This is a genomic window from Streptomyces sp. NRRL S-340 (assembly GCF_000720185.1).
In the GTDB taxonomy this organism is placed as follows: Bacteria; Actinomycetota; Actinomycetes; order Streptomycetales; family Streptomycetaceae; genus Streptomyces.
The window spans coordinates 57,672-113,440 of record NZ_JOIY01000007.1; the positions used below are offsets into that span (position 1 = coordinate 57,672).

A 55,769-nucleotide genomic window follows, 5' to 3' on the forward strand; every position below is an offset into this window, starting at 1 on the left:
TGCCTGCGCGGCGAGCCGGACCTTGTAGGTGTCCCAGTCGTGCGTGGCCGCGGGCGACCAGCCGAGTTCGGCGGCACCCGGCAGCCGCGGGAAGGCCATCGTGTCGAGCTGGGCCGAGGTGGACAGCGTCTCCGACCACAGCGGCGCCTCGACGCCCCGCACCGCGGACGCGGGCGCCCCCGGCAGATAGGCGGCGGGGTCCCAGTCGTAGGAGCGCCGCACCTCCACGTACCCGGCCCAGGACAGGCCGAGCGGGGTGTCCTTGGTGTACTTCATGTCGAGGTAGACCCGGTCGGCCGGGGACAGGATCAGCCCGGTGCCGTGCTGCGCGGCCTGGGCGACCTGGGCCTTCTCGGCGGCGCTGGTGGAGTCCATGCCCCAGTACTGGGCAAGGGCGCCCTCGGCGGGGGTGGCGCCGGTCAGCTGGTGCCAGCCGATGACCGTCTTGCCGTACTTGGCGACGATCGGCTGCACCCGGTTCATGAAGGTGACGTAGTCCTCGTGGCTGGTGGAGTGCGCCTCGTCGCCGCCGATGTGCAGATAGCGGCCGGGGGTGAGGGCGGCCAGCTCGCGGATCACGTCGTCCGCGAAGTCGTACGTCCTCTCCTTGGGCGCGCACAGCGAGCTGAAGCCGACCTTGGTGCCGGTGTAGAGCGGGGGCGCCACGCCGTCGCAGTTCAGCTCGGCGTAGGAGGCGAGGGCCGCGTTGGTGTGGCCCGGCATGTCGATCTCGGGCACGACCTCCAGGTAGCGGGAGGCGGCGTAGCGGACGATCTCGCGGTAGTCGGCCTTGGTGTAGAACCCGCCCGGCCCGCCGCCGACCTGCGTGGAACCGCCGTAGGCGGCCAGGCGCGGCCAGGAGTCCACGGCGATGCGCCAGCCCTGGTCGTCGCTGAGGTGCAGGTGCAGCTCGTTGATCTTGTAGAGGGCGAGCTCGTCGATGTAACGCTTGACCTGGCCGACGGTGAAGAAGTGCCGGGAGACGTCGAGCATGGCGCCCCGGTAGGCGTAGCGCGGGCTGTCCTGGACGGTGCCGCCCGCGACCAGCCAGGGGCCGCGCTGCACGGACTTCTTCTCGACGGCCGCGGGCAGCAGCTGACGCAGCGTCTGCACGCCGTGGAAGAGACCGGCCGGCTTCCCGGCGGTGATGGTCACGCCCCGGGGGCCGCTGTCGATGCGGTAGCCCTCGGCGCCGAACGGGCCCTTGTCCAGGCGGAGCCGGATGCCCGCCGGGCCGTGCGTGGTCAGCGGCAGGCGGTAGCCGGTGGCGGGGCGCAGGAGGTCCGCCAGGTAGGCGCCGACCCGGCGGGCCTCGCGGGAGCCGCCGACGCCGATGCGGGTGCCGGGCGTGATCCGGTACGGGGATCCGCCCGCCGTGACGGAGGCCGGGGCGGGGATCACCTGGTTCAGCGGGGTCGCCGCGCCTGTCCGGCCGGTGGCGGACTGCCCGGCGGTGGCCTGCCCGGCGGGTGCGGCGCCGACCGCGCAGGCCCCGGCCGCCGCAACCAGCAGCAGGGCGCCCAGGACCCGCGGGGCGCGGGCGGGGCGGGGGGCGGGGTGGCCGGACGGGGCGGGCCGGTCCGGCCGGCCGGTCCGGAAAGCGGTGCGGGCGGTGAGGGACTTGCGGGGAGTCGTGCTGCGGTGCCGTCTCACATGCGCTCCCTTCACACTGGGGCGGGGGCCCGGGAGGCCCGGGGGTACCCCGAGGGTATAGACCACTCTCCCGCAGAACCGGTGAAACAATCACCCCATGGCGGAAATCCTCCAGAAGGACGGCACCTGGGCCTTCGACGGCGACGCCCTCCGGCTGACCCCGGGGCGGGACCGGAACATCAGTGTGCTGCGGCGGGAGCTGGGTGAACTCCGGGTGCCGCTGCGCGCGTTGGCGGGCATCTCGTTCGAACAGGGCAAGCGGGCGGGGCGGCTCAGGCTGCGGCTGCGCGAGGGCGCCGACCCCCTGCTGCACGCCACCGGCGGCCGGCTGACCGAACCGCACGACCCCTACCAGCTCCTCGTGGAGCCGGACCGCTACGGCGTCGCCGAGTACGTCGTCGACGAGGTGCGCGGCGCCCTGCTGCTCGAAGAGGTCCCGCCCGGACCGGTGAAGGAGTATCTGCTGCCCGGGCCGTCCGTGCCGCTGTCGGTGTCCGCCGGGGACGGCACGGCGAGCTTCGACGGCGAACGGGTCCGCCTGGAGTGGAACTGGAAGACGGAGGACGCCAAGGCCGCCACCGGCGTGCGCACCCTGGAGCTGGCGGACATCACCGGCGTGGAGTGGGTGCCCGCCGCCGGCCTGGAGAACGGTCACCTGCGGCTGACCGTTCGGGGCGCGCCGGCCTCGGCGCCGCCGAAGTACGACCCGAACGCCGTCGAGCTGTGGGGCTTCAAGAAGGACCCGCTGATGGCGCTGGTCGCGGCGGCGGTGCAGGCACGGCTGCCGCACCCGTCCGCCCCGGTGCCGGACGACGGACCGGCAGAACCCGCGGTCCCGCCCGCGCGGCCCGCGCCGTCCGCCGCCGAGGACGAGCACGACGCGCTGCTGCGGCGGCTGCGGGAGCTGGGTGAGCTGCACCGCTCGGGCGTGCTCACCGACGAGGAGTTCACGCAGGCCAAGCGGGCGGTCCTCAGCCGCATGTGAGAACCGCCCGCGGGGCCCCTGCCGGGCCGGGTGCCGCCGGGTGCGCGCCGGCCCGGCGCTACTTGGCGCGGCGGGCCACCGTGAAGTGGTCGACCTGCGCGCCGGTCTCGGCGATGCCGCGCACCGTCAGCGTGGCCTGGCGGCCCCGGGCGGCCGGGGTGACGTCCACGCGCAGGAAGGAGTAGTCGAGGTAGCGCACGCGCGACCAGTCGGCGGTCTCCTTCTGCCGGGCGCCGTCCTTGAGGCAGACAAACGACGAGACGGCGTCCACCTGCTTCTCGTGGCCCTCGTAGGTCTGGTCGGCGCTGAAGGCGTACAGGCTCTTGCCGGCCGCGCCCGCCGTGACGTAGACGACGCCGTCGGTCTCGGGGTAGGCGGTGCCGCCGATCGGGAGCTTCTTGGCGACCTGGCCGCCCTTGATCACGTCGGTGCGCTCGTAGACGTGGTTGTGACCGTTGATGACCAGGTCCACGGTGTACTTCTCGAACAGCGGCACCCACTCCTGGCGCACGCCCCCCTCCGAGGCGTGCGCGGTGGAGGTGCAGTAGGCGCAGTGGTGGAAGAAGACGACGACGAAGTCGACGTCGCGGTGGGCCCGGTACTTCTTGAGCTGGGCCTCCAGCCACCTGGTCTGGGTGCCGCCGGAGATGCCGAGGTTGGCCGGGATCTCGAAGGAGATGTCATTGGCGTCCAGCGAGATGACGGCGGTGTTGCCGTAGACGAAGGAGTAGACGCCCGGCAGGTTCTCGGCGTCGGGTCCGTTGTCCGGGAGCGTCCAGCGGGCCTCCTCGCCGCCGTAGCCGTTGGGCGAGTACCAGGCCTCCATGTCGTGGTTGCCGTACGAGACCATCCACGGGACCTGCTTGGCGACGGACTCGGTCTGGTACAGGAACTGGTCCCAGACGCGGGAGTCGAAGCCGCTGTCGCTCGTCCTGCCCTGTCCGGCCGGGTCGCCGTAGGCGATGTCGCCGGCGTGCAGGTGGAAGGCGGGGTCCTGGCCGAGGATCAGGGCGTCGTTGGCCAGGCCGTGGTAGCTGACGCCCTGGTCGCCGAAGGCGGTGAAGGTGAACGGCGCCTTGTCCGCGGGGGCGGTGGTGAAGGTGCCGAGCGTGCCGGTCAGGTGGCGCTCGGCCGGGTCGAAGCCCTGGTGGCCGACGCCGTAGTAGTAGGTGCGGCCGGGGCGCAGGTGGGTGAGCTTGGCGTGCAGGTAGTACTGGGTGCGGTCGCCGCTCGCGCCGACACCGGCCGGGGTGTAAAGGGTGCGGACCTCGGCGGGTATCTTCCGCGACAGGTCCCAGGGGTGCGCGCCGACCCGGATGAACGGCTTCCTGACGGCGACCGGGACCTGCCAGGAGACGGTGATCTCGGTGCGCGGGTCGTTGCCGAAGGCGAGGTGGCGGCCGAAGGGGGCGACCAGGGCGCCGTCGACGGAGTCGGCCGAGGAGGCGGGGGCCGTGGTGGCGGTGCGCTGCGCGGGCACGGCGGCCTGCGCGGCGGTGCCCGTCACGAACGCGCCACCCGCGACGGCGCCGAGGGTGACCGCGCCGCCCCGGATCATCGTGCGCCGCGAGAACTTGGAACGCAGGTACTCGTGCTGCTCGGCCATGCTCATGCGCTCGGCCAGCTTCTCGGGTACGCCCATGCGAGGAATGTCCATGGCGTCTGAAAATGGCCGACCGGGGCGGCGGCGGACGGGACGGCGGGTGGACGGCTCACGAACAGCACCTCACCGGCGCATGAACAGGCCCTTGCCCGAAATCGGGCAGGATTCTTGCGAAAGTGATCGCGGTACCCCAGGATCTACCGGGTGCACGACGAACTGGTTGATCATCTGACGCGGTCCACGCCCCTGAACCGGGGCGAGGCGCTGCGTGTGGTCCAGGACGTGCTCGCCTACTTCGACGAGACGACCGAGGAGTTCGTCCGTCGCCGCCACCGCGAGCTGCAGGCCCAGGGCCTGGTGAACGCGGAGATCTTCGAACGGATCGCGGCGGACCTGAAGTACCGCGCGGTGGCGCCGCCGGAGCTGTCCCTGCGGCAGCTGCGGCGCATCGTCTACGGCTGACCGCGCACCGGTGGCGCCGCCGGCACGGCGGCACCACCGGGCGGCAGCGACAGCACCAGCACCAGCACCAGCACCCACAGCAGCATCGACTCGGGGAAAAGGGACGGGACTTGTATGTGCGGAATCGTCGGATACATCGGGAAGCGTGACGTCGCCCCGCTGCTCCTGGAAGGCCTGCAGCGCCTGGAGTACCGCGGCTACGACTCCGCGGGCATCGTCGTCACCTCGCCGAAGACGCCCGGCCTGCGGATGGTCAAGGCCAAGGGCCGGGTCCGCGACCTGGAGGCGAAGGTCCCGGCGCGCTTCAAGGGCACCACCGGCATCGCCCACACCCGCTGGGCCACCCACGGCGCCCCGTCCGACGTGAACGCCCACCCGCACATGTCCGGCGACAACAAGGTCGCCGTCGTGCACAACGGCATCATCGACAACGCCGCCGACCTGCGCCGCAAGCTGGAGGCGGACGGCGTGGAGTTCCTCTCCGAGACCGACACCGAGGTGCTCGTCCACCTCATCGCGCGTTCGGAGGCCGACAAGCTGGAGGACCGGGTCCGCGAGACCCTGCGCCTGATCGAGGGCACCTACGGCATCGCCGTCATGCACGCCGACTTCCCCGACCGCATCGTGGTGGCCCGCAACGGCTCCCCGGTCGTCCTCGGCATCGGCGAGAAGGAGATGTTCGTCGCCTCCGACGTCGCCGCGCTGGTCGCCCACACCCGGCAGATAGTCACCCTCGACGACGGCGAGATGGCCACCCTCAAGGCCGACGACTTCCGCACGTACACCACCGAGGGCACCCGGACGACCGCCGAGCCGACCACCGTGGAGTGGGAGGCCGAGTCGTACGACATGGGCGGCCACGACACGTACATGCACAAGGAGATCCACGAGCAGGCCGAGGCCGTGGACCGGGTGCTGCGCGGCCGGATCGACGACCGGTTCGCCACCGTGCACCTGGGCGGCATCAACCTGGACGCCCGCGAGGCGCGCGCGGTGCGCCGGGTGAAGATCCTGGGCTGCGGCACCTCGTACCACGCGGGCATGATCGGGGCCCAGATGATCGAGGAGCTGGCCCGCATCCCCGCCGACGCGGAGCCCGCCTCCGAGTTCCGCTACCGCAACGCGGTCGTGGACCCCGACACCCTGTACATCGCCGTCTCGCAGTCCGGTGAGACCTACGACGTGCTGGCGGCCGTGCAGGAGCTGAAGCGCAAGGGCGCGCGGGTCCTCGGTGTGGTCAACGTGGTCGGTTCGGCGATCGCCCGCGAGGCCGACGGCGGCATCTACGTGCACGCCGGCCCCGAGGTCTGCGTGGTCTCCACCAAGTGCTTCACCAACACCTGCGTCGCCTTCGCGCTGCTCGCCCTGCACCTGGGCCGCATCCGCGACCTGTCGGTGCGCGACGGCAAGCGGATCATCGAGGGCCTGCGCAAGCTGCCGGAGCAGATCTCCCAGATCATGAAGCAGGAGGCGGAGATCGAGGAGCTGGCCAAGAGCTACGCCGACGCCCGCTCGATGCTCTTCATCGGCCGCGTCCGGGGCTACCCGGTGGCCCGCGAGGCCTCCCTGAAGCTCAAGGAGGTCTCCTACATCCACGCCGAGGCCTACCCGGCCTCCGAGCTGAAGCACGGCCCGCTGGCCCTGATCGAGCCCGCGCTGCCCACGGTGGCGATCGTGCCCGACGACGACCTGCTGGAGAAGAACCGGGCGGCCATGGAGGAGATCAAGGCCCGCAGCGGCAAGATCCTCGCCGTGGCCCACCAGGAGCAGGAGAAGGCCGACCAGACGATCGTCGTGCCGAAGAACGAGGACGAGCTGGACCCGATCCTCATGGGCATCCCGCTCCAGCTCCTCTCCTACCACACGGCCCTGGCCCTGGGCCGGGACATCGACAAGCCCAGGAACCTCGCCAAGTCGGTGACGGTGGAGTAGAACCCTCGGGGGCGCCCCCCGGGGGGGCGCCCCCCCCGGGGGGCGCCCCCGAGGGACACGGCGGCGGGGCCGGTGTGCGGCTCCGCCGCCCGGGCGCGACCGGCCCCGCCCGTGGAGGCCGGACAGAGTCCTCCCGGCAGGCACGAACGCTGTCGCGCCCGAGTGATGTGGACGCCGGGCAGCGGGAGTTGAGGGGCGGAGGACGAGGGGGCAGAGGACGCCGCCCGCAGGCCGTCAGGGGGTGACCCCGACCAGCGGCCGTGACGTCAGGAGATGACCACGGCCGGACGCCGTGACGTCAGGGGATGACCACGACCGGCGGCCGTGTCGTCAGGGGATGACCACGACCGGACGCTGCGCCCGCTTGGCGAGCCGGCCCGCGACCGATCCGAAGACGCGGCCCACGATGCCGTGCGTGGAGCCGACCACGATGGCGTCCGCCGCGTACTCCTTGCCGACCTCTTCCAGTTCGTGGCAGATGTCGCCGCCGCGCTCGACCAGGATCCAGGGCACCTCGGCGAGGTACTCCGCGCACGCCAGCTCCAGGCCGAGGACCTCGGTGCGGTGGTCGGGCACGTCCACGAAGACCGGCGGTTCGCAGCCCGCCCAGACCGTGGTGGGCAGCCGGTTGGCCACATGCACGATGATCAGACCGGACCGGGTGCGGTGCGCCATCCCGATCGCGTAGGCGAGGGCTCGCTCGCTGGAGTCCGATCCGTCGAAGCCGACGACGACGCCGTGCTTGAACGCCGGATCGCAGGGATGGCGTAGCTCTTGTGCCGCCAGGGGTTCGGCCGCCGTGGGGTCGGCGACCGGCCGCTTGCGGTCCGCGTGTTCGAAGAATTCGTGACCGGCCATGGCTGTCTCGGCGATGTGATCCTTTGTCGGGGACGGCAATCTGCGGCGGAGCTGTGTCCGGGAATCGTCTTCCCGTCCCCATACCCGCAAGGGTACGGCCGCACTCCTCCTTGGCCCAGATCCCGCACACGCTCCGTGGCGGTTCACCGGAGCATGCACGACAGCCGCCCGTAACGCAATGGTTGCTGCCCCGTACAGGCGGTTCGCACGGGATTCACGTGCCCCGGCACGGCCGGCGGCCCGGTACGGCGGCGCCCGCCGCCGGGCCGGGCGCCGCCGTACCGGTGTCCTTCGGCTCCGTACAGTGACCGGCGGATCGAACACGCGTTGAACCCGGTGAGCCGTCGCCCAGGGAGCACCGAGAGGGAGCACGCCGTGTCCGGACCCCGTACCGCCCCCGGAAGGCACTCCTCGCCGCCCGCACCCGGGCCGGTGCCCGACGCGTCCGGCGAGCGGCCGGCGGAGCGGGCGCAGGCCGCCGGCGACAGCGCGGGCGACGTGGTCCGCTGGGCCCTGTTCAGCTGCGTCCTGGTCCCGGTGGTCCTGCTCTGGCACGGCACCTCGCCGGCCGGTGCCCTCGGGGCCGCGCTGGGCCTGGCGGCCGTCACCGGGGCCTGCCGCGTCCTGCTGCGGCAGTCGGAGCGGGGGGCGGCCCGGCTGCGCGCCGAGGAGCGCGCCCCGCACCGCGGCCGGCACCAGCGGACGGGCACGGGCGCGCACCGGGGCGGTCGGCACTCGGGGGGAACGACACCGGTCAACTGACCGGTTTCCGCGCACGCGACCGCATCTTTTCAGCCAACTTCTTGAACTCGCGCATCCCCCCGTCCCGCACCCCCTCAACCCGCGTTTGACCTGCACGGAAAGGGTCCCGGGAGCACCGCGCACCCTACGTGGATTGGCCACCGCCACGAGGCGCACTTCCCTGCACGCCGTGGGAGTGCAACGCTTCGTGATCGAATGCTTCACGCCAAGTTGCCATGTCGACAATGTGCCGGGTGTCGAACTGGTCACCGCGGCACGGCGGGACGCAGTAGATTCGATCTTGACTGTCTTACGGCGGGGGACTCGTGCAGGACCGAGGGGAAACGTGCAGGAGCGACACAACCGAGGAGCCGCGACCACCGAGGGGGGCTTAGCAGTATGAGCCACGACTCCACTGCCGCGCCGGAAAACGCGGCCCGGAAACTGTCCGGGCGCCGCCGCAAGGAGATCGTCGCGGTGCTGCTGTTCAGCGGCGGCCCCATCTTCGAGAGTTCCATACCGCTGTCGGTGTTCGGGATCGACCGCCAGGACGCCGGAGTACCGCGCTACCGCCTGCTGGTGGCGGCCGGTGAGGAAGGCCCGCTGCGGACCACAGGGGGCCTGGAACTCACCGCGCCGCATGGCCTGGAGGCGATCTCACGGGCGGGCACCGTCGTCGTGCCCGCCTGGCGTTCGATCACCGCGCCACCGCCGGAAGAGGCGCTCGACGCGCTGCGCCGGGCGCACGAGGAGGGCGCCCGCATCGTGGGCCTGTGCACCGGGGCCTTCGTCCTGGCCGCGGCCGGCCTGCTGGACGGCCGTCCCGCCACCACCCACTGGATGTACGCGCCGACGCTGGCCAAGCGCTACCCGTCGGTGCACGTCGATCCGCGCGAGCTGTTCGTCGACGACGGCGACGTGCTGACGTCGGCGGGCACCGCGGCCGGGATCGACCTGTGCCTGCACATCGTGCGCACCGACCACGGCAACGAGGCGGCCGGCGCGCTGGCCCGCCGCCTGGTCGTGCCACCGCGCCGCAGCGGAGGCCAGGAACGCTACCTGGACAGGTCTTTACCCGAGGAGATCGGCGCCGACCCGCTCGCCGAGGTCGTCGCCTGGGCGCTGGAACACCTCCACGAGCAGTTCGACGTGGAGACGCTGGCCGCGCGCGCCTACATGAGCCGGCGTACGTTCGACCGCCGCTTCCGCTCGCTCACCGGCAGCGCGCCGCTGCAGTGGCTGATCACCCAGCGGGTGCTCCAGGCACAGCGGCTGCTGGAGACGTCGGACTACTCGGTGGACGAGGTCGCGGGCCGCTGCGGCTTCCGCTCCCCCGTGGCGCTGCGCGGCCACTTCCGGCGGCAGCTGGGATCGTCCCCGGCCGCCTACCGGGCGGCGTACCGGGCCCGGCGTCCGCAGGGAGAGCGCCCGGCCGAGGCGGAGTCGCCGCTGGGCGCGGCGGGGCCGGGAGCCGGCCCGGGTCCCCTCCTGGGGGTCCCGCAGCCATCGGGGCCGGTTCCCTCGTCGCTGCACCCCGACGGCCCGCCGGCCCACCCGGGGCGGCGCACCCCGGCGGCCCTGTCGGCGAGCCTGCCGGGCCAGCGCAGCGGTAACTGAGGCGGCGGACGGCGGGGGGAGCGCGGTGACCGCGCTCCCCCCGCCGCGTCCGGTGCGAGGTCGCGCACGGCCGGTCCGGCGCGCCGCGGCGCGCCGTAAGGTGAGACACATGAACGATCGCATGGTGTGGATCGACTGCGAGATGACCGGTCTCTCGCTGTCCGACGACGCTCTCATCGAGGTGGCCGCCCTCGTCACCGACTCCGAGCTGAACGTACTCGGCGAGGGGGTCGACATCGTCATCCGCCCGCCGGACGCGGCGCTGGAGACGATGCCGGAGGTGGTGCGTCAGATGCACACCGCGTCCGGCCTGCTCGCGGAACTGGCCGGCGGCACGACGCTGAAGGACGCCGAGGAGCAGGTCCTCGCCTACGTCCGCGAGCACGTGAAGGAGCCCGGCAAGGCGCCCCTGTGCGGGAACTCGGTCGGCACCGACCGCAGCTTCCTGCTGCGCGACATGCCGGACCTGGAGGGCTACCTCCACTACCGCATCGTCGACGTCTCCTCCATCAAGGAACTGGCCCGCCGCTGGTACCCGAGGGCGTACTTCAACAGCCCGGAGAAGAACGGCAACCACCGCGCCCTCGCCGACATCCGCGAGTCCATCGCGGAGTTGCGCTACTACCGCGAGGCCGTCTTCGTCCCGCAGCCCGGCCCCGACTCCGACAGCGCCAAGGCGATCGCCGCGAAGTACGTCCTGCCTGCTCAGCAGGGTTAGAAAGGGCCCGGGAAGGGGCGCCGCGAAACACGTGCGCGAGCACCCCTTCGGACCCTGTACACTTTTTCTCGGCCGGTCGGGGAAACGACAGATTCACCGCCACCGGTCATGGTGGGTGTAGCTCAGCTGGTAGAGCACCTGGTTGTGGTCCAGGATGCCGCGGGTTCGAGTCCCGTCACTCACCCTGTGGGATCGGCCGGTGGCCGCGACAGATGTCGCGATCACCGGCCGATGTCGTTTCCGGGAGTCCTCCGTGCGTACCGAGCCCGTCCGTACCGACCGCCTCGATCTGGTCCCGCTGCGGGCCGGACATGCCGCGGAGATGGCCGCCGTGCTGTCCGACCCGGCGCTGCACACCTTCATCGGCGGTGCGCCGCTCGGCGCCGACGAGCTGCGGGCGCGCTACGAACGGCTCGTGGCCGGATCCGGCGACCCGGACGTCTCCTGGTGCAACTGGGTGCTGCGGCTGCGCCCGCACGGCCAGGGGGGCGGCCCCGGTGAGCGGGCGGACGGCCCGCTGGTGGGGACCGTACAGGCCACCGTGCACGGGAGGGAGACGGCCGAGATCGCCTGGGTGGTGGGGTCGGCCTGGCAGCGGCGGGGGTTCGCCTCGGAGGCGGCCCGCGCGCTGGTCGGGCTGCTCGGGCGGGCGGGGGTGGGCAGCGTCGTCGCGTACATCCACCCCGGCCACCGCGCCTCCGCCGCCGTCGCCGCGTCCGCCGGACTCGCGCCGACCGGGGAGAGCCGGGACGGCGAGACCGTGTGGCGGGCGCCGGCACCGGGGCGGTGACGACGCGGTGCGCGGCCCGCGCCTCGATCCGTCGACGGTGCGGGCCCGGCCGGGAACCGGCACGGTGAAGGCGCCGCTGCGGTCCGGTCCGGTGCTTCCCCGGGCCGCCACGGTGACGGCACGTCCTCCGGACCGGCACGGCTGCGCTGCTCCGGCGTCCTGCCCACGGCGTCACGACGACGTGCGGACGACCAGTTCCGTGGGCAGCACGGCGTGCCGCCGTTCCGGTGCGGCGGCGCCGGCCGGGCGGCGGCCTGCGATCTCCGTCAGGAGCAGGTCGATCATCGCGCGGCCCATCTCCTCGATGGGCTGGCGGACGCTGGTCAGCGGCGGGTCCATGTGGCGGGCGATGGCGGAGTCGTCGTAGCCGACCAGGGCCACGTCCTCCGGGATGCGGCGGCCCGAGGCGCGCAGCACCTGGCGGGCGCCCGCCGCGGTGACGTCCGAACCGGCGAAGACCGCGTCCAGCCCGGGCGCCCGCTCCAGCAGGCGCGTCATTGCCCGGCGCCCGCCCTCCTCGGTGAAGTCGCCTTGTTCCACGAGGTGTTCGTCGACGCCGAGACCCGCGTCGCCGAGCGCGTCGCGGTAGCCGTCCACGCGACGCTGGGCGCCGTAGACGTCCATGTGGCCGGTGATGTGCGCGATGCGGCGGCGGCCGCGGGAGAGCAGGTGCTCCACCGCCGAGCGGGCGCCGCCGTAGTTGTCGGAGTCCACCGAGGTCAGCGCCTCCGCCGCGGACCGCGGGCCGCTGATCACCGCGGGGATCTCCAGCTGCGCCACCAGGTCGGGCAGCGGATCGTCCGCGTGGACGGACACCAGCAGCACGCCGTCCACCCGGTGCGCGGCCAGGTACTGGGCGAGCCGCCGGCGTTCCCGGTCGCCGCCCGCGAAGATCAGCAGCAACTGCATCTCGGTGTCGGTGAGTTCGGCCCCGACCCCGCGCAGCATGTCGGAGAAGTACGGCTCCGCGAAGAACCGGGTCTCCGGCTCCGGGACCACCAGGGCGATCGCGTCGGTGCGGTTGGCGGCCAGCGCGCGGGCGGCGGTGTTGGGGACGTAGCCGAGTTCCGCGACCGCCGCCTGGACCGCCGCGCGGGTGGCGTCGCTGACCCGCGGCGAACCGTTGATCACGCGGGAGACCGTGCCGCGGCCCACACCGGCCCGGGCGGCGACCTCCTCCAGGGTCGGCCGGCCGCCACCCCGGCCCCGCCCACCGTTGACCGCCATAGTCGCCGCCTTCCGTTCGCAGCCGTCAGGCCAGGAATCCAGGTCAGGAATGTAACAGCCGGGCCCGGAGCCCCCTGGCCCCATGGTCCCGCGCGGGCCCGCCCCCCGTGGTCTCGTGCCCGGGCCCGCGCGCCGCCTTCCTCCCGGCCCTCCTGCTCCCCTCCCCCGGCTGCTCCGCCGCCCGCCGTCCGGGCTCAGCCGGCCGAGGGCAGCGCGTTGTCCCGGATCACGCCCGCGTACCAGTGCGCGCTCTGCTTGGGGATGCGGCGCTGGGTGCCGTAGTCGACGTAGACGGCGCCGAAGCGCTTCGAGTAGCCGTAGGACCATTCGAAGTTGTCCAGCAGGGACCACAGGAAGTAGCCGCGCACGTCCGCGCCGTCCGCGACGGCCCGGAGTACGGCGTCCAGGTGGGAGTGGAGGTACGCGATGCGCCGCGGGTCGTTGACCCGGCCCTCGGGCGAGACGTAGTCGTCGAAGGCGGCGCCGTTCTCGGTGACCATCAGCGGCAGACCGGGGTGCGTGGCGGCCAGGCCGGTCAGCAGGGTGTGCAGGCCCTCGGCGTCGATGGCCCAGTTCATCGCCGTGAGCTGGTCGTTGGCGAGGTGGAAGGCGACGTGGTCGGAGCCGGTCCACGGGGAGTGGTCGCTGGCGCCGTGCCCGTCGTTCTTCGTGGCGGCGCCGCCGGCGGAGTGGGAGACCACGGTCGGCGCGTAGTAGTTGACGCCGAGGACGTCGATCGGGCGGGAGATCTCGGCCAGGTCGCCGTCGTGCACCAGCTGTCCCCAGTCGACGAGGTGCGCGGTGTCCGCGAGCAGGTCCTCCGGGTAGGCGCCGTCCAGGATCGGGCCGGTGAAGATCCGGTTGCCGACCGCGTCGATGCGGCGGGCGGCCTCGGCGTCCTCGGGGCTGCCGGTGAGCGGGCGCACCTGGTGCAGGTTGAGGGTGATGGAGGTCTGCGCGGACGCGGGCAGCACCGAGCGCAGCGCCCCGACCGCCTGGCCGTGCGCCAGGTTGAGGTGGTGCGCGGCGCGCAGGGTGGCGGCCGGGTCCGTGCGTCCCGGGGCGTGCACGCCGGAGCCGTAGCCGAGGAAGGCGCTGCACCAGGGCTCGTTGAGGGTGGTCCACACGCCGACGCGGTCGCCGAGGGCGCGGGCGGTCATCTCGGCGTACTCGGCGAAGCGGTGCGCGGTGTCGCGGTGCGGCCAGCCGCCGGCGTCCTCCAGTTCCTGGGGCAGGTCCCAGTGGTAGAGGGTGGCGACGGGGGTGATGCCCGCCTGGAGCAGTTCGTCGGTGAGGCGGCGGTAGAAGTCCAGGCCGCGCTCGACGGCGGGTCCCCGGCCGGTGGGCTGGACCCGGGACCAGGAGACGGAGAACCGGTACGCCTTCAGGCCGAGGTCCTTCATCAGCGCCACGTCGTCGCGGTAGCGGTGGTAGTGGTCGGCGGCGATGTCGCCGGTGTCGCCGTTGAGGACCTTGCCGGGGGTGTGGCTGAAGGTGTCCCAGATGGAGGGGGTGCGGCCGTCCTCGGCGGCGGCGCCCTCCACCTGGTAGGCGGCGGTGGCGGCGCCCCAGACGAAGCCGGTGGGGAAGGCGGTGGCGGAGGTCTGCCGGGCAGTGGTCTCGGGTCGTACGGCGGTCATCGTGAGAGCGCTCCCAGGAGTGGCGTGCGGAAAGGGCCCCGACCGGGGCCCGGTGGGGGATGCGGGCGGGCGCGGGGGTACGCGCCCGGCCCGCGGACGAGACGGTGCAGGGGTGCGGTTGACGGGTGGTGCGGGGTGGGACGGGGGGAGGTGAACCGGTGCGGGCGGGTCTGCCGGGGCGGGTGCGGGCGGGTCAGCCCTTGACCGCGCCCGCCATGATGCCGCCGACGATCTGCTTGCCGAAGACGATGAAGACCACCAGCAGCGGCAGCGTGCTGATCAGGGCTCCGGCCATGACGATGCTCTGGTCCGGGGTGTAGGAGGCGCTGAGCTGGCCGAGCGCCACCTGGAGGGTGGGGTTCTCCTGGTTCAGCGCGAGGAAGGGCCAGAAGAAGTCGTTCCACGCCTGGACGAAGGTGAGCATGCCGAGCACCATCATCGCCGGGCGGGCCGCGGGCAGCACGACGCTCCACACGATGCGGATGTTGCTCGCGCCGTCCACCTTGGCGGCCTCGATCAGCTCGTAGGGCAGGGCCTCCAGCAGGTACTGGCGCATGAAGAAGACACCGAAGGCGCCGACCAGGGTCGGGAAGATCACCGACTCCAGCTTGTTGCCCCACCCGATGTCCGCCATCAGCATGAACAGCGGGACGACGCTGAGCTGCGGCGGGATGGTCAGGGTGGCGATGACCGCGGTCATCAGCGCGCCGCGGCCCCGGAAGCGCATCTTGGCGAAGGCGTACCCGGCCAGCGTGCAGAAGAACAGCGTGGCCACGGTGATGGAGCCGGCCACGATGACGCTGTTGACGATGGCCTTGCCGAGGTTGGCCTGCTCCCAGGCCGCCTGGAGGTTGTGCCACAGCTTGCCGCCCGGGATCAGCGGCGGCGGGCTGTCGAGGACCCGCTGCTGGTCGTGGGAGGCGGCCACCAGCGTCCAGTACAGCGGGAAGATCGAGCCCAGGCCGACGACGACCAGGGCGATGTAGGTGAACGGGCCGCCCTTGAGCTGCTGTCCGGCGCCGATCCTGAAACGGCCGCGGCCCCGCTGCGGGGAGGCGGGCAGCGATGCCGGGGCGAGGGCCGGAGCGCTCTTTTCGGGATGAGTCGTGGTCATCGATATCGCTCCCGTCAGGCCGCGCTCTTGCGCACGAGCCGGCCGACGATCCAGTTGATCAGTGCGATGAGCAGCAGCAGGACGAGCATGGCCCAGGCGACGGCGGCGGCCGGGCCCAGGTGCTGCAGCTTCCAGCCGTAGTTGTAGAGGTAGATGCTGAGGGTCTCGTACTGGTGCTCGCTGCCTCCGACGGCGCCGAGTGTGCCGCCCTGGAGCAGCAGGGGTTCACCGAAGAGCTGCATGGAGCCGATCGTCGAGATGACGATGGTGAACAGGATCGTCGGACGCAGCGAGGGGATGGTCACCTTGCGGAACTGCTGCCAGCGCGTGGCTCCGTCGATCGACGCCGCCTCGTACAGGTCGGTCGGCACCGCCTGCATCGCCGCCAGGTAGATCAGGGCGTTGTAGCCGGTCCAGCGCCAGATCACGATGACCGAGATGGCGATCTTGGACGTCCACTCCCCGTTGCCCCAGTCGGTGTTGCCCGCGCCGAAGAAGTGCAGCACCCAGTTGAGGAAGCCGCCGTCGGCGCGGAAGACGAGAGCGAAGACCAGGGCTGCGGTGGCCACCGAGGTGGCGTACGGGGTGAGGATCACCGTCCGCCAGAACGTGCTGGCGCGCAGCTTGTAGTTGAGCAGGTGGGCGAGGCCCAGCGCCACGAGCAGCTGGGGGACGGTCGAGATGACGCCGATGATGAAGGTGTTGGTGACGGCCGTCCAGAACTCGGAGTCCTGGAGGATCTTCGAGAAGTTGTCGAAGCCGACCCACTGCGACTGGTCGAGGCCCGTCAGCTCCACGCGGTGCAGGGCGATCCAGCCGGTGTAGAGGAGCGGGTAGAGCCCGAAGGCACCGAAGACGAGGAAGAAGGGGGCGATGTACGCGTACGGCGAGACCTTGTCGTCCAGGCGCCACAGCCGGCTGCGCCACTTGGCGCGTCCGTTCGGCGCGGCGCCGGTGCCGCCGGGTGGCGGGGTGTAGGCGCCCCGTGCGGGGGTTGTCGTTGCCACGGAGGGAGTCCTTCCCTGGGAGGTTTCGGCCGGGTAGGGGGCGGGGGCGGAGCGGAGGTCGGGTGCACGGGCGCCGGCACGGGGTCCGCCGCGTCCCCGCCGCTCCCTGCGCGGACCGGCAGGCGATCGGTAGGGCATCGGGAGGTGGCCGGCAGGCCGGCGGCAGGGGCGCTGCGGGCCCGGTCGCCGCGGTGCCGGGCGGGCCGCGGCAGGGCCCGGCGGCGGCACGTGGACGGAGGCGGGAGGGGACGAAGACCGGGGCCCGCCGCGGAGTTCAGCCGCCCCGGCCTGCCGGTGGGTGCCGCACCCGGGCGGGCCGGCGGTCCTCGCCGCCGGGGCCCGCCGCCGGGCCGGGCCACCGGATCCTGCCCTCGCCGGGCCGCTCACCGCCGCCCGGCCACCGCGGCCCGCTCGCCACCGCCGGGCCGCTCACCGCCGGGCCGCTCACCGGAAACACCGCTGCGGCCCAGCCTGCGGCGGCCGGGCCTGGTGCGGACGTTCCCGTGCCGCGCCGGCGGCCGCTGCGCGGCGCCGGGTGCGCGGCCGGTGCGGGCGGCCCGGGGACCGCCCGCACCGGCGGGTGTCAGCCGATCGCCTTGTCGATCGATTCGGTCGCGGCGTCCCACGCCTTGTCGGGCGAAGTACCGCGCTGCTCCATGTTGTTGATCTGCGTGGAGATCGTGTCCTTGATCGCGGCGTCCTTCGGGCCGAGCACCGCCTCGGGGATGGACTTGGCCTCTTCGGCGTAGATCTGGCCGACCGGGGCGTTGTTGAAGTACGGCAGGGTCGCGTTCTTCACGCTGGCCAGCTCGTAGGCGCCCTTGTTCGACGGGAAGACACCGACCGCCTTGAACACGGCGGCCTGCTGCTCGGGAGCGGTCAGCCACTTGACCAGGTCGGTGGCCTCCTTGACGTGCTTGCCGCCCTTGGGCACCGCGAGGAAGGAGCCGCCCCAGTTGGCCGCGGCCGAACCGGGCGCACGGGCGATGTCCCACTTGCCCTTGTAGTTGTCACCGGAGTAGGTCGTGATCTGGGCGGCCATCCAGGCCGGGCACGCCATGGAGGCGATGGTGCCCTTGCGCAGTGCGGCCTGCCACGGGTCCTGGAACTGCGGCACGCCCTGGCTGAGCTTCTTCGCGGCGGCCTCGGCGGCCAGGTTCCAGCCCTGCTTGACGGACTCGCTGTCCTTGTAGACCGCCTTGCCGTCGGCGTCGTAGTACTGCTTCGGGGACGAGCTGACGACCGCGTTGTACATGGCGCTCGCGGAGTCCATGAAGTAAGTGCCGGACGGCGCCTTCTTCTTGTACTGCTCGCCGAGCTTGAGGTAGTCCTCCCAGCCGCCCGCGACGGCCTTGGCGACGGCCTCGCGGTCGCTGGGCAGGCCGGCCTGCTGGAAGAGGTCCCGGCGGTAGCACAGCGACATGGGGCCGATGTCGGTGCCGGCGCCGATGACCGAGCCGTCCTTGGCGGTGGCCTGCTTCTCCTTCCAGGACACCCAGTCGGTGACGTTGATCGACTTGCTCAGGTCGGCGAACTTGCCCGCCTGGGTGTCGACGACCTCCTTGATGCGCCCGACCTCGATACCCGTGACGTCCGCCAGACCGTTGCCCGCGTTCAGCTGCTGAAGCAGCTTCGGGTAGTAGTCCTGCTCGTTCGCGGTGGTCTCTTCCTTCACCGTGATGTTCGGGTGCAGCTTCTGGTACTGGGCGAACAGGCCGGCCTCCTTGTAGCCGAACTGCCCGTAGTCGGCCACCTTGAGGGTGATCTTCCCGTTGGCGTCCGAGCTGTCCGAGTCGCTGTCGCTGCTGCAGCCGGTCAGCAGGACGGCCGAGGCCGTCAGGACCGTCGTGGTCAGGGCCGCTGCTCTGCGGCCTCGACCGCCGCCGGTACGGGTGATGCGCATTCCACTACTCCTTGTTCCAGGGGGAACGGGGCCTCAAAGGAATCAGGCCGCCGGTGCTCCGGCGGTTCGGACCTGCCCTCTCGGTTCGAGCAGCGGCCAGCCCACAGCACGCGGCGTGCGGTGCGAAGGTGCTGGTCAACGGTGTGCCATGCGAGATAGAGGGAAGGGCCGTTGGTACTGGGGTCCGCACGGGAGGGAGTCCCGACGCTCCGTGGGACCGCTCCCACGCGGCATGCCGGAAGACTCCTTGCTGCCGGGCCAGGTGTCAAGAGTTGAAAACGGCGTTGTTGCGCAAGCGTGTTCCGCACGTCACGTGAACGTGTCACGCACCCGCCCGTAACCGGCCCGTCATCGAACGGTCTCGCGCCGGATTCACGCAGGTCACACAGGGATTGGCGGGCCGGTGGCGCCCGCGGTGCGGTCGGCCGGGGCGGTGTCCGGAATTTCTGGGTCAGAATGAGCGGACCCCCACCGCAACCGCCGGAAGGTGAACGATGAGCCCCGCCGAACCGCCCCCGAGGCCAGCGGACGTCCGGCGCCCCACCCTGAACGCCGTGGCCGCCCGCGCCGGGGTCGGCAGGGGCACGGTCTCCCGGGTGATCAACGGCTCCCCGAAGGTGAGCGATCGCTCGCGGGCGGCGGTGGAACAGGCCATCGCCGAACTCGGCTACGTCCCCAACCGCGCCGCCCGCTCCCTGGTCACCCGGCGCACCGACTCGGTGGCCCTGGTCGTCCCGGAGGCGGAGACCCGGCTCTTCTCCGAGCCGTACTTCTCGGGGATCATCCGGGGCGTGTCGACCGGACTGGCCAGCGCGGGCATGCAGTTGCTGCTGGTGCTGGCGCGGGACGAGAAGGAGTACGCCCGCCTCGCCACGTACCTGTCCGCGCAACGCGTGGACGGCGTCCTGATGATGGCGGTCCACAGCGACGACACGCTCCCCGACCGGCTGGAGGAGCTGGCGGTGCCGACCGTGCTGGCCGGGCGGCGCAGCGACCGGGAACGGCTGGGGCACGTCCGCGCGGACAACAGCGGGGGCGCACGGGCGGCGGTGCGGCACCTGGTGGCGGGCGGGCGGCGGAGCATCGGCACCATCACGGGGCCGCTGGACATGGACGCGGCCCAGGCCCGGCTCGACGGTTACCGCGCGGCCCTGGAGGAGGCGGGTCTGCCCGCCGACGAGGACCTCATCGCGCGGGGCGACTTCACGGAGGAGGGCGGGCGCGCCGCCATGCGGGAGCTGCTGAACCGGCGGCCCGGTCTCGACGCCGTCTTCGCCGCTTCCGACGTCATGGCCTCGGGCGCGGTACTGGAACTGCGCGCCTCGGGGCTGCGGGTGCCGCACGACGTCGCCCTGGTCGGTTTCGACGACTCGATCGTCGCGCGGCACATCGACCCGCCGCTGACCAGCGTCCGCCAGCCGCTGGAGGAGATGGGCCGCACCATGGCCGACCTCCTGATGGACGAGATCGCCCACCGCGGCACCGGCCACCGCGAGGTGGTGCTGCCGACGGAACTGGTGGTGCGGGCGTCGGCCTGAGCGGCTGGGACGGGACTCGGGGCGAGCGGGCGGTGCGGGCGGTGCCGGCGGTGCGCCGAACGGCCGAGGGCGACACCCCGCGCGGTGGGGTCGGGCTGGGTGGTCCCCTCTTTTGCTGTGGGAGCGCTCCCATGCATAATGAGGCCCACCCGACTCGTGGGAGCGATTCCATGCCCGAACCGAAGCCCGTGACGTTTCCTCCCGACTTCCTGTGGGGCGCGGCGACCTCCGCGTACCAGATCGAGGGAGCCGTGCGGGAGGGCGGCCGTACGCCCTCGATCTGGGACACCTTCAGCCGTACGCCGGGCGCGACGGCCGGCGGCGACACCGGCGACGTCGCCGTCGACCACTACCACCGCTACCGCGACGACGTCGCCCTGATGGCCGGCCTCGGCCTGAACGCCTACCGCTTCTCGGTCTCCTGGCCGCGCGTGCAGCCCACCGGCCGGGGCCCCGCCGCGCAGGCCGGCCTGGACTTCTACCGGCGCCTGGTCGACGAACTGCTGGCCCACGGCATCAGGCCCGCCGTCACCCTCTACCACTGGGACCTGCCGCAGGAGCTGGAGGACGCGGGCGGCTGGCCCGAGCGCGAGACCGCGCTGCGCTTCGCGGAGTACGCGCAGCTCGTCGGCGAGGCGCTGGGCGACCGGGTGGAGCAGTGGATCACGCTCAACGAGCCCTGGTGCAGCGCCTTCCTGGGCTACGGCTCAGGGGTGCACGCGCCCGGCCGCACCGAACCCCTGGGCGCGCTGCGCGCCGCCCACCACCTGAACCTGGCGCACGGCCTGGGCACCCAGGCGCTGCGCTCGGTGCTCCCGGCCGGTGCCTCGGTCGCGGTCAGCCTCAACTCCCAGGTGATCCGCCCGCTGTCGCAGCACCCGGCCGACCTGGCCGCGGCCCAGCGCATCGACGACCTGGCCTGCGGTGTCTTCCACGGCCCGATCCTGCACGGCGCGTACCCGGCCACGCTGCTGGAGGCGACCTCGTCGCTCACCGACTGGTCGTACGTCCTCGACGGGGACCTGCGCGCCGTCCGGCAGCCGCTGGACGCGCTCGGCCTCAACTACTACACGACCGCCCTGGTGTCGTCGGCGGACACGGCCCCCGAGGGTCCGCGCGCCGACGGACACGGGTCGAGCGCGCACTCGCCGTGGCCGGGCTCGGAGGACGTGGCCTTCCACCAGGCGCCGGGCGAGCAGACCGAGATGGGCTGGACGATCGATCCGGGCGGCCTGCACGAGCTGATCATGCGCTACACCCGTGAGGCCCCCGGGGTTCCGCTCTACGTCACGGAGAACGGCGCGGCCTACCCCGACAAGATCGACGACGACGGCCGGGTGCACGACCCGGAGCGCATCGCCTACCTGCACGGCCACCTGTCGGCCGTGCACCGGGCCAACGCGGACGGCGCCGACGTGCGCGGGTACTACCTGTGGTCCCTGATGGACAACTTCGAGTGGGCCTACGGCTACGCCAAGCGGTTCGGGGCCGTCCACGTGGACTACGCGACGCTGGCCCGGACGCCGAAGTCCAGCGCCCACTGGTACGGCAGGGCGGCCCGGACCGGTCAGCTGCCGCCGGTGGACGCCGTGTGACGGACGGCCCTCGTTCCACCGGCCGCACGGGGGGCGGGCGGGGGACCGGCGGGGCGCGGCACACGGGAGTCGAGGGGTGTGCCGCGCCCACCGGTCACTTGTAGGCGCCGAACGCCTTGCTGAAGGCGAACGGTTCCTGGGTGACCGAGCTGCACGTCGCGTCGGCCGTCGGCTTGGGGCCGCCGGCGCACTGCTTGTCGCGGGTGGCCGACCACATGGACAGCCCGCCGAGACCCTTGGCCCTGGCGAAGCCGACCAGCTGGGCGGCGTCGTCGACCTTGAACACCTCGGTGGAGACGTCGTTGACGCCGATCATCGGGGTGACGGCGACCGCCTTCCAGGCGGCGCTGTCGGACAGGCCGAGGACACCCTTGACCTGGGCCTGGGTGGCGGTGGCGGCCTGCTCGGCGTAGGCGCCCATGTCGCCGTTGTACGAGGCGCCGTAGTCCATCGCCATGATGTTGACGGTGGAGATCTTCACGCCGCCGGACTTGGCGCCCGCCAGCAGGTCGACGCCGTCCTGGGTCAGGCCCTCGGGCATGACGGGGAGAGTGAAGGAGACGTCCAGGCCGGGGTGCTGCCGCTGGAGCCTGGCGATGGCCTGTGCGCGGCGGGTGTTGGCGGCGGTGTCGGGCAGCGCGCCGCCCTCGATGTCGAAGTCGACCTTGGTGAGCTCGAACCGGTCGACGGCCTTGCCGTACGCCGCCGCCAGCGCGTCCGCCGAGGAGCAGCTCGTCGCCAGCTCGGACCCGTTGGCGCCGCCGAAGGAGACGCGGACGTCACCGCCCTTGGCGCGCAGCGCGCCGATCTGTGCGGCGACGGCGTCGCCGCCGAGGTCGGTGACGCCTCCCCACTTGGGGGTGCAGCCGCCGCCGTCGGTGATGAAGGCGAGGTTGTAGTTCTTGACGCCGGTGGCGTCGGCGCTCGCCGTCAGGTCGAAGGCGGGGTAGAGGGAGGTGTCGACGTAGGGCGCGAAGCCGGCGCCCGCGGTGGTGCCGGTGCCGGTGCTCTGGGACGGGGTGGGGTCCGCGGTCGGCGTCGAGGTCTTCGTGGGGGCGGGCGTCGTGGTGGTGGGGGCGGACGTCGGGGCCGGGCTCGTGGACTGGGTGGGGCGGCCGCTGGGCTGCGGGGTGGCGCCGCCGTCCGCGGAGCACGCGGCCCCGTCGATCCGGCAGCCGGCCGGGTCGCCGGTGCCGTCGACGACGAAGCCGACGGTGACCGACTTGCCGGGGGCGAGCCCGGCGGTGTCCCACTTGGCGGGCTTCACGGTGACGTGCTGCCCGCTGACGCCGGCCTCACCGTTCCACAGGGAGCCCAGCTTCGTGCCCGACGGGAGGTCGAACTCCAGGGTCCAGTCCTTCTGGGTCCCGCCGCTGTTGTTGGTGACCACGTACTGGGCGGTGTAGCCCGTCGACCAGTCGCTGGTCCTCGTGTACGCGGCCCCGGTCCCGGCGGCCTGGGCGGTGGCGGTGAACACGAACACCCCGCCGCCGACCACGGCCGCCGCCACCAGGGCGCCTGTCGCCTTGCTCCTGCCGCTGATCCTGCGCCGGTGCGTGCTCATCGTGCCTGCCTGCCTTCGCTGTTCACGGGGATCCGGGGCCGGGGGGCCTCGGAGGGGTGCGGTGCGGCAGCACGCTAGCGATCCGGAACCGGGCAATCAGCGTGATCCGGGCGGCGGTCGAGGATCTTAGGGTGCGCTTAAGGAAGCCATCGGGGCCGGTTAATGGTCCGCACCGGCCGGGCCCTCCGCACGGCTTCCCCGGCCGCCGCCGGAGCCGGCTCGGTCCGCCGCCGCGCGCCGGCGGCGGCGGACCGCGCCCCGGTGGCCCCTGCGTTCCGGCCGGCGGCCGTCCAGCTGGATCCAGACGCGTACCTCCGTGCCGCCGAGGACGGAGGAGCCGATGCGCACGTCGCCGCCGGTCGACTCCGCGAGGCGGCGCACGATGTCCAGGCCGAGCCCGGTGGATCCCTCGCTCCCCGACCCCCGGCCGCGCAGCATGGCCGCGGCCGGGTCGGGTATGCCGGGACCCGCGTCGGAGACGAGCACGATCACCGCGTCCTCGGCGTGGTGCACGTCGACGGCGAACGCCGTGCCCTCGGGGGTGTGCCGGAAGACGTTGCCCAGCAGGGCGTCCAGCGCCGCCGCGAGGTCGGCGCGGGCCACCGGTGCGCGCGCCGGCCGCTCGACCCCGGCCAGCCGCCACTTGCGGCCCTCGTCCTCGGCGAGCGCGGACCAGAACTCCATCCGTTCCCGGACCACCTCGGCCACGTCGCAGCCCGCGCCCGGTCCCACCGCCGCCGTGCGCGGCTTGGCCTGCCGGGCCGTGCGGATGATGGTGTCCACCTCGCGCTCCAACTGGGCGACCGCGGCCCGGGTCTGCTCGGCGGCCGGCCCCTCGCCCAGCGACGCCGCGTTGAGCCGCAGCACGGTCAGCGGTGTGCGCAGCCGGTGGGAGAGGTCGGCGGCCAGCTCCCGCTCGCCCGCGAGGAGCTGGACGACCTGGTCGGCCATGGAGTTGAACGCGACCGCCGCCCGGCGCAGTTCGGTCGGTCCCTCCTCGGGCACCCGCGCGCCCAGCTTGCCCTCCCCCAGTTCGTGCGCGCCCTCGGCGAGCCGCCGCGCGGGCCGCACCATCCGCACGCCGAGCCGGTCGGCGACGGCGACCGAGCCGACGACGAGGGCGGCCCCGACACCGGCGAGCACCGCCCAGGCCGTGCCCACGCCGTTGCTGACCTCGGTCCGCGGGACGTAGACCTCGACGACCGCGATGGCACCGGAGCTGAGCGCGACCGGCTGGAGCAGCGCGGATCCGCCGGACACCGCGGTGGTGGAGGCGCGGCCCATCCGCCGGACGGTCGCGATGTCCGCCCCGGCGGCCCGGTGCCGGCCGATGTCGACGGCACCGCCGCCCTCGGTCGCCGGGATGTGCACGGCCATCCGGCCGTCCGTGCCCGCCGCGGCGACGGCCCTTTCCAGCTGGTCGCGTTCGGTGGTGATGGACAGGGCGGGCGCGACGGCGGCGGCCTGCCGCTCGGCGCTGGAGAAGGCGCGGTCGCGGGCCATCTCCTTGATGACGAGCCCCAGCGGGACCGCGAAGGCGACGACGACCATCGTGGTGACCGCCAGGCAGACCTTGACCAGCGCCCACCTCATCGCCCCGGCTCCGCTCCGGGTGGCTCCAGCTTCACGCCCACGCCCCGCAGGGTGTGCAGGTAGCGGGGCCGCGCGGCGGTCTCACCCAGCTTGCGCCGCAGCCAGGAGAGGTGGACGTCGATGGTCTGGTCGTCGCCGTAGGACTGCTGCCACACCTGCGCGAGCAGTTCCTTGCGGGACACGACGACGCCGGGCCGTCCGGCGAGGAAGGCGAGGAGGTCGAACTCACGGCGGGTCAGGTCGAGTCGTACGCCGTCCAGTTCGGCGCGGCGGCGCAGCGCGTCGACGGTCAGTCCGCCGACGCGCACGACGGTGGACGGCGCGGCCCCGGCGGGGCCGGAGCGGACGCGCCGCAGCACGGCGGCCATCCGCGCCGAGAGGTGCTCGACCGAGAACGGCTTGGTCAGGTAGTCGTCCGCCCCGTCGTTCAGCAGGCGGACGATCTCCGCCTCGTCGTCGCGCGCGGTGGCGACGATGACGGGCACGTCGGTGATGCCGCGCAGCATCTTCAGGGCCTCGGCGCCGTCCAGGTCGGGCAGTCCGAGGTCCAGGACGACCACGTCGAAACGGAGGTGGGCGACCTCGCGCAGCGCCTCCAGCGCCGTACCGACGCTGCGCACGGTGTGCGAGGCGTCGGTCAGGTGACGGATGAGCGCCGAGCGTACGAACTGGTCGTCCTCGACCACGAGCACACTTGCCATGCGCCGCACCGTACGCCATACGGGCGGACGCGGTGCGAGCCTGTGGACCAAGCCCGCGCGGACCCCACCGCCTGTGGACAACTCACTCTCGAACTCGCTCTCCCGGGCCTCTCGTCGGCCCCCTCCCCCGCCCTCCCCGGCCGCTCTCCCGCGACGCCGGCGGGACGCGTGCGGCAGGATGACCCCGGTGTACAGAGGAGTCGTTCACGTACTGGCGTGGTCGCTGGCGACGAGCGCCGCGGCCACGCTGTCGTGGTGGGGCGTCCACACGGTGATGGCGGGCACCGCCTACGACCCGCCGCGCGCCCTGCCCGTCACCGCGGCCGGTGCCGACCCGCGGCAGCCCGAGGCGCCGGGTCCCTCCGCGCACCGCCCGGCACCGTCCACGAGCCCGTCCGCCCCGTCGGCCGCTCCGGCCCGCACCCCGGCCCCCTCTTCCTCGAACGCCCCGGGCGCTTCCGGTGTTTCCGCGGCATCCGGCACCGCGAGGCCCACGGCGCCGCCGGGCGACGGCGGTTCGTCCACGGGCTCGGCGGGTTCCGCCGGTCCGCCCGGCGGCTCCGGACAGGTCAAGAGCTACGACACCGCCGGCGGGCGGGCGGTCTTCGACCTGGGCACGGCCTCCGCGACCCTCGTCTCGGCGACACCGGGCACGGGCTGGTCGATGCAGGTGTGGAAGACGGCGACCTGGATCCGCGTCGAGTTCACGTCGGGCACGGACCGGGTGTCGGTCATCTGCACCTGGCACGACGGCCCGCCGCGGGTGGAAGTGGGCAACTACTAGATCCCGTCACCAGGTCCCGTCCCGCGCCCGGCTCAGCCACGCCGTCGGTTCGGTGCGCGGTCGCCGGAAGCCGGCGGCGCCCCGGTGCCGCCGGCTTCCGGCGTCAGCGGAAGACGGAGGGCGGCGGGGCCGGGGACGCCACGGCCGCCGCGTCCGTCACGGGGACGGCCCCGCCCGTGAAGTCGATGAGCGCACGGCCGTGTTCGACCCGGGCCGGGTGCGGGTCGGAGGCGGCCCGACGGGTCAGCTCCGCGACCGGCAGCGGCAGGTCACGGGCGACGAGGACCGCGTTGCCGAAGCGCTTGCCGCGCAGCACCGCCGGATCGGCGACCACGGCCAGTTCGGCGAAGCGGGCCGCGGCGGTGGCGATCTGGCCGCGCAGGTGGGCGAGCGGCGGCCCGTCGGCGAGGTTCGCGGCGTAGACGGCACCCGGCTTCAGGACCCTGCGGACCTCGTCCAGGAACTCCACCGAGGTGAGGTGCGCGGGGGTGCGGGCACCGCTGAACACGTCCGCCACGACGAGGTCGGCCCATCCGTCGGGCACCTTCACGAGTCCTTCGCGGGCGTCGGTGGACCGCACCCGGATCCGGGCGTTCGCGTCCAGCGGAAGCTCGCGGCGCACCAGCCGCACCAGGGCGGCGTCCCGCTCGACGACCTGCTGGGTGGAGCGGGGGCGGGTTGCGGCGACGTACCGGGCGAGCGTGAAGGCGCCGCCGCCGAGGTGGACGGCCCGGACCGGCTTCCCGGGGGGTGCGGCGAGGTCGATGACGTGGCCGAGCCTGCGCTGGTACTCGAAGGAGAGGTACGCAGCGTCGTCCAGGTCGACGTGCGACTGCGGTGCCCCGTCGATCAGCAGCGTCCAGGCCCGCGCCCGTTCCCGGTCGGGAACGAGCTGCGCGAGCCCGCCGTCCACCTGCTCGGCGACGGCCTGCTCGGACCCGCGCTCTCGGCGGGAGCTTCTGGACCTTCCCATCCCGCCATTGTCCCAGGCCCGCCGGAACCCTCAGCAGCAGCTGTCCGCGGCCTCGATCATCCGGGCCGCCTCGCCCAGCGCGCGCCGCAGCACCGCGGGGTCCGTCGCGTGGTCGGCCTCCCCGGGCGGGAGCAGCCAGTCCGAGCCCTCGACGGGGGGCTGGGGTGCCATCCGCAGGCCCCGGCCGTCCGTCCGCGTGCACGTGCTGCCCGGCAGGTCCCATGCCGCGGCCGTGCCCGCCGGGACCACGAACCCCAGCGTGTCACCGCCGTCGTCGTGCAGGACGGGACCCACCGCGTCCCCGGCCTCACGGCGCAGGATGTCGACCGCCTCCAGGCCCTGCCGGGCCGGCACCGTCACCAGGTCGCAGCCGGTTTCCGGCTCCGGCGGCCGACAGCGGTCGGCGCTCCCGTGAGCCTGCGTCCCGGACTCCACCACGGGTACCCCTCCTCGTGCGCGAGCGGGTCGGGAGTCGGGCGGCTCCCGGTTCGCACGGTTCAACGCGAAGAGCGCGTCAACGGCTACGGCCGAAGTCAGCCACAAAGGATGGCAGTTCATGGCAGATCGTGGATGAGATATCCGGTTTGTAGCTAAACCCTGCGTGGCGGAGCGGACACAACCGGTACGTTCTTGCTCGCCGGAAACAGGGTGCCACCGGGGCAACCCGGGTAACTCACCCCGAATCCGGCATGGTTCGACGGTTCGCACGAGAGGGCCCGGCCATGGCGTCGTCAACGGTGACCTCGTCCCCGTCCCCCCGGCCACCGCGGCCGAACCTCGCCTTCCGGCACCTGCGCGGACAGCGCTCGCCGGCCGAGTTCGCCGCGGCGGTGCGGCGTGCCGCCCGCGAGATCGGCGAGCGGGTCAGCTGCGACGCGCGCTACATCGGCCGGGTGGAGGCGGGCGAGATCCGCTGCCCCAACTATGCCTACGAACGTGTGTTCCTGCACATGTTCCCCGGCCGCACCCTGACCGACCTGGGGTTCGCGCCCCGTTCGTCCGTGCGCGGGCGGGCGTCACGCGCCCCCGGGAGCGCCGAAGCGCCCACCGGCGTGCCTCCCGCGCGCCCGGACAGCGACCGGCACCTCCCGCAGGACGAGCAGCACCGGCACGACCAGCACCACCCGCACGACCGGCACGACCTGTACGACCTGTACGACGGGCAAGACCTGTACCACCCGCACGAGGACCACGAGGAGAGCGACGTGCTGCGTCGCGCATTCATGACCCGCGGGGGCGCCACGGTGGCCGCCGCCTCGCTGGGCCCCCTGGGGCTCGCCGCCGACGCGGCGGCCGCGGACCGCGCCGTCCGCCGCGCCGGCGCGAGCGACGCGGGCGCCCTCGAAGAGGCCGTCCGCAGGATCCGGCTGCTCGACGACCGGCACGGCGCGGACGGCCTCTACCGGCGCGCGGCGGCTCCGCTGCGCGCGGCGTACGCCCTGCTCGACGCCGGCGCCACCCGGCAGACCACGGCCGAACGGCTGCACGCGGGCGCCGGTGAACTCGCCATCTCGGTGGGCTGGCTGGCCCACGACTCGGGCCGCTTCGACGACGCGCGCTCGCATTACGCGGAGGCGCTGGCCACCGCGCGGATGACCGGCGACGCGGCCGTGGAGGCGCACGCGTTCTGCAACACGGCGTTCCTCGCGCGCGACGCCGGGCGGCCCCGTGAGGCGGTGCGGGCGGCGCAGGCGGCGCAGCGTGCCGCCCGCGGGCTGGGCTCGGACCGGCTGATGTCGCTGCTCGCGCTGCGCGAGGCCGGGGGCTGGGCGGGGCTCGCCGACCGCACCGGCTGCGCGCAGGCCCTCACGCGCGCGCAGGTGCTGTTCGGGCGGGGCCCCTCGGAGGCCGACCCGGAGTGGATGAGCTTCTACGGCGAGGCCGAGCTGGAGGGGCTGGAGGCCCAGTGCTGGTCGATGCTGGGCGACTGGCCGCGGGCGGCGCAGCACGCGGGGCGGGCGGCCCGGCTCCAGGACCCCCACTTCAGCCGGAACATCGCGCTGTACACGGCGGAACTCGCCGACGACCTCGCGCGCGGGGGCCGTCCCGACGAGGCGGCGGCGGCCGGGATGCGCGTCCTGGACCTGCTGGACCAGGTCCAGTCCTCGCGCATCCGGATGATGCTGGCGGGGACGGCGCGGGTGCTGTCCCCGCACCGCCGGGCGAGCGGCGTGTCGGCGTTCCTGGAGCGGCACGCGAGCACGCCCAGGACCGTGTGAGGCGCCCTACGCGGCCAGGTGCCCCACGTCGTTCCAGCTCTCCAGGGCGGGTTCGCCGTACGCCCAGCCGAGCACCGACAGCGACGTGGGGCTGAGGCGCACGCGCGCGGCGAAGTCGAGCGGCAGGCCGAGCCACCGGGCGCCGATCGACCGCAGGATGTGCCCGTGGGCGAAGACCAGCACGTCGCAGTCCTCGGCACGCGCCCAGGCCACCACCTCGTCGGCCCGGGCCGTCACCTCGGCGAGCGTCTCCCCGCGCGGGACGCCGTCGCGCCAGATGAGCCAGCCGGGGTTCTCGGCCTGGATCTGCTCGGGCGTCATGCCCTCGTAGGCGCCGTAGTCCCACTCCATGAGGGTGTCCCAGCACATGGCGCGCTCGCCGAAGCCGGCCAGTTCGCACGTCTCGCGCGCGCGTGCCAGCGGACTGGTGCGGACCTCGACACCCGGCAGGCCGTCGAAGGGGGCCCGGCGCAGGCGCTCGCCGAGCATCTGGGCGCCCCGCCGGCCCTCCGCCAGGAGGGGCACGTCGGTCCTGCCGGTGTGCTTGCCGGACAGCGACCACTGGGTCTGTCCGTGCCGGGCCAGCAGGATGCGCGGTGCCATGAGCAGCCTTTCCGGGGGAAAAGTGAGATCTTCGGGCGGGACCTTCCCATCATCGCGCACCCTGTGCGGGAGCAACCCGGGGGGCGGTGTTCGCGTCTTCGAGGTCCGGGGCGCCCCGCGCGAGCGGGCGCCGAGACCGTAAAGTGTCACGACCGGCCGGGGACCGACCCATGTCGCCGGGCGCCGCAGCGACGAGTAGTAGAGCGACCTGAAGGGGGAGGGGCATCGGATGCCGCAGACCGAGGCACCGGCACCTGCACCGCGTACCGAGGCGGCCCCGCGGACCCGGCTTCGCTGGTGGACCGAAGTGCCGCTGATCCTGCTCGTCTACGGCTGCTACACGGCCGGCCGGCTGCTGGTCCGCGGTGACGTCTCGGGCGCCGTCGACCACGGGCTGTCGATCCTGCGCCTGGAGAAGGTGCTCCGGCTCAACTTCGAACACCCGCTCAACCGGCTGTTCACCCGCGAACCCTGGCTCGGCGTCCCGGCCGACTTCTGGTACGCGTCACTGCACTACGTGGTGACACCGGTCGTCCTGGTGTGGCTCTTCCGCAGCCGCGCCGCCCTCTACCGCACGGCCCGCACCTGGCTGATGACCTCCACGTTCATCGGCCTGATCGGCTTCACCCTGCTGCCGACCTGCCCGCCCCGCCTGCTCTCGCCGGACCACGGCTTCGTGGACACCATGGCCCACTACAGCTCGTACGGCTGGTGGGGCGGTGACGCCAGCGCGCCGCGCGGCATGGGCGGGATGACCAACCAGTACGCGGCCATGCCCAGCCTGCACGTGGGGTGGGCGCTGTGGTGCGGGGTGATGCTCTGGCGGCACGGCGGCACCCGCTGGACGAAGGCGGCCGGTGTCGCCTACCCGCTGCTGACCACCCTCGTGGTCATGGGCACGGCGAACCACTACTTCCTCGACGCGGTCGCGGGCGTCGCCGTGATGGGCGTCGGACTGCTGCTCGGCCCGGTCGTGACACGCTCCGTGGACCGGGCCCGGGCGGTCCTGGCCGCGCGGGTCCCGGCCCTCGCCGGCCGCCCGGACGGCGAGATCTCCCCGATTGTCAGTGGCGGGTGCCAGACTTCGGCGGGTGAGCGAATTCCACGGCAGCGCGAAACACGGCTCGGTTCCCCGGCCGAGCCGGGTGCCTCCTCCCAGGACGCGGAGGACGGCGCTCCGGCACCAGCTCGCTGAGCTGCGCGGCAGCGGCGTACCGGCGCGGGCGCTGGACGCCCGCGCGCTGGCGGCCCTCGCCGCCAACCCGGGCTGCAGACGGCGCGCCATCCTGGACGGCGCGGGCGTGGACAAGACGGCACTCGCGGGCGCGCTGGGCGCGCCGTCCGCGTTCGGTCAGTCCCAGTTCGCCCTCACCCGGGGCAACGCCTTCGAGGCCCGGGTCAAGGCGGACGGCGGCGCGGAGCTGCTGCGTCTGGTGCACGGGCGGCTGGACCCCGGTGCGGAGCCGCCGCGCGAGGCGGAGGTCCCCGACCTGAGCGCCGTCGGTCCCGAGGGACGCGCGGCGCGCACCGCGCTGGCGCTGCGCGAGGCCACCGGGGCGCGCGCCTGGACGCTGCTGGACCATCCGCTGCTCGCCCTGGACGTGGCGGGCTCCCCCGCCTTCCTGGAGCCGGACGCGGTGGTCGTCCACCCGGACGGCACGTGGACGGTCGTGGAGATCAAGTCCTTCCCGATGCTGGACGGCTCCGCGGACCCGGCGAAGGTCGGCGCGGCGGCCCGGCAGGCCGCGGTGTACGTCCTGGCCCTGGAGGACGTCGCCGCGCGGCTCGGCCAGGAGGCGGCGCCCGCCCCGCGCGTGCGCCACCGGGTACTGCTGGTGTGCCCGAAGGACTTCTCCAACCTGCCCACCGCCTGCGCCGTCGACGTGCGCAAGCAGCGCGCGGTGACCGCCCGCCAGCTGACCCGGCTGACCCGGCTGCAGGACATCGCCGATCTGCTCCCCGAGGGCGTGTGCTTCTCCCCCGAGCTGCCCCGCGAGGAGCTGGCGGCGGCGGTCGAGGCGGTCCCCGCCGCCTACGCCCCCGAGTGCCTGTCCACCTGCGAGCTGGCCTTCCACTGCCGGGCCCGCTCGCGCGCCGAGGGCGCGGTGACCGCACTGGGCCGCTCGGCCCGTGCCGAACTGGGCGGTCTGACGACCGTCGGGGACGTGCTGGCCGCGGCCCACGGCGAGGCGGGCGACCCGGACGATCCGGCGGTGGCCGCGCTGCGCCGGGCGGCGGCGCTGCGGGCGGAGGCGCTGCGCGGCCACCCGAGGGCCGCGTCCGGCCGGCAGGACGCCGAGCGGGCCGCCGGCCGGCGGGAGGCCGCATGTCGCTGATCACCACCCTCGCCCGTCTGGAGGCCGTGCGGTCCGGGCGGGCCGAGCCCGCCGCGACCGTCCGGCACCGGCACCTGTCCGAGCGGCCCCTGGTGTGCGTGCCGCTCACCACCGCGGGCGAGGCGGGTGCCCCGCTCGGCGCGCTCGTCGGCACCGACCGGCACGCGCCCCGGCTGCTGGTGGTGCCGCAGCCGCGCGACCGGGATCTGCGGTTCGCGTTCCTCGCCGAGCTGGCCGACGTCGTCCTGCCCTACATCGACTCCTGCGCGGAGGCGGTCGAGGCCGCCGAGCGCAGCGAGACCGATCCGGAGACGGGCAAGCGGGTCAAGGTCGAGGTCGAGCTGTGCGCGGACGCGCCCCAGTTGATCGTGCCCAGCCGCGCGGGCATCGATTTCGTACGCCTGCTCGGACGTTCGATGCGGTTCAGGCGCACCGCCGAGCAGGATCCGGAGACTCCGCACCCGGCACCGCCGCGTGTGCCGCTGCTCGGGCGGTGGCTGACCCACTTCGCGGAGCGCGCCCGGGTGCCCGGCTCCTCGCTGCTGCTGGCCCTGACCGACGTCCTGGCCCTGCACTGGACCACCGGCCAGTCCGCCCTGGAGGACCAGCACCTGGGCGCGCTGCTGGCATGGATCGCCCCGCCGGACGGCCTCTCGGGCGCCGAGGCGGCCCTGCGGGCGGAGCGGGAGCGGGACGCGGCCGGGCAGCTGCTCTGCCCGCCCGCAGGGCCGGCCACCGACCCGGCCTTCGACAACAAGCTCCTCGCCCCGGCCATCGAGCGCTACGACCGCGCGCGCGGTGCGCTGGCCGCCGCCGAGGACGGCCTGGAGGCCGACGAGCGGCTGGGCGCCCTCACGGAGGCCGAGCAGCACATCCGCGGCCTGGTCCGCCGCTGCGCCCTGCCCACCTGGGAGAAGGTCTGGGAGGGCCTCGACCTGCTGCGGGCCCTGCCCGAGGGCGCGCGCGTGCAGGAGCGGTGGACCCGCGACCGCTGGTCGTTCACCGGCCACCGCGACCGGGTGCTCGCCGGGGAGCCGCCGCAGCCGCGCCGGGACGACGCGGTCACCGCGGCGAACAAGCTGGCCGCGCGCGAGCGGGAGCAGGCCCGGCTGGACGCCCAGCAGGCGCTGGACGACCCGCTGGTCATGGCCGGGCGGCGGCTGGCCGGGGAGGCGTTCGCGGGCGAGGTCACGGACGTGACCATGGCGTACAGCGAGGGCAAGCGCCCCGGCCCGCGCCCGCTGGTCACCGTCCGCACCGACGACCGGCCGCACCTGGGCGAGCGGGTCAAGGTGTACCGCTCGCTGGACGGCAGGCCGCAGTCGGCGGAGGCCGTCGCCCGCGAGGAGGACGGCACGCTGATCGTGCTGCGGATCCTCGACAAGATGGGCCGCGGCAAGGAGCCCGAGGCCGGTTCCGTGCCGGAGAAGGGCGACCGGGTCTGCTTCACGCTCTTCGAGCACGAGCAGCGCGGCGGCGCGAAGCTGCCCGACCCGGAGAACACCCCGTGGACGCACGGCGGCCCGCCGGGCGCGGAGAGCGCGCCGGAGGCCCCGGACCCGGTGACCGAGGAGGACCTGCTGTGACCGCCCCCGCCGAGGAGACCACCGCCGGCCGCGGCGCGTCCGGGGGCGGCTTCGACCCCGGTGCGGCGGCCGCCCGCGCCACCGGGGCGATCCTCTCCGACACCCTGCGCGGCGCGCACCGCGGTGTCGTCGTCGACTCCCCTCCGGGGGCCGGCAAGTCGACGCTCGTGGTCCGTGCCGCCCTGGAGCTGGCCGACGCCGGGCGGCCGCTGATGGTGGTCGCCCAGACCAACGCGCAGGTCGACGACCTGGTCCTGCGGCTGGCTCAGAAGAACCCCGACCTGCCCGTCGGCCGGCTGCACAGCAGCGACGCCGACGCCTACGACAAGACGCTCGACGCCCTGCCGAACGTCCGTACGTCGGCGAAGGCCGCCGACCTCGCCGGGCTCGACGTCGTGCTGTCCACCGCCGCGAAGTGGGCGCACGTGAAGGTCGACGAACCGTGGCGGCACGCGATCGTCGACGAGGCGTACCAGATGCGCTCGGACGCGCTGCTGGCCGTGGCGGGGCTGTTCGAGCGGGCGCTGTTCGTGGGCGACCCCGGCCAGCTCGACCCGTTCTCGATCGTGGGCGGCGAACAGTGGGCGGGGCTGTCGTACGACCCGTCGGCCTCGGCGGTGACGACGCTGCTGGCGCACAACCCGGAGCTGCCCCAGCACCGGCTGCCGGTGTCGTGGCGGCTGCCCGCGTCGGCCGCGCCGCTGGTCTCGGACGCGTTCTACCCGTACACGCCCTTCCGCAGCGGCACGGCGGCCGGGGACCGGCGGCTCACGTTCGCGGTGGCCTCGGACGGCTCGGGCCCCGACCGGGTGATCGACGAGGCCGCCGCGTCCGGCTGGGGCCTGCTGGAGCTGCCCGCCCGGCACACTCCGCGCACCGACCCGGAGGCGGTACGGGCGCTCGCGGCGGTCGTGACGCGGCTGCTGGAGCGGGGCGGTGCGGCCGTCTCGGAGCGGGACCCGGACCCGGCGCCGCTGACCGCCGACCGGATCGCCGTCGGCACGGCCCACCGCGACCAGGCGGCGGCCGTCCGCGCGGCCCTCGCCGAGCGCGGCGTCACGGACGTCACCGTGGACACGGCCAACCGGCTCCAGGGCCGGGAGTTCGACGTCACCGTCGTCCTGCATCCGCTCTCGGGCCGCCCCGACGCCACGGCCTTCCACCTGGAGACCGGCCGCCTGTGCGTCCTGGCCTCCCGCCACCGGCACGCCTGCATCGTGGTCTGCCGCGCGGGCGTGAGCGAACTCCTGGACGACCACCCGTCCACGGAACCGGTCCAGCTCGGCGTCACGGTGAAGTTCCCGGACGGCTGGGATGCAATGTTTACCACATACCTGCACCTGCTGGAGCACCGTGTGTCGTGGCGTCCCTGAGCTGCGGTGACGCGCAGGCGGTCAGTCCAGGGACGCCAGCGCACCGGCTATGAGAGCACGTGCAGCCGCTCCCCTCACGGCTTCCTGTGACAGCCGTTCAAAGGCTCGGCCGTACAGCTCCACCTGGCTGGGCTGCGTAAGGGTGGCGGCAGCGTCCAGGGTGTCCGCGTGCACCCTGGCGTCGTCGAAGATCGTGAAGGTGGGCATGGGCCACACCGCTCGTTGAGCCGAGAACGGGATGAGCCCCACGGCAACGTTCTGGAGATCCATGACCCCGAGCAGGTGTCCAAGCTGTGCCGCCATCGTCTCCGCGCTGCACAGCCGGTACCGCAACACCGATTCCTCCAGCACGAACGAGAACCGGCGTGCGCCGTTGCCGAGCACCTCGTTACGCCTCATACGGGCCGCCACGGCATCGCTCACGTCGTCCGGAGTCCCACGGAAGTGTGCGATGGAGGACAGCAGGGCGGCAGCGTATCCGGGTGTCTGAAGGAAACCGGGGATCACGTCGGAGACGTAGACCCTGAATATCTTCGTTTGTTGGTACAGATCCCCAGTGGACTCCTGCAAACGACGGAGACCGCTTCGCTGGAGTCGCCTCCACTGCACATGAGCATCTGCGGACTGTCGGTTGGCTGCGATCAGGTCGGGAGCTTGGTCATCAGCGGCGCAGGCTCGGCACCAGGCTTTGATGTCCGCGTCGGAGGGAGGGGTTTTGGCGTTCTCGATCCGGGATGACTTCGACTCTGACCAGCCGCACCTGACGGCCAGCTCCCGCCCGCTGATCCCCGCGTCCTTCCGGATCTCACGCAGACGGCCGGCCAGTTCTTCACGGGCCTTCTGAACGCGTGAGGAGGGGTGCGGGGGCATGGAGCTGGCTTTCGTCAGATCTCGTACAGGTGGTGCGGGATCGCTCGCTCCCAGACCGCCTCGAAGGCGGCGGAGCACAGCTTCACGGCTTCCGGGTCCGCCGTGATCTCGTCTTCCACCACCACTCCATCACCTGAGAAGTGGTGCACCCGCAGCAGGGTGCCATCGAAGAGCCAGAAGTCATTGCCCGGCAGGGCGATAGTCGTAGCCCGTCGCCGTGGCAACCACCGCACTTCCTCGCCCGCCGTGACGTTGGCGCGGGTGACGTAGTGCTCCCAGCGGATGTAGTCCGATACAGGCTCGGAGACCACCCGGGCCCGGCGGATCACCACTCCCCGGGTCACGGTGTCCGCGATCAGTTGGTCGTACGGATGCCACCAGGATGCGCGGTCCTCCCAGTCGATCCGCTCGCCCCGCTGCCATGCCTCGAACCGGTCGGTCGGGGCGTACGAGTCACGCAGCTCCAGGTGCACGGCGGACCGCTCGCACTGGCCAAGCAGCTCAGCGAAGCTGGGCACGCTCGACGGCATCACACGCCTCCCTGATCATCGGGATCATCCGAGCCGGAATCCTGACGATGGCTTCACTGTCAGGTACCGAGCCGTTCGCGGGGCTACTCGCCTCGCACTCCGCCTGAGTCTCGGTGCTGGGCTTCCACCCCTGCAACAAGATCTCCTGAGCTTCTGCGTCTGCCCACACGGTGGGGCAGTGGTCCCGGTCCGTGTCGGGGTCGATTCCGATGAACTCTACGGCCATGACTAGCTCCCTGGTCTAGGCGCTTGCTCGGGCTTGCATCAGCTTCGTTGAACTGCGGAGACACCGTCAATAGGGCGACTGGTCAAGCCAATTGGCGTGCAAGCTCGTGCAAGTTTGTGGAGCCCGACACTCGCCGGTTCCTACCGTCGCCACATCGATGCGGAACCGATCGGGAGGGTGCGGTGCGATGGGCGAGAGCAAGGCACAGGACACCGAAGCGGCTGATCGTCTGGGCAGCAGTGAGGCCCGACAGTTCCTCTCCCGCCTCTCCGGAGCATTCGGCGTAAACGGAGTGCTCATGGTGCAGAAGAGCGATCCTGGCCCCGAAGGGGCCGATATGGCTCCCAGTTCGGCCCTGCACTGGCCCCGGTGCGAGTGCGGGAGCCCGAAGTGCCCTGACTACAAGGCCCCGCCGACTAGGCCGACAGAGGGACTACGCACCAGAGTTTCTGAGGTCAACGCGCGGAGCCGTAGGGGTGGGCTGTGAGCATCAGAGCCGCCATGCGGTACGTGATGCACCGGATCACCGAGCACCCCGACACAGACGTGACATTCGAGGCCGAGTGCCTGCATTGCGGCTGGAAGGCCACCCCCGCCGATGACTCGGCACCCGTCGACGTTGAGTGCATGAGCCACACGGGCCGGTCTGGCCACGCCGGTTTCCGACGCATCCGGACATCGTTCGCGATGGTGGTTCGCGCCGAGTAAGCCCCCACCACAGCGGTGGAAAACCCGAACTCCCGCCCGGTACGGGTGGCGACGGCCAACAAGGCCGTGATCAGTTAGCAGGAAGGTGCAGTGATGCAGAACGGAACCGACCTGTACGCGCTCGACATCAGCGGGGCCTCGTTCGTCCAGGCGTGCGGCGGCCCCTGCTCGGAGGGGTGCGTGACCCTGGCCCAGATCGGCGACGGTCTCTGGGCGCTCGGTGACAGCAAGCGGCCGGAGGCGCAGCCGCTGCGGTTCACCACGGAGGAGCTGAGCGCGGCCGGTATCGACCCGGCGCGCTTCGGCCTGAACGTCTGATCCTCCCCCCCTCCCGCCAGTCGGGCCGGGTCCATCCCCCGTCCCGGGGTCCGGCCCGGCTGGCACCACTCGAACGGGAACGACTGGTGCACCACCACGGCTACCTATGGACCGGACCGAAAGAGCGCTTCGACAATGAGGCTCTACGGCGTCCCCCACATCCTCAGCCTCCACCGGCTCCGGTGTCCGATGAGGACGTGAAGGCAGAGCAGCTACTCAAGCGCTACCGGGAAGTGGTGGCCGAGTTCCCGACATCCGATCTGCCGCCGATCGAAACGGCGTACTGGCTCATCAAGCCCCGTTCCTTAGTTCGTGGCACCTGGGACGAGCCCAAGGAAGCGGCAGCATGGATCGGCGAACGGCTGACCGAGTACGCGCCCCGGTTCGCATCGGAGAGGGACCGAGACACCACGCGTCTGGCCCGACTGGTGAGCGTTGCTGCTGAGCAACTGCACTCGGGTACGGATGTGTCCTACGGCTTCTATCTGGAGCGCCCCTCGTATCTGTCTCTGGCAGTGGTGACGTGCTCCCCGAATCGCTCGAACCCTGAACTGGCCTGCCCAGTGGCCTAGTCGAAGTAACAAAGAAGCCCCGGCCAAAAACGGCCGGGGCTTTCATCGGTTCGTTAGAGCAGCGCGAGGAACGGATTTGTGTCCCCGAGCGGTTCCGACCGCTTCGGTTCGGGCGCAGGCTTCGGGGCCTGCTTGGGTGTCTGGCGGTAAGTGTCCAGACGGACGACCCGGGCGCGGTTCTGCTCACACTCCGCGCTTGCCGGCCGCGCCTCTGCGTGACCGGAAGTGCTCCCATTCTGCTCACCCTCCGCGCTGGCCGGCTGCGGCACAGAGTCACCAGAACTGTCCCCGCGGAGCGTGAAAACGGTGGCCGGTCGGCCGGTCCTCCCGGACCGTTCCACGGTCACGACGATGCCGGGCAGTTCCTTGACCTCTGCTGCGGTCGCTCCCACGTACGGGAGCACCTGGGAGGAGGTGGCCCGACCGCCGTGCATCTCGATCCGGGCCCGCACCTTGTCCTCAAGGGTGAGCGGCTGCCGCTTCACCTTGGGGGAGGTCGCTCCCTTGGTTATGCGGACGGCGTCCTGCACCGACCGGCGGACCAAGCTGAAGGCGGCAGACAGCATGTCTTCCGTGATCGTCTCCGAGCACTCGGACGCTGCCAGGCAGGCCGCGACTCTGAGCGTCTGCTCTGCCGTCCGCTCGATGAACACTGCCTGTCCTTCGGGCAGGGTCTCACCCAGGATGCGGGCGTACCGGCGAACCAGCCGCCACAGCGGACGGGTGTCTTCTGCAAGCGTGATCACGCGCGGTCGGGCAGTGGCCCAGCCGTAGGCGTCGGACAGGTCCCGCCCATCCACTTCCGGCAGGCTCACCCGATCGTCATCCAGCAGCGGCACCGACCCCAGCAGAAAGGGGAGGATGCGGTTGTAGGAGCCTCCGGCCGCTTCCGACTCACCGACGTACTTGGACCAGTCAGAGGGCGTGACGTGACAGTGCAGGACCATTGCCGGGTCGCGTACTTCCTGCGCCTCATCCTTGGTCGTGTTCCGCAGCGTCGCACCGTCCCATGCAGTCCGCAGCTTGGTCGTGAACGATGCATCCCGCTTCACCCGGCGGAGCACTTCCGACCACTCTTCTTCGACTACCAGAGTGCGCACGTCACGTCCGTGCTCGGTCTCGGCCGTCGCTTCCTGCTGCTCCCACAGGTGGTTCACCATGCTCGCCCCGGACGTGATGCCGGACGTGGTGTGCGTGGCCAGGAAGCGGCCCAGAGCCTTGTCCAGAACGTGATGAGCGGCCCGGAGCGCGGTTCCTTTACCGCGCCCCGTACCGGCCACCAGAGCGGACCACAGCAGCACGGGCCGGGGACCACGGGAGGACACCTTTACCGAGCCACCGATAGCGGCCGACCACATCGACAGGGCGGCCACATACACCCCCAAGGGGTCCGCTTCAACAAACGGGGCGATCCTGCGGACTGCGCGACCGATAGGGCCGTACAGAACGGGCGTGCTCATGCTGCCTCAATCTCGAACAACGTTGGTTGGTTAGCCTTTGGCCGGGGAGGCCGGGCGTACTCGACGCCCGGCACAGCGGGGGCGGCGGTCAGGCCGCTGCCGCTTTTCCCTCCGATGCGTCCCGGTGCTCCCAGGCGTGACGCACGTGCATCGGGATACGGCCCTTGGTAGGTACGGTGAAGCCGTTCTCTCGCGCCCACGCTCGTACGGCATGGTTGCGCTCCCGCTCGCTCATCCCGGAGCGGTCGACCTTGGCAGGCTCCGGAAGTGGGTCACCACCGATCAACGCACCGGAGCGGACAGCCGACCTGAAGCGTCCGGGTTCACGCACGTCCATCACAGGGATGCCGCGCTCGGAAGCGTCCCGCAGCTTGGTGGCGTTCCGCTCGCCACCCTCCCCCAGGATCAGCAGGACCGTGCTGTCACCGGCACGGCCAACCACGTCATAGCCCAGGTTGCGCACCGCTTCCCGTGCGTCTTCCCAGTCGTATCCCGGAACCTCACCAGCGATCATCACGGACGGCAGCGACTCAGGGTCGGACTCGGACTCCACAACGGGAGCCGCTTCCGGCTCCGGTTCCGGAGCCGGAACAGCTTCAACGACCGACACGGACTCACCCTCAGTCTGTACGGCCTCTCGCTCAGAGGGCGCGCCCAAAGCGTCACAGAGGTACCTGCCGAACGAAACATCGTGTTCAAGGCACAGGTGCCAGGTGTCCTTACCCAGTGTCAGCGATGAAGTGGCCTCAACCTCAGAACCATCACGCGCAATGTGCGCATCGCAAAAGGTGTACTCAACCGGCACAAGCACCGTCTTACGCATAGCGCTGCATTCCTTCGTTAGTACGGAAGTCTGAGTGAGGGTCCGGAGCGTTGCTCTACGGCTTCCCCGCTTGACCACCATTCTTCCGCACCCCTATCACGGAATGGTAACTAACGAATAACTGAAGCATTACTCAAATGTTTATGAATACCGGGGGTAATGTCAATTTAGATAAGGAAAGGACCCACCGGGGGTGCTGTCCTTCTTGCGTGTACGGGTTTCAAATCTTCGCAGCTCATCGATTTCCAGGACCAGGGGACCCGAATGACCTCAGATTGACTCCAATAAGGGGCGCTTCGGGAGCTAAAGAGGCGAAAATGAGAGAGGTCCGTCACATTTTTGGCGGGTGGTGTCCCAGAAAACAGAAATGGACACCAGTTGCGCATCCTGACTCTTGGTTCTCGTCACAGCGAGTCGACGGCCGGCGCGCCTCTCGGTCGACTGAGCGTGAGAGGAACGGGCCCCTGCTGGGTGCAAGGGCCCGAACCAACCCTGTTACTAGGCAGTGGGCCAGGTGACAGCAGCCTTGACGATTCCCTTGGTGGGCTTGGACTCATCGAAGGTGCTATCGGCCTTCTTGGTGTCCAGCTCTGGATAACGCACGATCTTGCCGCCGTACAGGTGGAGAGTGTCGATGTAGTCAGCGCGGTACTTCTCCGACTGCCCCTCGCGGAAGCCGGTGAACTGGCTGGCATAGGTGGCAAACTCCGAGTGACCCGCCACGATGTCCACACCGGCGGGCATGGCGGTGGTCGTCAGGATGGTGAAGCCAGCAAGCCGAGCAACAACACCGTTGGCAGTCACGCCGCCCTCGCCATACGCAGCAGCGTTAGCGACCGAGGGGTGTTCGATGAGGTACCGCTTCACGCGCGGCGAGACGACCACGTAACGGCCCGCCGGGATGTCACTGGAGTCCAGCTCCAGCATCATGTCCAGGATCGCGCTGTAGAGGCTCTGAGGGATGTTGTCAGCGGTCGGCACAACGACAGGAAGCGCCGTCGCCCCGTTGGCGATGATGTTGCCCATGAACGAGTCAGCCTCACGAGCCAGGGCCCGGATCATCTGCTGATTGATGGGCGAGTCCAGGCCACCGGCAAGCTGAACCCGTTCCGCATCTTCGACCAAAACCTGTAGATACTTCGCCTCAGTAATAGTGAGCTTCTGATCCACGGTTTCCGGCCGCTGGGCCGTCATTCCGTCAGCGATCGTGTAATCGCCCACGGTGGGCCGAAGAAGGCTGTTGATGTGGACCACATCGCCCTTCTGCCGGATCTCCCCTTCGTACTTGTTGTTGGACACGAACGGAGACGCCCAGACAAGAAGTGGGTCAAACTGCGTGAGAAGTTCCGCATCCCAAATCTCAGGGATGAAAGTGGTAGTGCCGGGCTGCTGATAGGCAAGGCTCATAGAGGTACTCCTAGTTATCGCTTACGAACGTCGAGAGAAACGCGGCGGGGCTCAGGAAGAGGGCCGCCACCGCGGTTTGGGCCGGAGCCGACAAGATGAGGGAAGGCCGGGTCCTTGGGTTTGAAAGGCGCAAGGGCCTTGTCCATGGCCTCGGCTGAAGGCTTGCCGTCTTCACCAAGCAGCTTGGAACCATCCAGGTATTCGGTGAATCCATCCGGGAGAGTGATTCCGGCCTGGGCGGCGTAGCCCTTAAGTTCAGCCCGTGCCAGCTTCCCGGAATACTCCCGCTCGACTTCGGCTCGGACCGAAGGGGAAGGGTCGGCCGGCATGGCCTGGGGGGTCGGTTGTGCGTCGCTCATTGCGACACCTCCTAACTAAGAATTCGGGTTTAGGCAGCCCGGTTACTCTTTGTCTCACTCATGAGTGAGGACAGTGGGATACGGAGATGCCTGGCGGCTAGTGCAAGAGTGCGAAGACTCGGACACGTCTCACCGGACTCCCAGCGGCGCACTGTGGACGGGGCTACGCGCATTCGCTCAGCCAGGGCCTCTACGGAAAGCCCTAGAGCCGCACGGCGGGCAGCGAAGAAATGACGATCAAACATTGATGACTCCATTCCAGTCATGCAGGAATGCGCGACAACAGGCATAAAGAAAACCCCGGCCAAGTCGGCCGGGGTCGATCAAGTCCCGTGAGATGGGCTCTCACTATTGATGTATGTGTCCTGTCGCGCGAATCTGCCCCCACGAGGGGGAAGTGAGACGGACACCATAGGAAACCTGCTCTCACTACAGATGTCGGTGTCAAAGCGTCCCGGCTGGGACAGCACCATCAGTGAATGAGACGCATGTCACGAGTGTGTGAACAGTTGCGGGAGGGCAAGAGACCTCTCGTCGCGCCGTGTCCCGTCAGGCATACTGCTACCCATGAGTCAAGGTGAGAGGCATGGTGAGCAGGCAGAGCCGCAGCTCAGCGGGGCCGCTCCCGCGTCCGCTGGCGTTGTTCAGTACGAGCTGAACGGAGCGTGGGTAGTCGTCGCTCACGGGGACTACGACATGAACACGATCACCCCCCTCGCCGATGCGCTGGAGACCGCCGCGCGAAAGCACTCGATTGTGGTGCTGGACGTCGCCGGGGTTACCTTCGGAGACTCGACATTCTTGAATCTACTGCTTCGCGTTCATTCACAGACCAGTCTTCGGCTCGTTGCTCCCGCACCGCAGTTTCAACGGGTGCTTGAGATTACCGAAGCAGATTCCGTCCTAGATGTACGCGCCTCCCTGGAAGACGCTTCCATGGCCGAGAATCCCTAGGTGTCGTTGGCAACCAGTTGCCTAACTCCACTTGCCTTGGCTCACTCAGGACCCCAAAGGTCCTGAACTGAACAGGAAATGAGAGAGGGCCCCGGCAGAGGGGCCCCTACTCACTACTACCTACGCTCTATGAGCTACGTACTACCCACTACTAACTAAGTCCCTGGTTCAACGGGAAAATGAGCACGCTAGACGCCAAGGGCAGCTCGACAGACCACCGGGCCCCAGGGTGGCGCCGCGCTGAACGGGTCGGTGGGATCAGGGCAGTCTCCTCCCGGGTGAACTGGGCAGACCTCGACGCTTCCCGTCTCGGAGGGTTCAGCCGGCCGTGACGCTCCGTTTTTCGGCGCTGCCTTCTTCCTGGGCTTGCTCGGCATGGTGTCGGCCACGGTGATGACCTCGTCGTCCACGGAGTTCGCCAGCGCAGGGTAGGCGTCCTCGGCGTCCAGCAGCACCAGGGGCACTGACAAACGCAGCTTCGCCGCTCGCCCCTGCTTGCCCTGCTGGGTGAAGAACCCGAGCCGCGTCAGCACGTCCCGGCACCTCTTCCCAGGGTGGTCGTTCGTGTTGTAGCCCAGCTCATCCGCGATCGTCGTATCCCCGGTGAACATCAGGCCGGTCCGGCCGTTCGTATGCCGGAGCTGGGCCAGGGCCCACAGCAGATGTTCACGCCCGAACTCGGGTGCCTCTCGGGCCAGTAGGCCACCCGGTCCGAAGGCATCGAACAGGGCTCGGGTCCACTCGGTCTTCACGTCATGGGTCGCAGCAACCAGGCGGCGGGGCCACGGAGTCTCAGTCATTCGCACTTCCTAAACAAAGGGGAGGACCCCGGAACAAGCCCGGGGTCCTGGGAGGGGTCAGGCGGGATGGCTACGGCTCGGGGTCGAAGTCATCCCTGTACTTCTCCTGCTTCAGTTCCTCCAGATCGGTCAGTTGGTGAAGCTGATCAGCGAGCAAGCTACAGAAAGCCGCGTGAGCGCCCCGCTCGTACTCTTCGCCCTCGCTCGACGCCCAGTTGCCTTGCAGAGCGCCACTCGCCCGCTCTTGCAGATCCTTCGGGGTGATGAGGCCGATGGACAGGCCAGCCCTGGGGCTACCTACGAGGAAGATCCGGAAACCGGCCTTGCGGAGGAACGGGCCTCGCTCCTTCCAGTCGGCCATCTGCTGCCACTTGGCGCGGTAGGTCTGGCCGGTGCTCGTCTCTTCCCAGCGGCCTGGGACGAAGGGCTCTTCCTGAAGCGTTGCGAGGTTCGTAGCGTGGCGCTCAAGCGTCGCCGTGAGCGCCGTGACAGCGGCGGCGGAAGAAGCCTGGGCGATGGCCTGGGAGAGGTTCTCCATGGCCGCTTCCAGTTCCTTGATCTGCTGCCTGTTGTCCTTGCCGGGCACGTACGAGCGCTCCGTTATGTACTCGTCTCCCAGCTTGGAGAGGAACGCTTCCTCTACGGCCTGGTAGATCTCATCCTGGTGCCACGACGTGGAGAACTGGCAAGCGTCACCGTTGGACCAAGAGGCGCAGCGGAAGTACTTGTGCTTCTTCGTGTCCCCCGTGCTCAGCTTCACCAGGGAGCTGTTTTCGTACATCTTCATGCCGCACGGGCAGTACAAGACTCCCGTCATGGGCGAGGCGTTCGACTTGATGCCCGCCCTGTACTTGCCCAGATCGGTGACGGCGATCTGTAGCTTGTCGAACTCTTCGTCCGTCAGGATCGGGTCAGCCCATCGCACGGGCAATCCGTCCCTGAGCAGCGGCTCACCCTTGTGCATTGCCACGCCCTTGAGCGTGGGCTTCTTCAGGATCTTGCCGAGGGTGGACGTGCTCCACTTGGTGCCCTTGATGTGCGTCTTGACGCCCGCCTTGCTCTCCTGGGCGTTGATGCTCCGCTGGTAGTCCTGAGAGGTCAGAACTCCGCGCGGGCAGTCACACTGCGGCGTCTCGCTGCCCTGGTCGACGCATTCCGCGACGTGCCGGGGACGGGAGTTCCAGTCGGTGCAGAGCTGACCCATGGACCATCCCTGCTCCGCGATTCGCTCGTACGCCTCACGGACGAGAGGACCGGTCACCGGGTCAATCACGAGCTTGAAGCGTTGCTTGCCGTGGTGATCCACCAAGACAGGCCGGTAGCCAAAGGGCCAGGTGCCGCCGCCCCACAGGCTCGCGTCACGGTAGTACTGCGTCTGATTCCGACGCTTCCTCACGATCGCTTCGCGGTACTCCTGTGCCTGGGTCGCCTTGATGTAGGCGATCATCCGGCCCGTGGGCGTGTGGATGTCCAGGCTCGGATCATCGAGACAGACGATTTCCTTGCCGCCCTTGTGGCAACGCTCCGCGAACCTGTCCCAGTGGTGCTGATCCCGGGTGATCCGGTCCAGCGACGTAACCATGATCGCGTCCCACTCGTGCCAGAGCGGGTCCTTCATCCATCGGCCGAGCTTCGGCCGGTCGTCCAGGTTGACCGCGCCGGACACACAGACATCCTCGACCTCTCCAGCCACGGTGAACCGGGCTTCCTCGGTCGCGCGGTCCAACTCCTCCCCCTGGCGGAGCAGGGCGGAGCTGTCCTCGGTGTCACGGCTGATACGCCGCACCTTGAGGACTCGCATACCGGGCAAGAGACGTGCACTGGACATAGCCTCACCTTCCGTTACCGGAGCCCTGGGGTCCAAATTTGGTGATCTTGTTTTCCCAGGGCTGGGAGGCCAACCACGCCGTCCTCGCCCGCTTGCACGAACACCGGATCTCCTGGCGGCCCTGACCCGGGACCCGGCCCCCGACACCGAGACGCCCGGCCGGCCGCGTGCCCGACGACGCCCGCGACCATCCGGCGGGGACCCGGCGCCGACTGCCACCCCCCCCTCCCCGCCGGAGGCGGGCGACCGGCACAGCCCGGACGGCCGCCGGGAAACCGGCCCCGCCCTCCTCGCCCGCCCGTACGGACACCGGATCTCCTGGCGGCCCTGACCCGGGACCCGGGGGCGCGCGGGAACATCCCGCGGGCGCGCGGGCTTGAGAAGGTCCGGGGATGGGCAGGGACCGCCCGGCCCCTTGCGCATGCGCGAGACAATGGACGGTGGCCTTCCAGAGGAGGGCGCCACCGGAAACCGTACGAGGAGGACGAGACATGGCGGAGCCCACGCCGCGTCGGAACGAACCGCGGCTACGCCCCGCGCCCCTGCTCTTCGAGCCCGCCGCGGCCGCCGCCGACCCCGAGCACTTCTTCGACCTGGAGTCGATCGACGATCCGCGGGCGCTGCTGGAGCGCGCGACCGAGCTGACGCTGGCGTTCCGCGCGGCGGCCGACCGCGCCGTGGAGTTCCAGGCGGTCGCCGCGGCCCAGCTCGCCGACCCGCGCCGCTTCGACCGGCTGAGCGCGGCGGACATCGCCGAGCGGGCGGAGTGGACCGAGGACTACGCCAAGAAGATGGTCGAGTTCGGACGGGACCTGCTGCGCGGCGCCGAGGGCAGCGCGCACGCCAACCCCGCCGACCCCGTCTGACCGCCCAGGCTCCCCGCGGCCCCCTTCGCTCACTACCTGCTGGCATATGCCAGCGGGGCAAGATACTCCCTTCGGCCCTTTCGTGTCCCGATTTCCCGCAACCGTGTGGAAGCGGGCCCTGACGGTCGGTAGACGTAACAGTCATGAGCCGTACAGGGACACGCCCTTCCCCCGCCCACCCCGAACTCGCGACCGGCAGCCGGTGCGCCCCTGCGGGGGCCGGCACCCCCGCGGGCACCCCCGTCGGCGCCTCCGACGTCACGGCGCTCACGGGTATCACCGACATCACGGGTGTCACCAAGGTGACCGGTGTCACCGCGGACGGCGCCGCATGGCTCGCCTCCGCCGGGACGTACCCCCGCAGCACGCTCGCCCACTGGCGCGAGCGCCCCGACGCACCGGTCGTGCTGCCCTGCGGCTCGGTCTTCGACGTGGTCAACGTGCCCGCGGTCTTCGGCCGCCGCATGCTGGACCGGCTCTGGGAGGACGGGCCCGGTTCGGGACCGGTCGCCGTCCACCGGGGGCGGATGCTGCTGTTCGCCTCGCCGGGCACCGCGCACCGGCTGCCCTCGCTGCTGGAGTGGGAGGAGTGGGGCTCCCGGGGCCGGAAGGACGGCGGCGGCCGCACCGGCGGCGTGCCACCGCTGCTGTGCCACGGCAACGGCGACGCCGTGACCGTCCCGGCGCCCGTCGGCTCCAGCGCCGCCGTGCGCTCCGCCTCCCGCTGGCTGGTCGCGCCGGACACCCGTCACCCGTGGCTGCCGGGCCCCGAGATCCTGGTGTGGGCGGCCGTACGGGCGGCGCGGTCGGCCGTACGGATTTCGATTTTTCCTCCCGCCGATCAGGATGCTAATGTCTACGACGTCAGCAGGCGCCGCTAGCTCAGTTGGTTAGAGCAGCTGACTCTTAATCAGCGGGTCCGGGGTTCGAGTCCCTGGCGGCGCACGATGACGAAGGCGATACGGGTTCGCGAGAGCGAGCACGTATCGCCTTCCTCGTTCTCCCCCGGCCCCGGTGCGGCCACCGCCTTCGCCCCGCTCCTCAGCCCGGTGTGATCCTCACGGTGTACGCCCCCGAGGCCGTGCGGTCCTCGACCTCCACCCGGACACCGTCTCCCGGCACGGTGTAGCTCTCCCCCACGTCGACGGGCGCGTCGGCGAGCGGCGGGTAGACGGAGCTGTCCGCGCAGGCGCTGGTGTGCGGATGGGCGTCGAGCACCCGTACGGCTCCGCCCCCGGACTCGGCGTCACCGCGCACCCGGTACACCAGCACCCCCGGCCGGCACCCGGTGACGTCGTTGCCCACCGGGGCCCGCGCCTCCACGGCCAGCACCTGGTCGCTCCCGGTCCGCACCACCGCGAGCTTCGTCCCGCCGCCCAGCCCGAACAGCGGAGCCCCGGCCGCGCCCGAGTCGGCCTCCCCCGGCCCCGGCGCCTCCGTGCCGGGCGGCCCCGCCTCGACGGGCTCCAGCGTCAGCCGGGTCGGCCCGCTGCCGCGCACGCAGGTCACCTGCCGGGGGTCGAGCCAGCCGAGCTTCCACTTGTGCCAGGCCAACAGGTCGGGCGAGAGCGCGAACTGGCTGCCCATCAGGTCCCAGTCGCCGACGTACGTGTCCCAGTCGCCCTTGTCGTCGGCCGGCCGGTGGTACAGGTCCGGCAGGTCGAAGACGTGCCCCGTCTCGTGGGCGAGCACCAGCCGGTCCGGCGGGTGCCGTTCGAACACCGTGACCACCCGCCGGATGTCCGTACCGTCGGCCCGCAGCGGGGTGTTCAGGTTGATGACCTTCGTGGCGTCGGAGTCGACGCCGGGCGCGTCCGGGTCGGCCACGAGGTAGACGATGTCGTAGCGCGAGAAGTCGACCTCCGGGTCCGCGACGGCGACCGCGTCCCGCAGGTAGGCCGCGCGGTCCTCGGCGTCCCAGTCGCGGTGCATGGCGTACGCCGTGGACGGCCGCGGCATGCGGATCCAGTGCCGCAGCGGATGCGGGCGCAGCGTGAACTTGCCGTAGGAGGCCTGGCGGTAGAACCGGCTGGTGGCCGGGAAGTGGTCGGCGGCCAGTTCGGCCGGGGTGGCGAGCGGGGCGGAGTCGGGGAAGGACAGGAAGACCATCACGGCGTCGAGCGTCCTGGCCGGACGGACGTAGGAGGGGTTCCAGGTGTCGACGCCCTCGGAGTGGTGGGCGTCGGTCCTGCGGAGCGCGCAGGGTGCGGTCGAGAAGGGCTCGGCGACCGAGGGACCGCTCAGGATCGAGGTGGCGGCGACCGCCGAGAGGGTGGTGAACACCGCGGCGGTGCTCCGCAGTCGGGGGCGGGTGCGCGCACGGCTCAGCGCCTGGAAAGCGTCACGGCCGAGCGCTTTCAGGGGGAGCTGACGCGGCACAGGGACCTCCGGGTGCGGTTCGCGGGGACACCGAACCCAGCCTGTGGGAGTTTGGAGGAGTACGCCCTGTTTGTCTGCACCGGAAGGGTGATCGCAAGGGTGACCGGACGCACACGAGGCCTGCGTTCACGGCCTGCGGAGCCGTGGCGCCGCACCGTCCCCACGGGAGCGGCACCCCCAGCCCGCTCACGGAACGTCACAAGTGGTCGCGCCCCTGAAGAACCCGTCCAGGTGTGGGCAGAAACGATCTGGCAGGAGGGGCGCACGCCGGGCGGAAACGGTGAACGGCTGGAAGGGGCACCGCGCCAGCCTCTATGATCGGCACACTTTCCTGGCACTTTCCTGCGCGGACACGGGCCGGGCGGCCGTTCCCCTTCGGCCGGCCACCCGACGAGACCGATACGAAGACCGAGTGCACTGCGGGAGCGAGCGGTGAGCGGAACGTCCGAAGGGCCGACGCCCACGGCAGACTGCATGCAGCCGAAAGTCACACAGAGTGATCTAACGACGGCTGCGGGTGCCGAACCGCCCGTGGTCGGCGTCGGCGAGTGTGCCGCCACGGAACCAGCGTCGGGACACACCTGCGAGCACGCCCCGGAGCGTGCGCCGGTGCTCAGCCCGGTCCGCGGCCCGGAGCCCGGATTCACCCCAATGGCGGAACCCGGGTCCTCGCCGCCGTACTTCACCGGCACGGTCCACTCCCCGGCGGCTTCCCCCGCCGCCCCCGCCCCGGCTTCCGGCTCCGCCCCGGTCCCACAGCCCTTCCGGTCGGTCTTCGACGCCGCCCCGCTCGCGATGGCGGTCCTCGACCGGGAGGGCCTGGTCGTCAGCGCGAACGACACCTTCGGCGTGCTGGTCGGCGCGTCCCCGGAGGAACTCGCCGGGCAGGTGGCCGCCGACCTGGTCGGCCTCGCTTCCGACGCCCGCACCTGGCAGGCCTACCGCGAGGTGCTGCGGGGCCGGCAGGCGCGGCTGCGCTGCACCCGCCGCCTCAAGCAGCCCGACGGCCGCTCGCTGTGGGCCCAGGTCACGGTCGCGCCCCTGCCGCCGGAGAATTCCGCCGGACACGCGGACACCCACGAACCGGCGCCCGATGCCCCCCGCGGACTCGCGCCCCACGCCCCCGGCGCCCTGCTCCTGTCCGTCGCCGATGTCAGCGCTCGCCGCGAACTCCAGGCCCGGCTCAGGCACTTGCGGATGCACGACCCGGTGACCCGGCTGCCCAACCGCACCCTGTTCTTCGAGCGGCTGTCGGCCGCCCTGGAGGCGGAGGCGTACGAGCGCGGCGGAACCGGCCGGATCGGCCTGTGCTACCTGGATCTGGACGGGTTCAAGGCGGTCAACGACACGCTGGGGCACCGGGTCGGCGACCGGCTGCTCGCGGCGGTGGCGCGGCGGCTGACCGGCTGCGCGGACGAGGCCGGTCACGGGCGCGGCAGCACGCCGCTGGTGGCCCGGCTCGGCGGGGACGAGTTCGCGCTGCTCGTGGAGGACTCCACCGGGACCGAACAACTGGCCGACCTGGCCGAGTCGGCGCTTACCGCCCTCCAGGCGCCGTTCGAGATCTCCGGCCGGCGGCTGTCGGTGTCGGCGTCGATCGGCGTGGTCGAACGGCAGGCGGCGGGGACGTCGGCCACCGCCCTGATGCAGGCGGCCGATACGACCCTGTACTGGGCGAAGGCGGACGGCAGGGCCCGCTGGACCCTGTTCGACCCGGAGCGCAACGCGCACCGCATGACCCGCCAGGCGCTCGTGTCCACGCTGCGCGCGGCCGTGGAGCGGGGCGAGTTCACGCTGGAGTACCAGCCGCTGGTCGCCATGGAGGACGGGCGGCTGCGCGGGGTGGAGGCACTGGTCCGCTGGCGGCACCCGCAGTTCGGCGTCCTGACGCCGAATCGGTTCATCACACTGGCGGAGGAGGACGGCTCGATCGTGCCGCTGGGCCGCTGGATCCTGGCCACCGCCTGCCGCCAGGCCCGCCGCTGGCAGCTCGACCACCCGGACGAGCCGCCGATCTTCGTCAGCGTCAACGTCGCGGTCCGCCAGGTGTGGGACTCGGACCTGGTCGAGGACGTCGCCCAGGTGCTGGCGGAGACGGGACTGGCGCCGGGTCTGCTGCAACTGGAGCTGACCGAGTCCGCGGTGATGGGCTCGGCGGGACGGCCGCTGGAAGCGCTGCGGGCGCTGAGCGACATGGGCGTGCACATCGCCATCGACGACTTCGGCACCGGCTACTCCAACCTCGCCTACCTCAGCCGGCTGCCGGTGTCGGTCCTGAAGCTGGACGGCTCGTTCGTCCGGGGCTTCCAGTACGGGCAGCCGTGCGAGGGGGCGGCCCAGGAGACGGGCCAGGCGCCGAGCCCCGCGGACGAGGTGATCGTCGAGGCGATGATCCAGCTCGCCCACCGGCTGGGGCTCACCGTCACCGCCGAGTGCGTGGAGACCTCCGACCAGGCCAGCCGGCTGCGCCGCATCGGCTGCGACACCGGGCAGGGCTGGCTGTACTCCCGCCCGGTGTCACCGGACCGCATCTCCGAACTGCTGGACGGCCACGCCTGCGGGCGCCACTGAGCACTTGCGAGCGCCCCCGGGCCCCCGGGCGCCGTGAGCCTCCGCGCGGACTCCGGTCGCGGCGGGAGCGCGGCGGGCGCCCGCCCCGGCTAGGCGGTGGGCAACCCGTAGGCGTCGGCGATGAGTTCGTAGGACCGGACGCGTACGTCGCCGCTGTGCGCGTTGCTGGTGATCATCAGCTCGTCGGCGCCGGTGCGCTTCTGGAGGTCGTCGAGACCCGAGCGGACCTCGTCGGGCGTGCCGTGGATGACGTTGGCGTTCCAGGAGGCGATGAAGTCCCGCTCCATCGGGCTGAACTCGTACGCCTCCGCCTCCTCGGGCGTGGGGACGAGTCCGGGGCGCCCGGTGCGCAGCCGGACCATGTTGAGCGCGGCGGCCAGGACCTGGCGCCGGGCCTCGCGCTCCTCGTCGGTGGCGAGGGCGGCGACGCCGATGAGGGCGTAGGGGGCGTCCAGGACGGCGCTGGGCCGGAAGGACTCGCGGTAGAGGTCGAGCGCCGGGACCGTGTTCTGCGCGGAGAAGTGGTGGGCGAAGGCGAAGGGCAGGCCGAGCATGCCGGCCAGCCGGGCGCTGAAGCCGGAGGAGCCGAGCAGCCACAGCGGCGGGCGGTGCGGGGACTGGACCCCGCCCGGGGAGGTGGCCTGGACGGGGCCGGGGACGGCGTGGATACGGCGGTAGGGGTGGCCGTCGGGGAAGTCGTCGTCGAGGAAGCGGGTCAGCTCGGCGAGCTGCTGGGGGAAGTCGTCGGCGCCCTCGTTGAGGTGGTCCGTGCGGCGCAGGGCGGCGGCGGTGGCGCCGTCGGTGCCGGGGGCGCGGCCGAGACCGAGGTCGATCCGGCCGGGAGCCATGGCCTCCAGGGTGCCGAACTGCTCGGCGATGACCAGCGGGGCGTGGTTGGGCAGCATGACGCCGCCCGAGCCGAGGCGGATGCGGTCGGTGTGGGCGGCGAGGTGGGCGAGGATCACGGCCGGTGAGGAGGAGGCGACGCCGGGCATGGAGTGGTGCTCGGCGACCCAGTACCGGTGGTAGCCGCGGCGCTCGGCGAGGCGGGACAGCTCGACGCTGGTGCGCAGGGCGTCACCGGCGGTGTGCCCGGCGCCCACCGTCACCAGGTCCAGGACGGAGAGGGGTACGGGTGCGGTGCCGTGTCCCTCGCCTCGGATCTCGTCTGCCGCCACGGGGTGCCTCCTGCTGGTTGGCCGTGCTCGTTCTTCCCGGCGACAACAGGAGACAGTCCCCGTTTATTTCCGCGGCGCTCCTCACATCCTGCTTTGCGTTCCGTACGCCTCCTCTTCCCCGCGTCCGCCTACGCCCCCTCGCGGGGGCCGCCGTGCGTGCCGGGGCGCGCTCCTCACGCCGCCAGGGCGTGTCCCGGGTGGAGGACGACCTTCGTGTAGCCCTCGATCCGCTTGTCGAACTTCTCGTAGGCCTGCGGAGCCTGGTCGAGCGGCAGTTCGTGCGAGACCACGAAGCTGGGCTTGGCCCGCCCGGCGATGATCAGGTCACGCAGCTGGCGGTTGTACCGCTTGACGTTGCACTGGCCGGTGCCCATCTGCTGGCCCTTTTCGAACATCCTGCCGATGGAGACCAGGAGCTGGCCGTGCTTGGCGTGCTCGTCGGGCCCGCCCGGGTCGGACGGGACGTACAGGCCCGGTATGCCGAGCATGCCGGTGGGCCGTACCGTCTCGACGAGCGTGTTGAGGACGACGGCGGGCTCCTCGTGGCTCGCGTCCTTGTGCGACTGGGCCTGGTAGCCGACGGCGTCCACGCCCTTGTCGGTGCCCTCGCCTCCCGTCTGTTCCTTGATCTGCCCGGCCGGGTCGCCCTTGGTGAAGTCGATGGGGATGGCCCCGATCTCCTCCGCCTTGGCCAGGCGCTCGGGCACCCGGTCCACCGAGAACACCTTCGACGCGCCGCGCAGCAGCGCCGAGTAGGCGGCCATCAGCCCCACCGGTCCGGCACCGAAGACGGCCACGGACTCGCCGGGGATGACCTGGGCGAGTTCACACCCGTGGTAGCCGGTCGGGAAGATGTCGGCGAGCAGTACGAAGTCCGTCTCGAACTCCTCCCCCGGCGGCAGTTTCAGGCAGTTGAAGTCGGCGAAGGGCACGCGCAGGCGTTCGGCCTGGCCACCGGTGTAGGGACCCATCGCGACGTATCCGTAGGCGCCGCCGGCGAATCCCGGGTTGACCGTCAGGCAGAACCCGGTCTTTCCGGCGAGGCAGTTCTTGCAGAACCCGCACGCGACGTTGAACGGCATGACGACCCGGTCACCCTCGGCCAGGGAGGTCACCCCGCTGCCGGCCTCCTCCACGATGCCGAGGTTCTCGTGGCCGAAGACGATGCCCGCCTCGGCGGCCGTGCGGCCCTCGTACATGTGCAGGTCGGACCCGCAGATCGCGCTCGACGTGACCCGTACGATCACGTCGTTGGGATGCTGGATCCGCGGATCGTCGACATCGCGCACCGTCACGTTGAAGGGCTTTTCGTAGACGACGGCTTTCACCTTCGGTCACCTCCGCGTCATCGCTCCACGACAGCGGCGACGACGGACCGCGACCCGGGCGGGACACGGGCGCGGGACACGGGAGGACACGCGGACGCGATCACGGACCGGCGGGTACCGCCGGTGTGCCGGTGCGTGCCCGGGCCGGGCCCGGGACGTTCTCGCCGCACCGCCGGACATCTCCAGGTAACGCCTGTGCGAGAGCACCCGCAAGCGCGGCCCGAACCCGGCGCGGGCCCCGTCCCGGCCTCGAACCGGTCTCCCGCGGACGTCACGCGAAGCTCATACGAACCTCATACCTGGACGATCGGTTCCCGGGTGAACAGCGCGCCCAGCCCCGGGGCGTTGACGCGGCGGTCGGTGAGCCGCAGCGCCTCCCAGACGGTCACCTGGTTCGCGGTGAGGACGGGCTTGCCCAGGTCCTTCTCCAGGACCGCGATGTGGGAGGCGGTGTGCAGGGCGGTGTCCGGCAGGAGGACCGCCTCGGCGTCCGGCGTGTCGGCCGCGCGCGCCAGGGCGAGGATCTCCGCCTCGTCCCAGGCCGCCGCCTGCGCCGCGCCGGCGACCCCGGCACTGTGCTCGGCGACCACCTCCACCTGCCCGGCCCGCAGGAACTCGGTGAACAGGGCCGTCACCTCCTGCGGATAGGTCGCCGCGACCGCGACCCGCCGCGCCCCGATCTCGCGCACCGCGTACACGAAGCCGAAGGAGGTCGCCGAGGCCGGCATGCCGACCGCCCGGGCCAGGGCGCGCACCTGCTGGTGGGCGCCGTCCCAGCCGTGCACGAAGCTGCCGCTGGTGCTGGCCCAGACCACCGCCTCGGCGCCGGACAGCCGCAGCCCCTCCACGCTGCGCGCCACCTGGTCGACCGCGCCGGTCCCGCGCAGCGCCTCCAGCCGGTACGCGTCCTCACCGATCCCGGTGTGGACGAGATCGACCCGGATGTCACTGCCCAGGAGCTGCTCGATGCGCGGATAGTCGTCCTCGGCGAAATGGCCCGGGTAGAGGAATCCGAGTGCGGTCATGTCCTGCCTTCCTGGTGCGGTCGCGCTGCCGTGGGGACCCGCCGTGGGGGGGCCGCCGGGGGGCGGTGGCCGGGAGCCGTCGCGGTGCGGGTACCCAGCGGGGCGCCGATTTTGCTTCGCATAACTTCGGTTCGCTTGGGTAGCGGCGCGCTCATGGCTCCACCACATGGACTTGGAAGAGGCAGACGGACACCCGGGCGGCCCAGCCGCCGGTCGCTGCTCGCGGGGGTCGCGGCGGCCGGTGCGCTCGGCGCGGCCGGGTGCAGCCGCGTGGCCACGGCGTCCGCCGCCGGGGGCGGTGACCTCCTGGACCGGCTCAGGGCCCAGGGGGTCGTACGGCTCGGCATCGCGGGCGAGATCCCGTTCGGGTACATCGGCAAGGACGGGAAGGTGACGGGCGAGGCGCCCGAGCTGGCCAAGGTGATCTTCAAGCGGCTCGGGGTGGACCGGGT

The 55,769-nt window shown here is 71.6% G+C and carries 50 protein-coding genes and 2 tRNA genes (2 of these 52 cut by a window edge); 24 read left to right on the forward strand and 28 right to left on the reverse strand.

Features of this window, described 5'->3' with window-relative positions:
• Positions 1-1,653, reverse strand: partial view of a beta-N-acetylhexosaminidase gene (locus IG64_RS06725; RefSeq protein WP_078883831.1) — the 5' portion only. The gene continues 66 nt to the left of window position 1, outside the view; the window shows 1,653 of its 1,719 coding nt (coding positions 1-1,653); the start codon lies at positions 1,651-1,653; its stop codon lies beyond the left edge, outside the window.
• A gap of 97 nt (positions 1,654-1,750) precedes the next feature.
• Between IG64_RS06725 and IG64_RS06730 the strand changes: the two genes are divergently transcribed.
• On the forward strand, positions 1,751-2,638 hold the full coding sequence (locus IG64_RS06730; protein ID WP_037853083.1) for a DUF4429 domain-containing protein: 888 nt from the start codon (positions 1,751-1,753) through the stop codon (positions 2,636-2,638).
• Positions 2,639-2,696: 58 nt separating this feature from the next.
• Here the strand turns inward: IG64_RS06730 and IG64_RS06735 are convergent, their stop codons facing one another.
• Positions 2,697-4,280, reverse strand: a complete 1,584-nt coding sequence (locus tag IG64_RS06735) for a purple acid phosphatase family protein (RefSeq protein WP_199811524.1) — start codon at positions 4,278-4,280, stop codon at positions 2,697-2,699.
• A 165-nt stretch (positions 4,281-4,445) separates the two neighbouring features.
• Here IG64_RS06735 and IG64_RS06740 point away from each other — a divergent pair, with 165 nt between their 5' ends.
• Positions 4,446-4,703, forward strand: coding sequence for a hypothetical protein (locus IG64_RS06740; RefSeq protein ID WP_037853086.1), 258 nt, complete (start codon positions 4,446-4,448; stop codon positions 4,701-4,703).
• Positions 4,704-4,817: 114 nt separating this feature from the next.
• Positions 4,818-6,635 (forward strand): glutamine--fructose-6-phosphate transaminase (isomerizing), encoded by a 1,818-nt coding sequence (gene glmS / locus IG64_RS06745; protein WP_037853087.1) that lies wholly within the window; start codon positions 4,818-4,820, stop codon positions 6,633-6,635.
• Between the two features lie 330 nt (positions 6,636-6,965).
• On the opposite strand, the gene IG64_RS06750 is transcribed toward glmS, so the two are convergent.
• On the reverse strand, positions 6,966-7,493 hold the full coding sequence (locus IG64_RS06750; protein ID WP_037853088.1) for a universal stress protein: 528 nt from the start codon (positions 7,491-7,493) through the stop codon (positions 6,966-6,968).
• A 432-nt stretch (positions 7,494-7,925) separates the two neighbouring features.
• On the opposite strand from IG64_RS06750, the gene IG64_RS06755 reads away from it, so the two are divergent.
• From IG64_RS06755 to IG64_RS06775, 5 genes are all read left to right on the forward strand, one after another.
• Complete coding sequence (locus tag IG64_RS06755; protein WP_051812432.1) at positions 7,926-8,255, forward strand: hypothetical protein; 330 nt, start codon at positions 7,926-7,928, stop codon at positions 8,253-8,255.
• 378 nt (positions 8,256-8,633) lie between these two features.
• Positions 8,634-9,851: a helix-turn-helix domain-containing protein gene (locus tag IG64_RS06760; RefSeq protein WP_037853090.1), complete on the forward strand. Its 1,218-nt coding sequence runs from the start codon at positions 8,634-8,636 to the stop codon at positions 9,849-9,851.
• 109 nt (positions 9,852-9,960) lie between these two features.
• The gene (gene orn / locus IG64_RS06765) at positions 9,961-10,569 is read left to right on the forward strand and encodes an oligoribonuclease (RefSeq protein WP_037853091.1); all 609 of its coding nucleotides are present in this window, start codon (positions 9,961-9,963) and stop codon (positions 10,567-10,569) included.
• Positions 10,570-10,680: 111 nt separating this feature from the next.
• Positions 10,681-10,753, forward strand: a tRNA-His gene (locus tag IG64_RS06770).
• Between the two features lie 69 nt (positions 10,754-10,822).
• Positions 10,823-11,359, forward strand: a complete 537-nt coding sequence (locus IG64_RS06775) for a GNAT family N-acetyltransferase (protein ID WP_037853092.1) — start codon at positions 10,823-10,825, stop codon at positions 11,357-11,359.
• Positions 11,360-11,530: 171 nt separating this feature from the next.
• On the opposite strand, the gene IG64_RS06780 is transcribed toward IG64_RS06775, so the two are convergent.
• The 5 genes from IG64_RS06780 to IG64_RS06800 form a co-directional block, all read right to left on the reverse strand.
• Entirely contained in the window at positions 11,531-12,586 is a 1,056-nt protein-coding gene (locus IG64_RS06780) for a LacI family DNA-binding transcriptional regulator (protein WP_037853095.1), read from the reverse strand.
• A 194-nt stretch (positions 12,587-12,780) separates the two neighbouring features.
• On the reverse strand, positions 12,781-14,226 hold the full coding sequence (locus tag IG64_RS06785; RefSeq protein WP_037853097.1) for a GH1 family beta-glucosidase: 1,446 nt from the start codon (positions 14,224-14,226) through the stop codon (positions 12,781-12,783).
• Between the two features lie 193 nt (positions 14,227-14,419).
• Positions 14,420-15,340 carry a carbohydrate ABC transporter permease gene (locus IG64_RS06790; protein ID WP_037853099.1) on the reverse strand — a complete coding sequence of 307 codons (921 nt, stop codon included), beginning with the start codon at positions 15,338-15,340 and terminating at the stop codon, positions 14,420-14,422.
• A gap of 14 nt (positions 15,341-15,354) precedes the next feature.
• The gene (locus IG64_RS06795; protein WP_037853101.1) at positions 15,355-16,347 is read right to left on the reverse strand and encodes a carbohydrate ABC transporter permease; all 993 of its coding nucleotides are present in this window, start codon (positions 16,345-16,347) and stop codon (positions 15,355-15,357) included.
• 583 nt (positions 16,348-16,930) lie between these two features.
• A complete protein-coding gene (locus IG64_RS06800) occupies positions 16,931-18,250 on the reverse strand; it encodes an ABC transporter substrate-binding protein (protein WP_037853103.1) in 1,320 nt (439 codons plus the stop codon).
• 494 nt (positions 18,251-18,744) lie between these two features.
• Here IG64_RS06800 and IG64_RS06805 point away from each other — a divergent pair, with 494 nt between their 5' ends.
• Positions 18,745-19,788, forward strand: a complete 1,044-nt coding sequence (locus IG64_RS06805; protein WP_037853105.1) for a LacI family DNA-binding transcriptional regulator — start codon at positions 18,745-18,747, stop codon at positions 19,786-19,788.
• Positions 19,789-19,958: 170 nt separating this feature from the next.
• A complete protein-coding gene (locus IG64_RS06810; protein WP_037853107.1) occupies positions 19,959-21,383 on the forward strand; it encodes a GH1 family beta-glucosidase in 1,425 nt (474 codons plus the stop codon).
• Positions 21,384-21,477: 94 nt separating this feature from the next.
• Here the strand turns inward: IG64_RS06810 and IG64_RS06815 are convergent, their stop codons facing one another.
• The 3 genes from IG64_RS06815 to IG64_RS06825 form a co-directional block, all read right to left on the reverse strand.
• Positions 21,478-22,947 (reverse strand): cellulose binding domain-containing protein, encoded by a 1,470-nt coding sequence (locus IG64_RS06815; protein ID WP_037853109.1) that lies wholly within the window; start codon positions 22,945-22,947, stop codon positions 21,478-21,480.
• Positions 22,948-23,106: 159 nt separating this feature from the next.
• Positions 23,107-24,540, reverse strand: coding sequence for a sensor histidine kinase (locus tag IG64_RS06820; protein ID WP_051812434.1), 1,434 nt, complete (start codon positions 24,538-24,540; stop codon positions 23,107-23,109).
• Complete coding sequence (locus tag IG64_RS06825) at positions 24,537-25,241, reverse strand: response regulator transcription factor (RefSeq protein ID WP_037853111.1); 705 nt, start codon at positions 25,239-25,241, stop codon at positions 24,537-24,539. The genes IG64_RS06820 and IG64_RS06825 overlap by 4 nt, the downstream gene beginning before the upstream one ends.
• Before the next feature lie 178 nt (positions 25,242-25,419).
• On the opposite strand from IG64_RS06825, the gene IG64_RS06830 reads away from it, so the two are divergent.
• Entirely contained in the window at positions 25,420-26,025 is a 606-nt protein-coding gene (locus IG64_RS06830; protein WP_037853113.1) for a hypothetical protein, read from the forward strand.
• Between the two features lie 103 nt (positions 26,026-26,128).
• On the opposite strand, the gene IG64_RS06835 is transcribed toward IG64_RS06830, so the two are convergent.
• Complete coding sequence (locus tag IG64_RS06835) at positions 26,129-26,998, reverse strand: spermidine synthase (RefSeq protein ID WP_037853115.1); 870 nt, start codon at positions 26,996-26,998, stop codon at positions 26,129-26,131.
• Between the two features lie 30 nt (positions 26,999-27,028).
• On the reverse strand, positions 27,029-27,436 hold the full coding sequence (locus IG64_RS06840; RefSeq protein ID WP_037853118.1) for a hypothetical protein: 408 nt from the start codon (positions 27,434-27,436) through the stop codon (positions 27,029-27,031).
• A 284-nt stretch (positions 27,437-27,720) separates the two neighbouring features.
• Between IG64_RS06840 and IG64_RS06845 the strand changes: the two genes are divergently transcribed.
• Positions 27,721-29,217 carry a hypothetical protein gene (locus tag IG64_RS06845; protein WP_037853122.1) on the forward strand — a complete coding sequence of 499 codons (1,497 nt, stop codon included), beginning with the start codon at positions 27,721-27,723 and terminating at the stop codon, positions 29,215-29,217.
• 6 nt (positions 29,218-29,223) lie between these two features.
• Here IG64_RS06845 and IG64_RS06850 read toward each other — a convergent pair whose 3' ends face one another.
• Positions 29,224-29,820 carry a histidine phosphatase family protein gene (locus IG64_RS06850; protein ID WP_037853123.1) on the reverse strand — a complete coding sequence of 199 codons (597 nt, stop codon included), beginning with the start codon at positions 29,818-29,820 and terminating at the stop codon, positions 29,224-29,226.
• A gap of 229 nt (positions 29,821-30,049) precedes the next feature.
• On the opposite strand from IG64_RS06850, the gene IG64_RS06855 reads away from it, so the two are divergent.
• From IG64_RS06855 to IG64_RS06870, 4 genes are read left to right on the forward strand one after another with little or no spacing between them, the layout of a single operon-like run.
• Positions 30,050-31,015 carry a phosphatase PAP2 family protein gene (locus tag IG64_RS06855; RefSeq protein WP_037853125.1) on the forward strand — a complete coding sequence of 322 codons (966 nt, stop codon included), beginning with the start codon at positions 30,050-30,052 and terminating at the stop codon, positions 31,013-31,015.
• A complete protein-coding gene (locus IG64_RS06860; protein ID WP_037853126.1) occupies positions 30,966-32,156 on the forward strand; it encodes a hypothetical protein in 1,191 nt (396 codons plus the stop codon). Before IG64_RS06855 ends, IG64_RS06860 begins: the two co-directional genes overlap by 50 nt.
• Positions 32,147-33,742, forward strand: coding sequence for a hypothetical protein (locus IG64_RS06865; RefSeq protein WP_037853132.1), 1,596 nt, complete (start codon positions 32,147-32,149; stop codon positions 33,740-33,742). The genes IG64_RS06860 and IG64_RS06865 overlap by 10 nt, the downstream gene beginning before the upstream one ends.
• Entirely contained in the window at positions 33,739-35,115 is a 1,377-nt protein-coding gene (locus tag IG64_RS06870) for an AAA domain-containing protein (protein WP_037853133.1), read from the forward strand. Before IG64_RS06865 ends, IG64_RS06870 begins: the two co-directional genes overlap by 4 nt.
• 21 nt (positions 35,116-35,136) lie before the next feature.
• On the opposite strand, the gene IG64_RS06875 is transcribed toward IG64_RS06870, so the two are convergent.
• Genes IG64_RS06875 through IG64_RS06885 form a run of 3 tightly spaced genes read right to left on the reverse strand, consistent with a single transcriptional unit; the run spans position 35,137 to position 36,741 of the window.
• Entirely contained in the window at positions 35,137-35,985 is an 849-nt protein-coding gene (locus tag IG64_RS06875; RefSeq protein WP_037853135.1) for a helix-turn-helix domain-containing protein, read from the reverse strand.
• A gap of 14 nt (positions 35,986-35,999) precedes the next feature.
• A complete protein-coding gene (locus IG64_RS06880; RefSeq protein ID WP_030347679.1) occupies positions 36,000-36,515 on the reverse strand; it encodes a DUF6879 family protein in 516 nt (171 codons plus the stop codon).
• A complete protein-coding gene (locus IG64_RS06885) occupies positions 36,487-36,741 on the reverse strand; it encodes a hypothetical protein (protein WP_030347680.1) in 255 nt (84 codons plus the stop codon). Before IG64_RS06885 ends, IG64_RS06880 begins: the two co-directional genes overlap by 29 nt.
• 801 nt (positions 36,742-37,542) lie before the next feature.
• Here IG64_RS06885 and IG64_RS06895 point away from each other — a divergent pair.
• Complete coding sequence (locus IG64_RS06895) at positions 37,543-37,767, forward strand: hypothetical protein (RefSeq protein ID WP_030347682.1); 225 nt, start codon at positions 37,543-37,545, stop codon at positions 37,765-37,767.
• Positions 37,768-37,853: 86 nt separating this feature from the next.
• Positions 37,854-38,339, forward strand: a complete 486-nt coding sequence (locus IG64_RS38410; RefSeq protein ID WP_078883834.1) for a hypothetical protein — start codon at positions 37,854-37,856, stop codon at positions 38,337-38,339.
• Positions 38,340-38,392: 53 nt separating this feature from the next.
• Here the strand turns inward: IG64_RS38410 and IG64_RS06900 are convergent, their stop codons facing one another.
• The 5 genes from IG64_RS06900 to IG64_RS38415 all read right to left on the reverse strand — a co-directional run bounded on the left by IG64_RS06900 (position 38,393) and on the right by IG64_RS38415 (position 42,678).
• Entirely contained in the window at positions 38,393-39,799 is a 1,407-nt protein-coding gene (locus tag IG64_RS06900; protein WP_037853139.1) for a DUF3987 domain-containing protein, read from the reverse strand.
• Positions 39,800-39,887: 88 nt separating this feature from the next.
• A complete protein-coding gene (locus tag IG64_RS06905) occupies positions 39,888-40,622 on the reverse strand; it encodes an Lsr2 dimerization domain-containing protein (protein ID WP_037853142.1) in 735 nt (244 codons plus the stop codon).
• Positions 40,623-41,120: 498 nt separating this feature from the next.
• A complete protein-coding gene (locus IG64_RS06910; RefSeq protein WP_030347686.1) occupies positions 41,121-42,029 on the reverse strand; it encodes a hypothetical protein in 909 nt (302 codons plus the stop codon).
• Between the two features lie 14 nt (positions 42,030-42,043).
• Positions 42,044-42,388, reverse strand: a complete 345-nt coding sequence (locus tag IG64_RS41055; protein ID WP_158771486.1) for a hypothetical protein — start codon at positions 42,386-42,388, stop codon at positions 42,044-42,046.
• Between the two features lie 29 nt (positions 42,389-42,417).
• Positions 42,418-42,678, reverse strand: a complete 261-nt coding sequence (locus IG64_RS38415) for a helix-turn-helix transcriptional regulator (protein ID WP_324609560.1) — start codon at positions 42,676-42,678, stop codon at positions 42,418-42,420.
• Positions 42,679-42,955: 277 nt separating this feature from the next.
• On the opposite strand from IG64_RS38415, the gene IG64_RS06920 reads away from it, so the two are divergent.
• A complete protein-coding gene (locus tag IG64_RS06920) occupies positions 42,956-43,342 on the forward strand; it encodes an STAS domain-containing protein (protein WP_037853147.1) in 387 nt (128 codons plus the stop codon).
• A 188-nt stretch (positions 43,343-43,530) separates the two neighbouring features.
• Here the strand turns inward: IG64_RS06920 and IG64_RS06925 are convergent, their stop codons facing one another.
• Positions 43,531-44,094, reverse strand: a complete 564-nt coding sequence (locus IG64_RS06925) for a hypothetical protein (RefSeq protein ID WP_158771488.1) — start codon at positions 44,092-44,094, stop codon at positions 43,531-43,533.
• A gap of 118 nt (positions 44,095-44,212) precedes the next feature.
• Positions 44,213-45,943: a recombinase family protein gene (locus IG64_RS06930; protein WP_037853156.1), complete on the reverse strand. Its 1,731-nt coding sequence runs from the start codon at positions 45,941-45,943 to the stop codon at positions 44,213-44,215.
• Positions 45,944-46,461: 518 nt separating this feature from the next.
• Between IG64_RS06930 and IG64_RS06935 the strand changes: the two genes are divergently transcribed.
• From IG64_RS06935 to IG64_RS06940, 3 genes are all read left to right on the forward strand, one after another.
• Positions 46,462-46,836 (forward strand): hypothetical protein, encoded by a 375-nt coding sequence (locus tag IG64_RS06935; protein ID WP_037853157.1) that lies wholly within the window; start codon positions 46,462-46,464, stop codon positions 46,834-46,836.
• 143 nt (positions 46,837-46,979) lie between these two features.
• Positions 46,980-47,717, forward strand: a complete 738-nt coding sequence (locus IG64_RS37875; protein ID WP_078883836.1) for a bifunctional DNA primase/polymerase — start codon at positions 46,980-46,982, stop codon at positions 47,715-47,717.
• A tRNA-Lys gene (locus IG64_RS06940) sits at positions 47,708-47,781 on the forward strand. The genes IG64_RS37875 and IG64_RS06940 overlap by 10 nt, the downstream gene beginning before the upstream one ends.
• Before the next feature lie 96 nt (positions 47,782-47,877).
• Here IG64_RS06940 and IG64_RS06945 read toward each other — a convergent pair.
• On the reverse strand, positions 47,878-49,215 hold the full coding sequence (locus IG64_RS06945) for a M6 family metalloprotease domain-containing protein (protein ID WP_037853169.1): 1,338 nt from the start codon (positions 49,213-49,215) through the stop codon (positions 47,878-47,880).
• 474 nt (positions 49,216-49,689) lie between these two features.
• Between IG64_RS06945 and IG64_RS06950 the strand changes: the two genes are divergently transcribed.
• On the forward strand, positions 49,690-51,786 hold the full coding sequence (locus IG64_RS06950; protein WP_420709885.1) for a putative bifunctional diguanylate cyclase/phosphodiesterase: 2,097 nt from the start codon (positions 49,690-49,692) through the stop codon (positions 51,784-51,786).
• A gap of 89 nt (positions 51,787-51,875) precedes the next feature.
• On the opposite strand, the gene IG64_RS06955 is transcribed toward IG64_RS06950, so the two are convergent.
• From IG64_RS06955 to IG64_RS06965, 3 genes are all read right to left on the reverse strand, one after another.
• Positions 51,876-52,964 (reverse strand): LLM class flavin-dependent oxidoreductase, encoded by a 1,089-nt coding sequence (locus IG64_RS06955; RefSeq protein ID WP_037853175.1) that lies wholly within the window; start codon positions 52,962-52,964, stop codon positions 51,876-51,878.
• A gap of 173 nt (positions 52,965-53,137) precedes the next feature.
• Positions 53,138-54,292 (reverse strand): glutathione-independent formaldehyde dehydrogenase, encoded by a 1,155-nt coding sequence (locus IG64_RS06960; protein WP_037853177.1) that lies wholly within the window; start codon positions 54,290-54,292, stop codon positions 53,138-53,140.
• A gap of 293 nt (positions 54,293-54,585) precedes the next feature.
• Positions 54,586-55,317 (reverse strand): aspartate/glutamate racemase family protein, encoded by a 732-nt coding sequence (locus IG64_RS06965; RefSeq protein WP_037853179.1) that lies wholly within the window; start codon positions 55,315-55,317, stop codon positions 54,586-54,588.
• A 153-nt stretch (positions 55,318-55,470) separates the two neighbouring features.
• Between IG64_RS06965 and ehuB the strand changes: the two genes are divergently transcribed.
• A protein-coding gene (gene ehuB, locus IG64_RS06970) for an ectoine/hydroxyectoine ABC transporter substrate-binding protein EhuB (RefSeq protein ID WP_037853180.1) crosses the window boundary here: on the forward strand, positions 55,471-55,769 show its 5' portion. The gene runs 616 nt beyond the window's last position; only the first 299 of its 915 coding nucleotides appear in the window; the start codon lies at positions 55,471-55,473; its stop codon lies beyond the right edge, outside the window.

What these genes read in the sequence shown, in the direction of transcription:
- IG64_RS06730 (WP_037853083.1), top strand. Translation starts at nt 1,751, where the DNA reads ATGGCGGAAATCCTCCAGAAGGACGGCACCTGGGCCTTCGACGGCGAC.
- IG64_RS06735 (WP_199811524.1), bottom strand. Translation starts at nt 4,280, where the DNA reads ATGGGCGTACCCGAGAAGCTGGCCGAGCGCATGAGCATGGCCGAGCAG.
- glmS (WP_037853087.1), top strand. Translation starts at nt 4,818, where the DNA reads ATGTGCGGAATCGTCGGATACATCGGGAAGCGTGACGTCGCCCCGCTG.
- IG64_RS06750 (WP_037853088.1), bottom strand. Translation starts at nt 7,493, where the DNA reads ATGGCCGGTCACGAATTCTTCGAACACGCGGACCGCAAGCGGCCGGTC.
- IG64_RS06760 (WP_037853090.1), top strand. Translation starts at nt 8,634, where the DNA reads ATGAGCCACGACTCCACTGCCGCGCCGGAAAACGCGGCCCGGAAACTG.
- orn (WP_037853091.1), top strand. Translation starts at nt 9,961, where the DNA reads ATGAACGATCGCATGGTGTGGATCGACTGCGAGATGACCGGTCTCTCG.
- IG64_RS06780 (WP_037853095.1), bottom strand. Translation starts at nt 12,586, where the DNA reads ATGGCGGTCAACGGTGGGCGGGGCCGGGGTGGCGGCCGGCCGACCCTG.
- IG64_RS06785 (WP_037853097.1), bottom strand. Translation starts at nt 14,226, where the DNA reads ATGACCGCCGTACGACCCGAGACCACTGCCCGGCAGACCTCCGCCACC.
- IG64_RS06790 (WP_037853099.1), bottom strand. Translation starts at nt 15,340, where the DNA reads ATGACCACGACTCATCCCGAAAAGAGCGCTCCGGCCCTCGCCCCGGCA.
- IG64_RS06800 (WP_037853103.1), bottom strand. Translation starts at nt 18,250, where the DNA reads ATGCGCATCACCCGTACCGGCGGCGGTCGAGGCCGCAGAGCAGCGGCC.
- IG64_RS06805 (WP_037853105.1), top strand. Translation starts at nt 18,745, where the DNA reads ATGAGCCCCGCCGAACCGCCCCCGAGGCCAGCGGACGTCCGGCGCCCC.
- IG64_RS06810 (WP_037853107.1), top strand. Translation starts at nt 19,959, where the DNA reads ATGCCCGAACCGAAGCCCGTGACGTTTCCTCCCGACTTCCTGTGGGGC.
- IG64_RS06815 (WP_037853109.1), bottom strand. Translation starts at nt 22,947, where the DNA reads ATGAGCACGCACCGGCGCAGGATCAGCGGCAGGAGCAAGGCGACAGGC.
- IG64_RS06820 (WP_051812434.1), bottom strand. Translation starts at nt 24,540, where the DNA reads ATGAGGTGGGCGCTGGTCAAGGTCTGCCTGGCGGTCACCACGATGGTC.
- IG64_RS06825 (WP_037853111.1), bottom strand. Translation starts at nt 25,241, where the DNA reads ATGGCAAGTGTGCTCGTGGTCGAGGACGACCAGTTCGTACGCTCGGCG.
- IG64_RS06830 (WP_037853113.1), top strand. Translation starts at nt 25,420, where the DNA reads ATGACCCCGGTGTACAGAGGAGTCGTTCACGTACTGGCGTGGTCGCTG.
- IG64_RS06835 (WP_037853115.1), bottom strand. Translation starts at nt 26,998, where the DNA reads ATGGGAAGGTCCAGAAGCTCCCGCCGAGAGCGCGGGTCCGAGCAGGCC.
- IG64_RS06845 (WP_037853122.1), top strand. Translation starts at nt 27,721, where the DNA reads ATGGCGTCGTCAACGGTGACCTCGTCCCCGTCCCCCCGGCCACCGCGG.
- IG64_RS06850 (WP_037853123.1), bottom strand. Translation starts at nt 29,820, where the DNA reads ATGGCACCGCGCATCCTGCTGGCCCGGCACGGACAGACCCAGTGGTCG.
- IG64_RS06855 (WP_037853125.1), top strand. Translation starts at nt 30,050, where the DNA reads ATGCCGCAGACCGAGGCACCGGCACCTGCACCGCGTACCGAGGCGGCC.
- IG64_RS06865 (WP_037853132.1), top strand. Translation starts at nt 32,147, where the DNA reads ATGTCGCTGATCACCACCCTCGCCCGTCTGGAGGCCGTGCGGTCCGGG.
- IG64_RS06875 (WP_037853135.1), bottom strand. Translation starts at nt 35,985, where the DNA reads ATGCCCCCGCACCCCTCCTCACGCGTTCAGAAGGCCCGTGAAGAACTG.
- IG64_RS06880 (WP_030347679.1), bottom strand. Translation starts at nt 36,515, where the DNA reads ATGCCGTCGAGCGTGCCCAGCTTCGCTGAGCTGCTTGGCCAGTGCGAG.
- IG64_RS06885 (WP_030347680.1), bottom strand. Translation starts at nt 36,741, where the DNA reads ATGGCCGTAGAGTTCATCGGAATCGACCCCGACACGGACCGGGACCAC.
- IG64_RS06895 (WP_030347682.1), top strand. Translation starts at nt 37,543, where the DNA reads ATGCAGAACGGAACCGACCTGTACGCGCTCGACATCAGCGGGGCCTCG.
- IG64_RS06900 (WP_037853139.1), bottom strand. Translation starts at nt 39,799, where the DNA reads ATGAGCACGCCCGTTCTGTACGGCCCTATCGGTCGCGCAGTCCGCAGG.
- IG64_RS06905 (WP_037853142.1), bottom strand. Translation starts at nt 40,622, where the DNA reads ATGCGTAAGACGGTGCTTGTGCCGGTTGAGTACACCTTTTGCGATGCG.
- IG64_RS06910 (WP_030347686.1), bottom strand. Translation starts at nt 42,029, where the DNA reads ATGAGCCTTGCCTATCAGCAGCCCGGCACTACCACTTTCATCCCTGAG.
- IG64_RS41055 (WP_158771486.1), bottom strand. Translation starts at nt 42,388, where the DNA reads ATGAGCGACGCACAACCGACCCCCCAGGCCATGCCGGCCGACCCTTCC.
- IG64_RS38415 (WP_324609560.1), bottom strand. Translation starts at nt 42,678, where the DNA reads ATGCCTGTTGTCGCGCATTCCTGCATGACTGGAATGGAGTCATCAATG.
- IG64_RS06920 (WP_037853147.1), top strand. Translation starts at nt 42,956, where the DNA reads ATGAGTCAAGGTGAGAGGCATGGTGAGCAGGCAGAGCCGCAGCTCAGC.
- IG64_RS06930 (WP_037853156.1), bottom strand. Translation starts at nt 45,943, where the DNA reads ATGCGAGTCCTCAAGGTGCGGCGTATCAGCCGTGACACCGAGGACAGC.
- IG64_RS06935 (WP_037853157.1), top strand. Translation starts at nt 46,462, where the DNA reads ATGGCGGAGCCCACGCCGCGTCGGAACGAACCGCGGCTACGCCCCGCG.
- IG64_RS37875 (WP_078883836.1), top strand. Translation starts at nt 46,980, where the DNA reads ATGAGCCGTACAGGGACACGCCCTTCCCCCGCCCACCCCGAACTCGCG.
- IG64_RS06950 (WP_420709885.1), top strand. Translation starts at nt 49,690, where the DNA reads ATGCAGCCGAAAGTCACACAGAGTGATCTAACGACGGCTGCGGGTGCC.
- IG64_RS06965 (WP_037853179.1), bottom strand. Translation starts at nt 55,317, where the DNA reads ATGACCGCACTCGGATTCCTCTACCCGGGCCATTTCGCCGAGGACGAC.